Here is a 57,671-nt window from a genome sequence, read left to right as displayed (position 1 = left end):
GCGGAATAACAACCGTCCTCATTTTCTGCCACCAAGAAGAACCCTCAAGATTGCTCACTTCATACAAATCACGGGGTATCTTTTGCAGTGCATCCGAATAAAACAACATGGCCCACCCCGCATTTTTCCATACTGTAACGATGATGATAGACCATAATGCACTACTTGAACTGTGCAACCATTCTGGTTGAGGAAGGTGTAGCCACCCTAGTACCTGATTTAACAACCCAATATCAGGCTCATAGATCCAAGCCCAAACAATGGACATAGCTACCATTGGTGTAATCCATGGAGAAAACATAAGTGATCTGAAAAAGGTGATCCCTTTCAGTCCCTCTCGGAGCAGCATTGCCAACAAAAGACCAATGATGATGGTTGGAACCACCGTGAAAACACCAAAAACAACAGTATTTTTCAAGGCTTGATAAAAATCATCGCTTGTAAAGGCATATGTATAATTGTCCATCCCTACATAATTAAAAGTCGGACTAATATAATCCCAATCTGTAAGACTCAGCCACAAAGAAACAATCATTGGAACAAACCAAAACACTATTAACGGAATCATGGGAATGCCAAGGAAAATAAATAGCTTTCCTGCTTTTTTCAGCCGGATCATGCATTCACCTTCTCTCTGTCAAACAGCGCCTTCCCAGTATTTGCATCAAAAAGATGGACCATGTCAATATTCACCCTCAAGGATACCTGCTCATTTACAGCTACCTTCTCACTTGGTACTACACGGATTACTATTTCTTTTCCATCTGCATTTCCATGGATATGTAAATCCGCTCCCATCAATTCCACATGATTAACTGTCATGTTAATCCCGGTATCATGCGCAGCAATATCAATATTTTCTGATCGAATACCGATGTCGACCTTTTCCACATCACCAATTGATTGTGAAAGTTCTCCGAGCACTTCCCCCGAATCCAACATTAATTGGTTTCCTTTCACTGACCCTTCCAAGAAGTTCATCGGTGGTGAACCCATAAATTCAGCAACAAATTTTGACTGTGGGTTATTGTACACTTGCTCTGGGGTACCAATCTGTTCGATATATCCATCATTCAGAACAACAATCCTGGAAGCCATTGTCATTGCCTCCGTTTGGTCATGTGTCACATAAATTGTTGTTGTACCCAATCGCCGGTGCAAATTGATAATCTCTTTCCGCATTTGAATACGCAATTTAGCATCCAAATTAGATAATGGTTCATCCATTAGAAAAATATGAGCATCCCGTACGATAGCCCTGCCTAATGCAACTCTTTGACGCTGCCCGCCAGAAAGGTCTTTAGGTTTGCGCTTCAAATATTTCGTTAAACCAAGAATCTCCGCTGCTTGTTCCACACGTTCTTTGATAAAACTGCGCTTATATTTCTTCATTTTCAAACCAAATGCAATGTTATCGTAAACATTATAATGCGGGAACAAAGCATAGTTTTGAAATACCATTGCAATATCCCGATCTTTTGCTTGCACATCATTGACCAACTTACCATCCATCCAAAGCTCGCCGCTTGTAATGCTTTCAAGCCCCGCTATCATTCGTAGCGTAGTTGACTTTCCACAACCAGAGGGACCGACAAATACGATAAATTCATTTTCTTCAATATCCAAATTAAAATCATGGATGACTTCTTCACCTTTATTATCGTACTTTTTTTTAATGCTTGTCATTTTAATTTTAGGCACGTATCCGTCTCACCTTTCTAATCCTTCTATTCTTCTAATAAAATTTCATATCTGTTTCATTCTCTTTATATAGATATCATTTGCCACATCTAATGACATTCTGTATCCGGAAATGATCAGCTATTATCCAGTGAAATAGCATCATATGTATGTATCAAATGATCTGCATGTAAAAAGTGATCTGTTTCATTTGATTCTTGAATAATACCGACATTCGCTTTTGACCCAATATTATTACCAAGGATCATGTCACCATCGGAATCCCCGACAACTATAGAACGTCGAGGATTTAGACCCATTTTTTCGCAAGCTTTTTCAGCTGCCTCTGGAAAAGGTTTTCCTCGGGTCACTTGATCACCACCAATAATGGCTGTAAAAAAGGAATCAATTTCTAATGATTTGAGATGTTGTACGGCATGACTATAATCATCAGAAGTCACCACCCCTAACTTCAACTGATGATTCCTACACCTTTTCAAAAAACGAATCAAACCTGGCACCTCTTTCACACGATTTTTCCAGCTATCCTTTTTATTTACCTTTGTAAATACATTTGTGACCAGTGCAAAAGCAGTGTTCCAAGGTATATTAGCTTGATAGAGTTGATGAGCTAATATAGCAATCAAATCCTGCGTCGTGCCGATTGCAAGAGGCCCTTTCACGTCCCAGTTTCCAGTCTCCCAATCTACTCCAATTGAAGCAGATAGTTGTTTTTCTTGATCATCACCTATTTTTATTTCCGAACAAATATGGAGAATGATATCTTTAGACCAATCAATCCATAACGAACGGAAATCAAGCAGTGTACCATCTTTATCGAAAAGAATACCATCTACATCATAGCTTTCCTGGTCTAGATAGATATGAGCCACTTTTTCACCCCCCAAAGTTTAGTTAATAACCTTACCTGTATTCAACCCCTTAACAATATTAAATAATTATTAAATATTGTAAATAAATTTTATATGCTTACATTATCGAAGCCTCGAACCAATGTCAAGCCACCTTTTTTGGCAAGTAATCCCTAGCTGCTTTGCGTTTACAAGTATACTTGAGTAAGCAATATATACATCATGGTATACTCAGATATACATAGTTATTCGTCTTAAAGTATCAATTATGGTCATTTTTCGCGAATAACAGCTTAATTTGAATGAAAATTATTTTAAATTTTACTCGAATTATTTATCTTTTTAGAGGAAATATTCTCTAGTTTCCAATCATAAGGTATGACATGAATTAAAGATCACGCTCCGAACCGTTTATTTTTGAGTTTCCTTCCTACTTTCTGTTCTTCTCTTTGACTTTTTTATTTCGTCATGATAGGTTATATCTATTCTTAATGTTAAATTTTAATTTAATAAACTTAATTTAATAAAAGGAGAAGGAGCGATGGAAGTAAAAAAACAATACATCGATGGTAAATGGAAAACAGCTGCTTCTGGCACTGTCCGTTCTATCATCAATCCTTTTAATCAGGAAGTTATTGCTGTTGTTACAGAAAGCGATGAAACAGATGCTATTACTTCTGCAAGAAAGGCATTTGATAATGGAGATTGGAGTACACACCCAACGATTGAACGTACAAAGATAGTTCGCAAAATTGCTGATTTAATTGAACTTAATCAAGAGGAACTAGCCAGGCTCGAAACGATTGATACTGGAAAAACATTAGAAGAAAGCCGAGTTGTTCGTGAGCCAATAGGTGTATGTGCATAAATTACGCCTTGGAATTATCCACTATTGCAAGCATCCTGGAAATTAGCCCCGGCGCTTGTACAAGATGAAGGATTTGGACCAGTTATAACAGTAGAACGGTTCACATCAGAAGAGGAAGCAATAAAACTAGCCAATGACTCCATCTATGAATTATCTGGTGGCGTTTGGACACAAGACATTGCAAAAGCAGCGCGTTGTGCAAAAAGAATGCCTATGGGAACAGTTTGGATAAACGATGTCAATAATTATTTCCCGCAAGCTCCATGGGGCGGATATAAACAATCTGGTTTTGGTCGTGAACTAGGAACAACTGGACTAGAAGAATATCAAGAACGGAAGCATATCTTTACAAATCTGCAACCTGAAAAAATGAACTGGTTTGGGGCTTCGAAATAAATGAGGGACCATTTCAACTAAATCCTGATCTTAATACACCATAATAATGTAACTAAAGTTCAGTTTTACAATATCGCAAGGTGAGGCACAAGGATATACAGTCAATTGGACATTCATACATTTTAAACTACAGCAACAGCTATCAAAATAAAGCGACAAAAATCAAGGAGTGTTTTTATGAAGAAGAACATAGTTCTATATGGACTTGTAGCGATTATATCTATTTTCTTATTTTCGCCTCGATCAAGAAAGGCAGTTTCAAACACGATAAATGAAGATACATTAAACAAAATATATGAATTCAAGAATATTTTAACCGATTGGAAAGAGAATCAAAACCAATATAAATAAAAGACAAATAATATGATGAAACGATCACATTCATTTTTTAAATAATAATGAATGTAGTGTGTATGGAGGTTGTAAATATGAAGAAACATTATGATTATATTGTAGTTGGTGGAGGAAGTGCTGGTTCTATACTTGGAAACCGATTAAGCGAAGACGGCACGAAAAGCGTTCTTATTTTAGAGGCAGGAAGAAGTGACTACCCTTGGGATCTATTTATCCAAATGCCTGCAGCTTTAATGTTCCCTGCTGGTAATCCTTTATATGACTGGGGTTATAAATCTGATCCTGAGCCATATATGAATGGCAGACGTATTGCTCACGCTCGTGGAAAAGTATTGGGTGGATCAAGCTCGATTAACGGAATGATTTACCAACGAGGAAATCCAATGGACTATGAACGTTGGGGGGCTGATAAAGGAATGGAATCATGGGACTATGCACATGTTCTCCCTTACTTTAAAAAATTGGAAAATGCGATTGACTCGCCTGGTGACAAAAATCGCGGGCATGATGGTCCAATCAAATTAACAAGAGGTCCAGCTACTAATCCTTTATTTAATGCGTTCTTTGAGGCAGGAGAGGAAGCTGGTTACTCTCGCACATCTGATGTGAACAGTTATAAACAAGAAGGATTTGGCCCATTCGACCGTCATATTTATAATGGAAAAAGACTATCCGCTTCGCATGCTTATTTAGATCCGGCGAAAAAGCGAGACAATCTAGATATTGAAACACTAGCTTTTGTAACAAAAATCAATTTTGAAGGAACAAAAGCAAAAAGTGTTACATACCGGAGAGGTAAAATAATAAAAGAAGTATATGCTGAGGAAATTGTACTTGCTGGCGGCGCGATCAATACACCTCAATTATTGCAATTGTCAGGTGTCGGAGATGCAGAATATCTTAAAAGTTTAGATATTGATCCAGTTGTCCATCTTCCAGGTGTAGGTGAAAACTTACAAGACCATTTAGAGGTATATATTCAGCATGCATGTCCTCAGCCGGTTTCAGAACAGCCTAGCTTAAATAAATTAAAAATGCCATGGATCGGCTTACAATGGATGTTACAACGAAAAGGACCTGCAGCAAGCAGCCATTTCGAAGGTGGCGGATTTATACGCTCTAATGAAGATTGCACGTACCCGAATTTGATGTATCATTTCTTGCCTCTAGCTGTACGTTACGATGGAAAAAAGGCAGATACACCACATGGCTTCCAAGTCCATGTAGGCCCAATGTATTCGGATGCTCGTGGATCACTTAAAATTAAATCCAAGGACCCTTCGCAGCATCCTAGTATGGTATATAACTATCTCTCTACTGATCAAGACCGAAGAGAATGGATAGAAGCTGTTAGAATTACACGAGAAATTATTTCTCAACCAGCTCTAGCACCTTATAATACAGGTGAAATTTCACCAGGCCAATCTGTACAAACAGATGAAGAAATTATAGAGTGGGTTCGAAACGATGCAGAAACAGCACTTCATCCATGTGGAACAGCAAAAATGGGAGATGCCTCTGATCCAATGTCTGTAGTGGATCCGAACACAATGAAAATACATGGTTTAGAAAACATCCGTGTAGTAGATGCATCCGTAATGCCATACGTTACAAATGGAAATATACACGCTCCAGTGTTAATGCTAGCCGAAAGAGCAGCAGACCTGATTCTTGGACGCAAACCGCTAGACGCTTTACACTTTGATTATTATAAGCACGATTCAAAGACAGCAGTACTCAATAAATAAGCGTCCCTTTTTAGCTCTTCTTTTTTATAGACATTATGTCAATAGTAAATTACTTTTGGTGATAATTAACGATTTGATTAGATAATGACCTTTCTTTAATGAAACAACAAAACAGCTTTGATCAGCTGTTTTGTTGTTTCATTTCGTTTTTAAAATTTATATTCGCATACATTCTACTTCACTAACTCTTATTCAAACAAAACAGCCTATTTCATTCGAAATGAAATAGGCTGTTTTTGCAGGTATATCCTTGTTATTACTACTATTAACGTTTTGAGAATTGAGGAGCTCTACGTGCACCTTTAAGACCGTATTTTTTACGTTCTACCATACGTGGGTCACGTGTTAAGAATCCTTCACGCTTTAATGATGCACGGTATTCAGGATCCGCTTCTAGAAGCGCACGAGAGATACCATGACGAATTGCACCAGCTTGACCAGTGAATCCACCACCATGAACGTTTACTAATACATCGTAAGTGCCTTCTGTTTCTGTAACAGCAAGCGGTTGATTCATGATTAGTGATTGTGTTTCATATGGGAAATAGTCTTTTGAATCACGACCATTGATGATTACTTTTCCAGTTCCAGGAACTAGACGTACACGTGCAGTTGATGTTTTACGACGGCCTGTGCCGTAATATTGTACTTGTGCCAATTGTTTAACCTCCTTTTAATTATCCACGAAGCTCATAAACTTCTGGTTTTTGAGCTTGATTATTGTGTTCTGAACCTCTGTTTACGTGCAATTTCTTACCCATTTTGCGGCCTAGTGGACCTTTAGGAAGCATACCTTTAACAGCAAGTTCAATCATTTGCTCAGGGTATCTTGTACGCATTTCGTCAGCATTACGCTCTTTCAAATTACCTGTATAACCTGAATGACGGTAGTACATTTTGTCATTTATTTTATTACCTGTTAATTCTATTTTTTCAGCGTTGATAATAATTACATTATCACCAGTATCAGCGTGTGGTGTGTAAGTTGGCTTGTGCTTTCCACGAAGGATTGCTGCAACCTCACTTGCCAAACGGCCTAGTCTTTGGCCTTCAGCATCCACAACGAGCCATTTGCGTTCAATATTGTTTTCATTCGCCATGAAAGTTGTGCGCATGATAGTTTCCCTCCAATTAATTTGTTTCAATTCGTTATTCCTATATTCAACATAATTAGATTCCGGGGCTAATCATGGTTTTAGAAATATAATGCCATAGATCATAATATACCAAATTCGAGCGTTTTGTCAAGGGCTTCAGGTGTAAAATTCTAAAAATCGCTTATTTATATTACTTTTTCATACTTTACCCGCCATAAATACAATCCTTGAGCTGGAATCGTTTCTCCAACGAGTTGGCGATCCTTTTGTTTCAGTAACGTTTTAATGTCTGATGGGATCCTTCTTCCTTGACCAATATCTAGTAGTACGCCAACGATAATACGAACCATGTGATATAAAAAGCCATTCCCCCGCAGAATAAATTCAATCTCGCTTCCCCGCTTCTCACAGCTGACCTGATAAAGCGTTCGTTCTTTACTCCCTTTTGTTGTTGCCTTTGCAGATGAAAAGGTAGTAAAGTCATGCTTACCCTCTAAATAGGCACAAGCCTGCTTTATAGCATCTATATTCAGTTTGTAGGGAAAATGGTAGGCATAGTTTCGTTTCCATACATCGGGCTCCGATTCATGCCACACATAATAGCGATATTCTTTTTCTATAGCGTCATATCTTGCATGAAATGTTTCAGCTACAATCACTACTTCTTTAATATATAAGTCATCCGGCAAGAGTGTATTCAGTGCCTGCTTCCAATTAAGCGTTGGGATGTCATAGGGCGAATCAAAATGGATTGTCTGACCCAAGGCATGTACGCCTGTATCTGTTCGTCCAGAGGCCTGTATTCTTATCTCAGCGCCTTTGTGCATTTTCTTTAATGCCTTTTCTAATTCACCTTGAACCGTGCGCTTCTTTGGCTGGATCTGGAAACCAGAAAATCGCGATCCATCATAATGAATGATACATTTCAGTCGTTCCACCTTTACCAGCCTCTCTAATAACTTCTCGTATAAAATAGAATCGCAATGACAAAAGCAAATAGTATATAGATCAGGATATCGTGCTTACCAATCTTTAACTCCCTTAGCTTTGTCCGCCCTTCACCACCATGATAGCCACGCGCTTCCATTGCCATTGCTAATTCTTCTGCCCGTTTAAACGCACTGACAAATAATGGAACCAACAATGGAACAACCGCTTTTGCGCGATCTTTAATCGGCCCCGTTCTAAAATCTACACCACGGGAAGCCTGCGCCTTGGAAATCTTATCTGTTTCCTGCATTAGTGTAGGAATAAAGCGTAAAGATATGGACATCATCAGTGCAAGTTCGTGAACAGGGAACTTAATTTTATTTAACGGATGCAGCATATCCTCTATTGCATCGGTAATTTCAATCGGTGTTGTCGTTAAAGTTAATAGGGAAGTAACTAGGATAAGTAAGAAAAACCTTACAGAAATGGCAAGTCCCTGAATCACACCACCAGAATAAAATTTAAAAATAGACAAGTGGAAAATAAGTGTTCCCTCTTTGGTTACAAATAAGTGCAAAATAAAGGTAAAAACAATTAAAAACCAGACAGGTGTTAACCCTTTTAAGATAAAACGAATCGGAACACGAGACGTAATCATACTCGTCAATGCAAAAATGGTTAAAATCCCATAACTGATTAACGTATTAGCAAAAAATACGATAAAAACAAAAAAGAAAATAATTGTTATTTTTGTTCGTGGATCCAAACGGTGCACAATGGAATTTCCTGGTACATACTGACCAATAATCAAGGAGTTATTCATGATGATTCAGCCCCTTTTATGATTTGCTGAATCGATTGTGCAACCTGTTTTATCGATTGCCGATCAAAGGGGATTTCTTTCCCTAATTTCGTCTGGAATTGATTTAAAAACTGGACCATCTCTGGTACATCAAGCTGCACTTTATTTAATGCTTTTTTTTGTGTAAAAACCGCTTCTGGTTTACCTTCCATATACTTTGTACCTTTGTTTAAAATGATGACATGGTCTGCATATTTTACAGCGTCTTCCATGCTATGGGTTACGAGTATTGTCGTTAGCCCCTGTTCTTGATGCAGCTGATAAAACATCTTCATCATTTCTTTTTGTCCCCGAGGATCTAGCCCAGCAGTTGGCTCATCAAGCACAAGTACGTCAGGTCTAACAGCTAACACACCAGCAATTGCAACCCTACGCATTTGTCCACCACTTAGTTCAAACGGGGAACGTTCCAGTAATTCTTCCGTAAGGCCTACCGCAGGCGTTATTTGTTGAATTCGGTGCTTGATTTCCGATTTTGACACACCAAAGTTCTCCGGACCAAACGCAATGTCCTTTTCAACCGTTTCTTCAAATAATTGGTGCTCCGGGTATTGAAAGACAACACCAACACGACTGCGTAGCTCTTTCATGTTTTTAGGTTTTTGTTCCGGTGTTAAATGAAAATCACCAATCGTTACTTCGCCCGCTGTTGGCTTGACCAGGCCATTTAAATGTTGAATCAATGTCGATTTCCCTGACCCTGTATGGCCAATAACAGCAACAAAGGAGCCGGATGGGATATGAAAAGATAAATCATCAATTGCTTTATGTGCAAATGGGCTATTTGCTTGATAAATATAGCTTACGTTTTTGAATGTAATGTCCATAATTCCTCCAACAACTCTTCGTGGTTTAACGGCTCCTGTGTGATTGGCACACCTAATTGGTTTAGCTCATCAGCTAATACTGTAATAAAGGGTACGTCTAATCCGATTTCCCGGAGCTGATCCTTTAAAGAAAAAATTTCACGTGGCAGTGCCTCACGCCATATTTCACCTTCATTCATGACGATAACACGATCAGCTTGTACCACTTCCGTTAAATCATGTGTTATCGTAATCAATGATAGTTCATTTTCACTTTGAACATCTGTCACAGTTTGCATGATTTCAGTTCGTCCCTTCGGATCAAGCATTGCTGTTGCCTCATCCAATATAAGAACTTGCGGTGAAATGGCGAGCACGCTTGCGATTGCCACACGCTGTTTCTGTCCGCCGGAAAGGCGATGCGGTTCAGTCAGCAGATAATCCTGCATTCCTACTGCAGATAACGTTTCTTCCATTCGCTTTATCATATCCTCCCGGGGAAAACCACGATTTTCCATTCCGAAAGCAACATCGTCTTGCACTGTTGTTCCAACAAATTGATTGTCAGGATTTTGAAAAACCATACCAACATCTTTACGGATATCCCAAATCGTATCTTGGTTAACCTGTTTCCCATCGATTAATATTTCTCCCTCTTGTGGGAATAATAATCCATTAAGCAGTTTAGCAATTGTGGATTTACCAGATCCATTATGACCTATAATAGCAATCCATTCGTTTTCATAGATTTCAAATGACAAATTCTTTAATACCCAAGGCTGCTCATCTTCATATCTGAACGATACATTTCTAAACTCAATTATTTTTCTCATGCTGTACTTCCTCCTCAATACTCTGCTCCCGCCTTGGGATTTTGATGTGTCGCTGGGCAATTGTCTCAGCTTTTTTTGTCTAGTTGCGCGTCAGCTAGCGACTACCGTCATAAGCAATTGACACTGCGAGTGCTAAAACCATGCGCTCTATAGCCCCTAGCGCGTCAACTTTTCTTTACTACAAAAAAAGGGCTTGGATTCACCTCATGGAAGAGATTCAGTCCTGCCCCTATACGCGCAAAGGTTTCATTAAACTAGTTCGATGATTGCCATTTTTGCTCCGTCACCTTGACGAGCACCTAATTTAAGAACACGTGTGTACCCACCTTGTCGTTCTTCATAACGTGCAGCAACGTCATTGAAAAGTTTTTGAACAACATTTTCATTTTCGTTTGCTTCTTGATTATATAAGAAAGCTGCAGCTTGACGACGAGCGTGAAGATCTCCACGTTTACCCAGCGTAATCATTTTGTCTACTACGGATTTAAGTTCTTTCGCTTTTGCTTCTGTTGTTTCAATACGTTCATGAATAATTAAATCAGATGCAAGATTGCGAAGTAATGCCATACGAGTGTCAGTTGTACGTCCTAACTTTCTAGCCATGGACTTATCCCTCCCTTTCTAAAAGCTCTAAAGGTGTCTATTGATTAGTCATCATTGCGTAAGCCTAAGCCCAGATCATCCAGTTTTACTTTAACTTCTTCTAGTGATTTACGACCTAAATTACGGACTTTCATCATATCTTCTTCAGTTTTATTTGCAAGCTCTTGAACTGTATTGATACCAGCTCGTTTTAAACAATTATAAGATCGAACAGAAAGATCAAGTTCTTCGATGGTCATTTCCATCACTTTTTCTTTATGATCTTCTTCTTTTTCTACCATAATCTCAGCATTCTGTGCTTCATCAGTTAAACCTACAAAGATATTAAGATGCTCGGTAAAGACTTTAGCGCCTAAAGAAACTGCCTCTTCAGGACGAATGCTTCCATCTGTCCAGACATCTAATGTCAATTTGTCAAAATTGGCATCTTGACCTACCCTTGTATTTTCAACTTGATAAACAGAACGGGACACAGGTGTAAAAATCGAGTCAATCGGGATAACACCAATCGCTTGATCATCATTTTTATTTTCATCAGCTGGACGGTAACCACGACCACGTTCTGCTGTGATTTTCATATACAGGCTGCCCTTACTATTTAAAGTAGCAATTGGCAATTCCGGGTTTAATACCTCAACATCACTATCAAAAGTCAGATCTGCAGCGGTAACCTTTCCTTCTCCCTGTACATCAATCTCTAAAGTTTTCTCTTCATCAGAGTAAATTTTGAGAGCAAGTTTTTTCAGGTTTAAAATTACTGTTGTAACATCTTCAACGACACCATCAATTGTTGAGAACTCATGAAGTGCTCCATCAATTTGAACCGATGTAACAGCAGCACCTGGAAGTGAGGATAATAGGATACGACGCAAGGAGTTCCCAAGAGTGGTACCATATCCACGTTCGAGCGGTTCAACTACGAATTTTCCAAATGTAGCGTCATCGCTAATTTCAACCGTTTCAATTTTTGGTTTTTCAATTTCGATCATTCAACAAAACCCTCCTTTAAAACGTCGAAACCTCGGTTAGAGCCATGTCTAACCGAAATTCCTCAAATAGGCAGTTGGCGTTTCTGCGCTACCTGCAATTCTTTCGTACTTCTTGTCTCGTGAATGCCTAATGATAAAAGATTTACATCTCTACACTTTTAGCTATCATAACCCATTATAGACAGGGTGACAAATTCTATACGGTCTAATTATACACGACGACGTTTTGGTGGGCGACAACCATTATGAGGAACTGGAGTTACATCCACAATTGCAGTAACTTCCAATCCTGCTGCTTGAAGTGAACGAATTGCTGCTTCACGACCTGCTCCAGGTCCTTTAACAGTAACTTCTAATGTTTTCATGCCGTTTTCAACCGCTGTTTTTGCTGCAGTTTCGGCAGCCATTTGAGCAGCATATGGTGTAGATTTACGAGAACCTTTAAATCCAAGCGCACCTGCTGAACTCCAGCCGATTGAATTACCATGAACATCCGTAATTGTAACAATTGTATTGTTAAATGTAGAACGAATGTGTGCAATACCTGTGTCAATATTCTTTTTCACACGACGTTTACGTGTATTTGTATTACGTGCCATTGATTAGCTAACCTCCTTCACTTACTTTTTCTTACCTGCGATAGCATAACGCGGGCCTTTACGAGTACGTGAGTTATTTTTCGTTTTTTGTCCACGAACTGGTAAACCACGGCGGTGACGCATACCTCTATACGAACCAATTTCAGTGATTCGTTTGATGTTTAGTGATACTTCACGACGAAGATCACCTTCAATTGTATATACATCAATTGCTTTACGGATCTTACCTAATTCATCTTCAGTTAAGTCGCGAACACGAGTATCTTCAGAAACGCCTGCTTCTTTAAGGACTTTCTTTGCGGTAGTGTTTCCAATACCAAAGATATAAGTTAATGAAATTACTACGCGCTTATCACGCGGAATATCTATACCTGCAATACGTGCCATAAGTGATTAGCACCTCCTTGTTTTTTAACCTTGTTTTTGCTTGTGTTTCGGGTTTTCGCAAATCACCATTACTTTGCCTTTTCGTTTAATAACTTTACATTTTTCACAAATTGGTTTTACAGATGCTCTTACTTTCATCATCTTTACCTCCTTTTATATCGGAGCTCGCTTATTTATAACGGTACGTAATCCGTCCTCTAGTTAAATCATACGGTGAGAGTTCTACCGTTACTTTATCACCTGGTAGAATTCGTATAAAATGCATACGAATTTTCCCGGATACATGTGCTAAGACCGTATGGCCATTTTCAAGCTCTACCTTAAACATTGCGTTAGGCAATGTCTCCATTACGGTACCTTCCACTTCAATTGCATCGTCTTTCGCCATCAGTGTTGATCTCCCTTCTTCAAATCTGTCACAACTTCATTGACAAATTTAGTTATAGCAAACCTTAATTTACCATTTGTGACACGACCAGTTTCTAGAAGGCTGCTTTGGACTTCCGGAGAAATAAAATCCATCACTTCAATATGATTTACGTTCTTTTTCTTTGGTCGATCATATTTACGCTTTTCTCCATCCGCAAGCAATACAAACCGCTCATCAATCATCCGAATGACTACAGCGAATTGTCCAGCTTCACGCCCTTGTCTAATACGAACAACTTGACCTACTCGTGGAACCGAATCAGATTCGTTCAACAACGATCACCTTCACTTAGGCTATAGTTAATTGCTACCTTTGTAGAAAAGGTTCATTTCTTTAAAACAGTTTAGTGCCACTTTTATATTCATTTGTACACTTATTTTCACACTTACCAAGACTTTTATTATAACTTTTACCAGACTAAATTGCATCTAATCCGTGTTATAAGCAGTGAGAAATGTTTAAGCTTCTAGTGTTGCTTGAATATCCCGGAAAACATCATCAATCTCCTGATCTCCGTTTACAGTAGTGAGATATCCTTTACCCTGATAAAAGTCCAATAACGGTTTTGTTTGCTCGATATTAACTGCCAAGCGTTTTTTAACCGTATCTGGCTTATCATCATCACGCTGAATTAATGCTGAACCATCTTTATCACATATACCCTCTTTTGCTGGTGGATTATACATGACATGATAAGTTGTTCCACATGTTGGACAGACCCTACGACCTGTTAAGCGCTCCACTAAATTTTCTTCTGGTACATCGACATGAATCACATGGTCAATGGTTTGATTTAATTCTGTTAAAATCGCTTCTAATGCTTCAGCCTGTGCGATGGTTCTTGGAAAACCATCCAATAAAAATCCATTTGCACAATCGGCTTTACCCAAGCGTTCTTTTACAATCCCAACTGTTACCTCATCTGGAACAAGTGCCCCTTGGTCCATAAAAGCTTTCGCTTCCTTACCAAGATCGGTTCCTTCTTTTATAGCGAGACGGAACATGTCGCCAGTTGAAATATGAGGGATGTTATATTGCTCATTTATTTTCTCTGCCTGTGTGCCTTTACCAGCACCAGGTAAGCCCATCAAAATTAAGTTCAAGTTATTCCCCTCGCTCTCATTGGCAGCAGGAACTTACTTAATAAATCCTTTGTAGTGTCGCTTTACTAACTGACTTTCCAGTTGTTTCATCGTTTGTAACGCTACCCCTACAACGATTAGTAAACTTGTGCCGCCGATTTGTACTGCGGTAGGTAAGTTCGCAAGACCACCCAAAATAATTGGCAGCACGGAAACGGCTGCTAAAAAGAGGGACCCTACAAACGTTAAACGATACATCACTCGTGTGAGGTATGTTTCTGTTTTCTTACCAGGACGGATGCCTGGGATATACCCACCTTGCTTTTGCAGGTTCTCAGCCATTTGTTCCGGATTAACCTGAACAAATGTATAGAAATAGGTGAATGCAATAATCAGCCCTACATATAAGACCATACCAATGGGTTGTGTATAATCAAAGATCATTTCAATCGTTGATGCAACTGACCCACCTTCAAAGAAACCAGCGATCGTTCTAGGTGCAATCATAAATGCAATAGCAAAGATTACCGGGATAACTCCTGCAGCATTCACTTTTATTGGTAAATGCGTAGAATGTCCACCAACCGGGGAACGATTGACAAGTTTTTTTGCATATTGAATTGGTATTTTACGTAAAGCTTGTTGTATAAAGATCACTCCAACAACTACAGCTACAACAACCAACGCGATTAAAGCGACAATTACAATGTTGATAAACAATTCATCACCAGCATCTACAATATATTGGCTATACAACTGTTTAACACCATTCGGCACCGCTGCTACGATACCCGCAAATATGATTATTGAAATTCCATTTCCAACACCATTTGCTGTGATTTGTTCTCCAAGCCACATCAAAAATGCTGTACCACTTGTTAGCACGATTGCAATTACAATGAATTTTGTAATGCCGGGATCTGCAATTAACATGCCCCCCGCCATTGCATTAAATCCAATTGACATTGCAATTGCCTGAACAAATGCAAGAACGATTGTACCGTATCGGGTAATTTGGGCTAATTTCTTACGACCCATTTCCCCTTGTTTTTTCCATTCAGAGAACTTAGGTACGACATCCATTTGTAATAATTGCATGATGATTGATGCTGTAATGTACGGCATAATCCCCATTGCAAAAATAGAGAAGTTTTGTAGTGCCCCTCCACCGAATGTGTTCAGAAAACCAAAAACATTTTGCTGGTTCATAAAATCTATTGCCTGTTTATCTGTAAATGGCACAGGGATAAATGTGCCTAGACGGAAGACAATCAACATAAGCAGTGTGAATATAATTTTCCGTCTAATGTCACCTATGCGCATAAAATTGGAGATTGTACGGAACAATTAGATCACCTCGGTTTGACCGCCCGCTGCCTCAATTGCTTCTTTAGCTGAAGCAGAGAACTTGTGAGCTTTTACTGTAAGCTTTCTTTCGATAGCACCCTTGCCAAGTACTTTAATACCTGCTTTAAGTTTGCTTACGACACCTTCTTCAAGTAATAGCTCTGGTGTAATTTCTGTGCCGTCTTCAAAACGATTTAGCACATCCACGTTTACAATTGCGTATTCTTTACGGTGAATATTTGTAAATCCTCTTTTCGGTAAGCGTTGAAATAGTGGCATTTGTCCACCTTCAAAGCCCGGACGTACACCGCCACCTGACCGTGCTTTTTGTCCTTTGTGTCCTCTGCCGGAAGTTTTTCCGTTACCAGATGACATTCCACGACCAACGCGGTTTCTTGTTTTGCGACTTCCTTCTGACGCCTTCAATTCATGAAGTTTCATGCGAGCACCTCCTCTTTACGCTAATGTATAATTAAACTTCTTTTACCGTCACGAGATGAGATACTTTGTTAACCATACCACGAATGGCTGGTGTATCTTCACGAACTACGGATTGACGAATTTTAGTTAGTCCTAATGTTTGAACAGTTTTACGTTGTCCTTCTGTTCCACCAATAACACTGCGTGTGAGGGTGATTTCTAAATTTTTAGACATAGTATTTCCCTCCTTATCCTAACAGTTCTTCTACAGACTTTCCTCGTAGTTTTGCTACTTCTTCTGCACGTTTCAAGTTAGATAATCCATTTAATGTTGCACGGATCATATTAATAGGTGTGTTTGCACCTAAAGATTTAGTCAAAATATCACCAACGCCGGCAAGTTCAAGGATTGCACGAACTGGTCCACCGGAAATAACTCCCGTACCTTCAGTTGCTGGTTTCATTAATACGTTACCAGAACCAAATCGGCCATTGATTTCATGTGGAATAGTAGTTCCAACAATAGGTACTTCAATTAAGTTTTTCTTTGCATCATCAACTGCTTTTTTAATTGCTTCCGGTACTTCTAATGCTTTACCTGTACCAAAACCTACATGACCATTTTTATCTCCGATTACTACTAGTGCTGCAAAGCGGAAACGACGTCCACCCTTTACAACCTTCGCAACGCGGTTAACTGAAACAACACGTTCTTCAAGATCTAGTTTGTTCGGATCAATGCTGTTATTCATGTAATGGTTCCCTCCTTTATCGATTAAAATTCAAGACCAGCCTCACGGGCAGCGTCTGCTAAAGTTTTTACACGTCCATGATAAAGGTAGCCTCCACGATCAAATACAACCGATTTGAATCCTTTATCCTGCGCACGCTTAGCAATCGCTTCTCCGATCTGCTTTGCTGCTTCTGTGTTACTTGTAGCTTCACCATTAAATGTTTTATCTTTCGTAGAAGCACTTACTAGTGTAACTCCGTTGTCATCATTGATTAATTGTGCATAGATGTGTTTATTTGAACGATACACGTTCAAACGAGGACGAACTTGAGTTCCGGATATTTTCCTACGAACTCGTGCGTGTCTTCTTTTGCGTGTTGCGTTTCTATCAGGCTTTGTGATCATCCAGGGTCACTCCTTTCTGCTCTCTAAGTAACCTTACTTAGCAGTTTTACCTTCTTTACGACGTACGTATTCATCAACATAACGAATACCTTTACCTTTATATGGTTCAGGTGGTCTGATTGCTCTGATGTTAGCAGCAACTGCACCAACTAATTCTTTATCGATACCTTTAACAATTATTTGTGTGTTTTTAGGAACTTCGATCTCGATGCCCTCTTCGGCTTCGATTTCAACTGGATGTGAATAACCAGCATTAAGCACCAATTTTTTCCCTTGCATTTGTGCACGATATCCAACACCAATAATATCAAGGGATTTTTCAAAACCTTTATGAACTCCAATAACCATGTTACTGATCAAGCTACGAGTTGTTCCGTGTAATGCACGGTGATCTTTATGGTTACTTGGGCGCTCAAATGTAATTTCGTTTTCCTGAATGTTAACTGTAATATCCGGATGTAAATCTCTTGTTAATTCACCTTTTGGTCCTTTAACTGTTACGGTATTACCATCCATTTTTACTTCTACACCTTGTGGAACTTCAATTGGTTTTAGTCCTATACGAGACATTTCATGCACCTCCTCATCAAAAAATGTTAATTACCAAACATATGCTAGAACTTCGCCACCAACAGCTTGAGCACGTGCTTCTTTATCAGATAACACACCTCTAGATGTTGATACGATTGCTATACCTAAGCCGTTAAGTACGCGTGGTACTTCAGTTGCTTTTGCATAGACACGTAGTCCTGGCTTACTAATTCGTTTGATACCTGTAATTACACGTGTTTCGTCAACACCGTATTTAAGGAAAATGCGCAGAACACCTTGTTTGTTGTCTTCAACAAACTCATAGTCCTGAACAAAACCTTCACGTTTAAGAATATCAGCAATTTCTTTTTTTATAGTAGAAGCCGGGAGCTCCAATTTCTCATGTTTAACCATGTTAGCATTACGAATACGAGTCAGCATATCTGCGATCGGATCTGTCATAACCATTAATCATTACCTCCTTCCCAAATCGGGGTTTACCAGCTTGCTTTTTTGACACCAGGAATTTGACCTTTATAGGCAAGTTCACGGAAACAAATTCGGCAAAGTTTAAATTTACGAATTACAGAATGCGGACGACCGCAGCGTTCACAACGTGTATATTCACGTACTTGATACTTTTGTGGGCGTTTTTGTTTCGCAATCATTGATTTTTTAGCCACAATTTTCCCTCCTTATTTAGCTCATAGCTTACTTTTGGAAAGGCATGCCTAGTTGAGCCAAAAGCTCACGAGCTTCTTCGTCTGTATTGGAAGTTGTTACTATTACGATATCCATACCACGAATCTTATTTACTTTATCATAATTAATTTCCGGGAAAATTAGTTGTTCTTTAACACCTAATGTGTAGTTACCACGACCATCAAAAGCCTTTTTTGATATACCACGGAAATCACGTACACGTGGAAGTGATACAGCAATTAGCTTTTGCAGGAATTCGTACATACGGTCACCGCGAAGTGTTACTTTTGCCCCGATTGGCATTCCTTCACGAAGGCGAAAACCAGCAATTGATTTTTTTGCACGAGTGATCATTGGTTTCTGACCCGAAATTAATGAAAGTTCTTCAACAGCACTATCTAATGCCTTTGAGTTTTGAACTGCATCGCCAACACCCATGTTGATAACAATCTTGTCAACAGTTGGCACTTGCATAACAGATTTATAATTGAATTTATCCATCAAGGTTGTTAAAACTTCTCCTTGATATTTTTCTTTTAATGCGTTCATCATGTCGCCCTCCTTTCGCTTGAAAATTATTTATCTAATGCTTCACCGGATTTTTTAGCGATGCGGACTTTTTTTCCATCACGTTCTTCATACCCAACACGAGTTGGTTCACCGGATTTAGGATCAATTGGCATTACGTTAGAAACATGGATCGCTGCTTCTTGGTTAAGGATTCCACCTTGTGGATTATCCTGTGAAGGTTTTGCGTGTTTCTTTACCATGTTAATACCTTCTATAAGAACTCGATCCGCTTTAGGATATGCTTCTAAAATAGTTCCTTGTTTCCCACGGTCTTTACCGGAAATTACTTTTACTTTATCACCTTTTTTTACATGCATGCTTGACGCACCTCCTTGACACTGTCAATTCTTTCGCTTATAAAACTTCTGGAGCTAGAGATACGATTTTCATGAATTTTGCATCACGTAGTTCTCGTGCGACTGGTCCGAAGATACGCGTACCTCTTGGACTTTTATCATCACGGATTATTACCGCTGCATTTTCATCAAAACGAATATATGACCCATCTTTTCGGCGTGCACCGGATTTCGTACGAACGATGACTGCTTTAACAACTTCACCCTTCTTAACAACGCCTCCTGGTGTTGCTTGTTTCACTGAACAAACAATTACATCACCAATGTTGGCAACTTTACGACCGGAACCACCGAGTACTTTAATGGTTAGAACTTCACGTGCACCAGAGTTGTCTGCAACTTTTAAACGAGTTTCTTGTTGAATCATACCGCTGTGACCTCCCTTCGGATACCTTCCGAGCGAACTTTAATTAAATAACTACTGACTCTTTAACGATTTCAACTAGACGAAAACGTTTAGTAGCTGATAATGGGCGTGTCTCCATAATGGTGACTACATCTCCAATTTTTGCTTGGTTGTTTTCATCATGTGTTTTAAACTTCTTAGAGTATTTAACACGTTTACCATATAGCTTATGAAACTTATAAGTCTCGACTAAAACAGTGATTGTTTTATCCATTTTATCTGATACAACACGGCCTGTATATACTTTACGATTATTACGCTCAGTCATTTTGAGGGTAACCTCCTCTCGAAATTCAGTTATTTACGCTTACTTCACGTTGGCGAACAACAGTCTTCATACGAGCAATTGATTTTCTTACTTCACGGATGCGTGCAGTATTTTCCAATTGTCCTGTTGCAAGTTGGAAACGTAAATTAAATAATTCTTCTTTTAACGTTTTTACTTTTTCTTCAATTTCGGCAGTGGTTAGTTCTCTGATTTCATTAGCCTTCATTGATTTCACCACCAATTTCTTCACGTTTTACGAATTTTGTTTTGATAGGCAGTTTATGAGCAGCAAGTCGTAACGCTTCGCGTGCAACTTCTTCTTCAACACCTGCAATTTCGAATAAAATCTTACCTGGTTTAACTACTGCTACCCAGCCTTCTAGGGCACCTTTACCAGATCCCATACGAACTTCAAGTGGTTTTGCTGTGTATGGCTTATCTGGGAATATTTTAATCCAAACTTTACCTCCACGTTTCATGTAACGAGTCATTGCTATACGGGATGCCTCGATCTGACGACTTGAAATCCATGAAGCTTCAGTTGCTTGTAGACCATATTCACCAAAAGATACTGTCGTACCACCTTTTGCTTGGCCTTTCATTTTTCCACGATGTTGTCTACGATATTTTACACGTTTAGGCATTAACATAAGTAATGACCCCCTTCCTTATTTTTTAGTTTTCGTTGGAAGGACTTCTCCACGATAGATCCACACTTTAACACCCAATTTACCATAAGTAGTATCAGCTTCTGCTGTGCCATAGTCAATATCGGCGCGCAGTGTGTGTAGTGGTACAGTTCCTTCGCTATAGTGTTCCGCACGAGCGATATCTGCTCCGCCTAATCGTCCGGATACTTGTGTTTTTATTCCTTTTGCTCCTGAACGCATAGTGCGCTGGATTGTCTGCTTTTGTGCACGACGGAATGAAATACGGTTTTCTAATTGACGAGCAATGTTGTCTGCAACCAATTTAGCGTTAAGATCAACTTTCTTGATTTCAACGATATTGATGTGAACTCGTTTGCCTGTCAAGCTATTTAGTGATTTGCGCAATGCTTCTACTTCAGAACCGCCTTTACCAATTACCATTCCTGGCTTACCTGTATGAATAGTAATGTTCACGCGATTTGCTGCACGCTCAATTTCGATAGAAGAAACAGCAGCAATACGTAAGCGATTTTCAAGATATTCTCTGATTTTAATATCTTCGTGAAGTAAGTCTGCATAGTCTTTGTCAGCATACCATTTTGACTCCCAATCTTTTATGATACCTACGCGGAGACCTGTTGGATTTATTTTTTGACCCACTGACTATCCCTCCTTCTTTTCAGTAACAACCACTGTAACGTGGCTTGTGCGTTTGTTAATTTTACTTGCGCGTCCTTGTGCACGTGGACGGAAACGTTTCAATGTAGCACCTTCATTTACATATGCTTCTGAGATAATCAGATTATCTGTATCCATTTCGTAGTTGTGTTCTGCGTTTGCGATTGCAGACTTCAAAACTTTCTCTACGACTGGAGAAGCACCGCGTTGTGTGTGACGTAAGATCGAAACTGCTTCACCAACGTTTTTTCCTCGAATCAGATCAACGACTAATCGTACTTTACGAGGAGCAATACGAACCGATTTCGCAATGGCTTTTGCTTGCATGTCTGAGTGCCTCCTCTCTCATTATCGAGTTGTTTTCTTGTCATCGCCTGAATGCCCTTTAAATGTGCGGGTTGGCGCGAATTCACCTAATTTATGTCCGACCATATCTTCTGTAATGTAGACTGGAACATGTTTGCGTCCATCATATACAGCGATTGTATGACCTATAAAAGTTGGGAAGATGGTTGAACGACGTGACCAGGTTTTGATCACCTGTTTTTTGTCTGTATCATTTAGTTTCTCAACTTTAGTTAGTAAATGGTCATCTGCAAAAGGTCCTTTTTTTAAACTACGACCCATGGATAAACCTCCTTTCAGAGTGGAGAGACGGGAGTTCATTACCCGTCATCTTATTCGTTATTTTTTACGCTTACGAACGATATATTTATCAGACGGTTTATTACGCGTACGAGTCTTGAATCCAAGTGTCTTCTTGCCCCATGGTGACATTGGTGACTTACGGCCGATTGGCGTACGTCCTTCACCACCACCGTGCGGGTGATCATTAGGGTTCATAACTGAACCACGTACAGTTGGGCGAATGCCTTTCCAGCGTGAACGTCCTGCTTTACCAACACGAACAAGTTCATGTTCGATATTTCCAACCTGACCTACCGTTGCACGACAAGTAGTTAGAATCAAGCGAACTTCACCAGATGCCAATCTAACCAAGCTGTATTTTCCTTCACGACCAAGAATCTGTGCTTCTGCACCAGCTGACCGAGCAAGTTGTCCACCTCGTCCGGGTTTAAGTTCAACATTATGAATCACGGTACCAATCGGGATATTCCCTAGTGGCAATGCATTACCAGATTTGATGTCCGCATTTTCACCTGATTCTATTAATTGTCCGACTTTAAGTCCCTTCGGAGCTAAGATATAACGTTTTTCACCATCAACATAGTGAATTAAAGCGATGTTAGCTGAACGGTTCGGATCGTATTCGATCGTAGCAACGCGTCCTGGTATACCATCTTTATCACGTCTAAAGTCGATGATACGGTATTGGCGTTTGTGGCCGCCACCGTGATGACGTACAGTTATTTTACCTTGGCTATTACGTCCAGCATGTTTGTATAGTGGGCTTAACAGCGTTTTTTCCGGTTTATCCGTAGTAATCTCTGCATAATCTAATACAGACATATTACGTTTACCGTTTGAGGTTGGTCTAAATTTTTTAATCGCCATCCTATTTCCCTCCTTCACTTATTTTTGTCTTATTCTTCAAAGAAGTCCAGATCTTTACTATCCTCTGAAAGTTGAACGACAGCTTTTTTACGATCTGAGCGGTAACCGCCATAACGACCCATTCGTTTAAATTTACCTTTGAGATTCATTGTATTAACTTTTAATACTTTTACACCAAAGACAAGTTCAACAGCATCCTTGATCTCTGTTTTGTTTGCTTTAGGCTCTACTTCAAATGTGTATTTTTTCTCTGCCATTAAGTCAGCAGAGTTCTCTGTAATAACCGGGCGCTTTACAACATCGCGTGGATCTTTCATTACACGAGCACCTCCCCTGCTTTTTCAGCTGCTTCTTTTGTCAAGATCAGCTTGTCATGCATTAGCAAGTCTAGTACATTTACCTCTTTCACAGTAAGAACTTTTACTGTTTGCAGGTTATTTGCTGAACGAACAACGTTTTCGTCCTTTTCAGCTGTGACTATTAATGCTTTCTCGTTCACACTTAGTGCATCAAGCATTTTAACCACGTCTTTTGTTTTAGGTGCATCAAATGCAAGGTTGTCTAAAACAACGAGGTTCTCTTCTTTTACTTTAGAAGATAATGCAGATTTAAGCGCTAAACGACGTACCTTTTTAGGTAGTTTGTAGCTATAGCTACGTGGAGTCGGTCCAAAAACGACACCGCCGCCTACCCATTGTGGAGAGCGAATAGAACCTTGACGCGCACGTCCTGTTCCCTTTTGACGCCATGGTTTACGACCGCCACCGCGTACTTCAGAGCGGCCTTTCACTTTGTGTGTACCTTGACGCAATGATGCTTGTTGCATCACTACCGCCTGGTGTAATACATGTGTGTTTGGCTCAATACCAAAAACGGACTCGTTTAATTCAACATCTCCGGCTTGTGTTCCATCTTGTTTAAATAGTGCTACTTTAGGCATGACATATCCTCCCTTCGTTTCTATGATTAGTTAGCCTTAATTGCACTCGTGATTTTTACGAATGATTTTTTTGCTCCAGGGACGTTCCCTTTGATTAACAACAGATTTTTCTCTGCATCAACACTGACTACTTCAAGGTTTTGAATGGTTACTTGTTCAGCACCCATTTGACCTGGCAATTCTGTACCTTTAAGTACACGGGCAGGCGTTGCAGCCATTCCCATTGAACCACCCGTTCTATGAAAATGTGAACCATGAGTTACTGGACCACGTGAATAATTGTAGCGTTTGATTGTTCCTTGGAAACCTTTACCCTTAGAAGTTCCAGTCACATCAATTTTATCGCCAGCTTGAAAAACATCAACACTAATTTCTTGACCTACTTCATATGCGTCAAGATCTGCGTTACGGAATTCACGAACGCAGCGCTTAGGAGCAGTGCTCGCTTTTGCAGCATGACCTTTTTTCGCTTTGTTTGTGCGTGATTCTTTCTCATCAGCAAAACCGATTTGTAATGCTTCGTAGCCATCATTTTCTAATGTTCTTTTTTGTAATACTACGTTTGCTTCAGCTTGAATAACTGTTACTGGGACTAATTCTCCGTTCTCAGAAAATAGCTGAGTCATGCCGATTTTACGACCTAAGATTCCTTTCGTCATCCGTTACACCTCCTATATTAAACCTAAGTTTATAATTTAATTTCAATGTCCACACCAGATGGTAAGTCAAGACGCATTAACGAATCAACTGTCTTTGGTGTTGGATTAACAATATCGATCAAGCGTTTATGTGTACGCATTTCGAATTGCTCACGTGCATCCTTGTATTTGTGCACCGCACGCAATACCGTGTAAACTGATTTTTCAGTAGGTAGTGGAATCGGACCAGACACATTCGCGCCAGAACGTTTCGCTGTATCTACAATTTTTTCAGCAGATTGATCTAAAACACGGTGATCATATGCTTTTAAACGAATTCTAATCTTCTCTTTTGCCATTATTTTCCCTCCCTTTCGCCCATATTATTATAGACATACTCTGTGAAAATTTTTTAGTACCCCGCCATGGCAAAGGGGCCGGGTGTACCAATAACCTTCCACTTCATCGCCTTAATTGACCAACTTACTCATTATAAAGCATACGCTTGGTCATTGCAACCCTTTTTTTCACAAAAAGAAACTATGGGTTGCGCACCTATGTATTATACAAACTTATTGCAGGTAATGCAAGGGATAATTAGACTTTTTTATGGATTTAGTAAGATTCATTTAGAAATGATCCGTATATTCGAGATGCTAGATTAAAGTGAAAAGCAATATTTTTTAAAATCTACCCCTTTTACAGTGGCCTCAGTGGGTTTCTCAAGGAGTTTGAAGCCGTGCCCGCGGAAAGCAACGGTCCGCAGTGGAAAACAACCAGCTGTTATAACGTAATTTATATCAAATCCGAGGTTTAAAAAACAAGAAAGCTTACGAAAAGAGCCTCGCAAAAACAAAAAAACGGACAGCGTCGTCTCGCTGTCCGTTTTTTTGTTTTTTACTTATTTTTGGATTGATGATACAACGCCTGATCCAACAGTACGTCCACCTTCACGAATTGAAAAACGAGTTCCGTCTTCAATTGCGATTGGAGAGATCAATTCAATATTCATTTCAATGTTATCCCCAGGCATTACCATTTCAACGCCTTCAGGAAGTTGAACAACGCCAGTTACATCCGTTGTACGGAAATAGAACTGTGGGCGATAGTTAGCGAAGAATGGGGTATGACGTCCACCTTCTTCTTTTGATAGAACATAAACTTCAGCTTTGAAGTTTGTGTGTGGTGTAATTGTACCTGGTTTAGCAAGTACTTGACCACGGTTGATATCTTCACGAGCTACACCACGAAGTAGTGCACCAATGTTGTCGCCAGCTTCGGCGTAGTCAAGAAGCTTACGGAACATTTCAACACCAGTTACAGTTGTTTTAGATGCTCCTTCTTCGCTAAGACCAACGATTTCAACTTCATCGCCTACTTTTACTTCTCCACGTTCAACACGGCCAGTTGCAACTGTACCACGACCAGTGATAGAGAATACATCCTCTACTGGCATCATGAATGGTTTGTCAGTATCGCGTTCTGGTGTTGGAACGTATTCATCAACAGCAGCCATTAGTTCAACGATTCTTTCTTCGTACTCTTCGTCGCCTTCAAGTGCTTTAAGTGCAGAACCTTTGATTACTGGTACATCATCACCAGGGAAATCGTATTCTGTTAATAGATCACGAACTTCCATTTCAACTAATTCTAATAGTTCTTCATCGTCAACCATATCTGTTTTGTTAAGGAACACAACAATTGAAGGTACCCCAACGTTACGAGATAATAGGATATGCTCACGAGTTTGTGGCATTGGGCCATCAGCAGATGATACTACTAGAATAGCTCCATCCATTTGCGCTGCACCAGTGATCATGTTCTTAACATAGTCAGCGTGTCCTGGGCAGTCCACGTGTGCATAGTGACGCGTATCTGTTTCATACTCAACGTGAGAAGTTGCAATTGTAATTCCACGTTCTTTTTCTTCTGGAGCACCATCAATTTGGTCATAGGCCATAGCGCCACCAGTACCTTGTTTTTTGTGCATTACTGTTGTAATTGCAGCAGTTAATGTTGTTTTACCATGGTCAACGTGTCCAATTGTACCAATATTCACGTGACTTTTTGAGCGGTCAAACTTTTCTTTACCCATTATATAGTTCCTCCTTTAAATAAATAAAAGTATTTTTTATTTTAAGTGCGGCCAGGAAATAACTTTAAAAGTTATTTCTTGACTCTCACTAAAGTTATACTGCAGATTCAAGAATAAATCAATTATTCTCCAGCGTTCTTCTTGATAATTTCTTCTGAAATGCTCTTCGGCACTTCTTCATAGTGATCGAATACCATTGTAAATGTTCCACGACCTTGCGTGTTTGAACGCAATGCAGTTGCATAGCCAAACATTTCAGCAAGTGGAACGAAGCCTCTAACAAGTTGTGCATTACCACGTGCTTCCATACCATCTACACGGCCACGACGAGACGTTACATCTCCCATGATATCTCCCATATATTCTTCTGGGATAACAATTTCAACCTTCATCATTGGTTCAAGTAAGACAGGATTACACTTATTCTTCGCTGCTTTTAATGCCATTGAACCAGCGATTTTAAATGCCATCTCGTTTGAGTCAACATCATGGTAGCTTCCATCGTAAAGTCGTGCTTTAACATCAATTAATGGATAGCCAGCTAATACACCAGTTTCCAATGATTCTTTAATACCAGCTTCAACGGAAGGGATGTATTCGCGTGGCACTGTACCACCAACGATTTTGTTTTCAAACTCAAAACCGGCACCCTCTTCGTTTGGTTCAAATTTGACCCAAACATGACCATACTGTCCACGACCACCGGACTGACGAATGAATTTACCTTCAACTTCAGCTGATGAACGGAAAGTTTCACGATATGCTACTTCCGGCGCACCAACGTTTGCGTCTACTTTAAATTCACGTTTCAAACGATCAACAATGATATCAAGATGGAGTTCACCCATACCAGAAATAATCGTTTGCCCTGTTTCTTCATCTGACTCGGTTTTAAACGTTGGATCTTCTTCAGCTAATTTCGCTAAAGCTGTACCCATTTTATCTTGGTCTGCTTTTGTTTTTGGTTCAATTGCAACACCAATAACTGGTTCAGGGAATTCCATTGACTCAAGAATAACCAGATTCTTTTCGTCACATAATGTGTCCCCTGTTGAAGTATCTTTTAAACCAACTGCTGCAGCGATTTCGCCGGAATATACAGTTGAAATTTCCTGACGGGAGTTCGCATGCATCTGAAGAATACGTCCAACGCGTTCACGTTTACCTTTAACAGAGTTTCTAACATATGAACCAGCGTCCAAAGTTCCAGAATATACGCGGAAGAATGTTAATTTACCTACGTAAGGGTCTGTCATAACTTTAAATGCTAGCGCAGAGAATGGAGCACTATCGTCTGCTGCACGTGTTACTTTGTCTTCTGTTTCAGGAACGATACCTTCAATAGCTGCTACATCTGTTGGTGCAGGCAAATAATCAATTACAGCATCAAGTAATAGTTGAACACCTTTATTCTTAAATGCTGAACCACAGAATACCGGATAAAATTCAACAGCTAGTGTTGCATTACGAATCGCTTGCTTCAGTTCTTCGTTGGAGATTTCTTCTCCTTCTAAATACTTCATCATTAGCTCTTCGTCTAGCTCTGAAACCGATTCAACCAATTCCGCACGTAATTCTTCCGCTTTTTCTTTGTACTCTGCAGGAATCTCACGTGATTCATCAGTTTTACCTAAATCATCAAGGTAGTAATGTGCTTCCATGTTGATCAGGTCAATAATTCCTTCAAAATTGTCTTCAGCACCAATAGGTAACTGAACTGGGTGTGCATTAGCTCCCAAACGCTCTCTCAAAGTGTCTGTAGCGTAAAGGAAGTCTGCACCAATTTTATCCATTTTGTTAATGAATACAGCTCTTGGAACACCATATGTTGTTGCTTGACGCCAAACAGTTTCTGTTTGTGGTTCTACACCAGATTGCGCATCAAGTACAGTAACAGCACCATCAAGTACACGTAGAGAACGTTCAACTTCTACTGTGAAGTCCACGTGTCCAGGTGTATCAATGATGTTAATACGGTGATCTTTCCATGCTGCGGTTGTCGCAGCAGAGGTGATCGTGATTCCACGTTCCTGCTCCTGCTCCATCCAGTCCATTTGTGAAGCACCTTCATGTGTTTCACCAATCTTATGAATACGTCCTGTGTAGAAAAGAATACGTTCAGTAGTAGTGGTTTTACCTGCATCAATATGCGCCATAATACCAAGATTACGTGTTCTTTCCAAGGAGAACTCTCTAGCCATGTATTCTTCTCCTTCCTCTTATAAGCTTTTAGTTGTTTTATTTTACCAACGGTAGTGAGCGAATGCTTTATTCGCTTCAGCCATTTTGTGCAATTCTTCGCGTTTTTTCACAGATGCTCCTGTATTGTTGGATGCATCTAAGATTTCATTAGCAAGACGTTCTTCCATTGTCTTTTCACCGCGTAAGCGTGAATAGTTAACAAGGTAGCGTAAGCCTAGTGCTTGACGGCGTTCCGGGCGTACCTCCATTGGTACTTGGTAGTTTGATCCACCAACACGGCGTGCGCGTACTTCAAGTACAGGCATTACGTTTTTCATTGCTTGTTCAAAAACTTCCATTGCATTTTGTCCGCTTCTTTCGCCGACTAATTCAAATGCTTTATAAAGAATTTTTTGAGCTATACCTCGCTTACCATCAATCATAATTTGGTTAATTAGCCGAGTCACTAGTTTCGAATTGTAAAGTGGATCCGGCAAGACATCGCGCTTAGGTACTGGTCCTTTACGTGGCATATGTCCTCCTCCTTTCTTTTACTTGTTTATGTTACGATTATTTCTTTTTAGGTCTTTTAGTTCCATATTTAGAACGTCCTTGGCCACGGCCTTCTACACCAGCAGTGTCAAGTGCACCACGAACAACGTGATAACGTACACCTGGTAAGTCTTTTACACGACCTCCGCGTAGCAAGACAACACTGTGTTCTTGTAGATTGTGACCAATTCCAGGGATATATGCAGTTACTTCCATGTTGTTTGACAAACGAACACGCGCATACTTACGAAGTGCTGAGTTCGGTTTTTTCGGAGTCAATGTACCAACACGTGTACACACGCCACGTTTTTGTGGAGAGTTTAATTTAGTAACTTTCTTTTTAAAGCTATTATACCCTCTATTAAGTGCTGGTGAATCATATTTCTTTGGTTTGCTTATACGACCTTTACGTACAAGTTGATTAATTGTAGGCATTGAATTTGTCCTCCCCTCTTATAATTTATAATGAAATAAAAAGCAGTAACCAGCATTGTTTCAGGCTATTTGTAATACCACATAGCCAGGTGGTTCATCCTTCGGCAAAAAACAAAGTCTTCGTGAAGTTTACTTCACCAAAACAACTATTTCTTTATCGCCACAGTAGATGCACCGACTTCTATACCACAAGCGGCACCTAACTTTTTCATAGAATCTACACGCTGACAAGGTATTTCCAATTCATTCGCTAAACTAGCTACTTTTTGTGTTATTTGCTGATCAGCATCATCAGCGATATACACTTCACTTATTTCTCCATTTTTCATGGATTTAAGTGTTTGTTTTGTTCCGATAATGATATGCGATTTCGCTTTTGTCACTTTTTCATAAGACATATTTAAATCCTCCAAAGTAACAAGGGTAATCGGAAGCACCTAGAATATAGTACCATTCTCGTTTTTTATTGTCAATATATAATTACTATTTTTTAGTGCTTCCGAAGTTTTCTTGTTAATGTGTCATGTCCGGTTAGAGCGCCCCGATGACCTTAAGATCATCGGAGACGTGGCGCCTTAACTTTTTATTGAATTGTTTCTGTTTCTTCACTTTCTTCTACTTCTTCTGCCTTTAGATCTAAGGACGCTTCTACATTACGGTAGCGGTGCATACCAGTTCCAGCAGGTACAAGCTTCCCGATAATGACGTTCTCTTTCAGACCTAACAACTCATCACGCTTGCCTTTTATAGCTGCATCTGTAAGCACGCGCGTTGTTTCCTGGAAGGATGCCGCAGATAGGAACGAATCCGTTTCAAGTGATGCTTTTGTGATTCCAAGTAACATCGGCTTACCGATTGCTGGTTGCTTTCCTTCAGTAAGTACACTGTGGTTAGCTTGTTTAAACTGGTGGATCTCAAGCAATGAGCCAGGAAGTACATTTGTATCTCCAGCGTCCACAACCCGAATTTTACGTAGCATTTGTCGCACCATCACTTCTACGTGTTTATCACCAATTTCAACACCTTGCATGCGGTATACCCGTTGAACTTCACGTAGTAGGTAGTCTTGAACACCCTCAACACCTTGAACGCGAAGCAGGTCTTTCGGATCCACAGACCCCTCTGTGAGCTCTTGACCAGCAATGACTTCATCGCCAACAGCCACTTTCATACGCGCATTGTATGGAACCGGATAAGCACGTTGTTCAACATCACCTTTAACGATGATTTCCTGCTTATCTTTTACTTCTTTAATTTCTTCTACGATACCATGGACTTCACTAATAACTGCTTGCCCTTTTGGATTTCGAGCTTCAAACAATTCTTGAATACGCGGTAAACCTTGTGTAATATCGTCTCCTGCAACACCGCCTGTATGGAAAGTACGCATCGTTAACTGTGTACCTGGCTCACCAATAGATTGTGCTGCGATAATACCAACAGCTTCCCCTACTTCAACATCGGAACCAGTTGCAAGGTTACGTCCATAACATTTTTGACAGACACCGTGCTTCGTATTACATGTAAATGCGGAGCGTATGGTTACACTTTCTATCCCTGCGTCATCAATTTGTTTGGCTTGATCTTCAGAAATTACCTCATCACTTTCAATGATTACTTCATCTGTTTCAGGATGTTTTACCGCAACAAAAGCAGTACGTCCAATTAATCGATCATTCAATGGTTCGATCAATTCTGAGCCATCTGTTAATGCAGAAACTGTCAAACCACGATCCGTTCCACAGTCTGCTTCACGAACAATGACATCTTGCGCAACATCAACCAGTCGTCTTGTTAGATAACCAGAATCCGCTGTTTTCAGTGCCGTATCAGCAAGTCCTTTACGAGCACCATGCGTAGAAATAAAGTATTCCAGCACCGTTAACCCTTCACGGAAACTTGAAATGATTGGCAGTTCAATGATCTTACCAGATGGGTTGGCCATCAGACCACGCATACCCGCAAGTTGCGTAAAGTTAGATGCGTTACCCCTCGCTCCTGAATCACTCATCATAAATATAGGGTTTTTTGAACTCAATGAACCCATCAATTTAGCCTGAATGACATCTTTAGCTTGCGACCAAATAGCGATTACTCTGTCATACCGCTCTTCGTCTGTAATTAAACCACGGCGGAATTGTTTTGATACGTTTTCCACTTTGTCATGTGATTCTTTGAGAATTTCTTGTTTTTCCTCTAGTACAACAATGTCGGATACACCAACCGTCATACCAGCTTTTGTTGAATAGCTGAAACCGAGATCCTTCATACGGTCAAGCATTTTAGATGTTTCACTAATCTTGAAGCGCTTGAACACTTCAGCGATAATATCACCGAGGAAGCCTTTTTTAAATGGCTTGATGATATCCCGCTTTTCAATTTCTTCTTTTATATTCACACCACTTTCAACAAAGTAGTGCGCTGGTGTTTCAATTTCCAAGTTATGCTTCGTTGGTTCGTTTATATACGGGAATGATTCTGGTAAAATCTCATTGAATATTAATTTACCGACCGATGTGATCAGCAACTTCCCATTCTCTTCTTCCGTAAATGTTTTGTTGTTTAAGCTGGACGCCTGCACAGCGACTCTCGTATGCAAGTGCACATGCCCATTTTGATAAGAAAGCAAGGCTTCACTTAAGTTACTAAAGACACTTCCTTCACCTACGGCTTTTTCACGTTCCAATGTTAAATAATAGTTACCTAGTACCATATCCTGTGATGGTGTAACAACTGGTTTACCATCCTTTGGATTTAGAATGTTTTGAGCAGCAAGCATTAAAATTCTTGCCTCTGCTTGCGCTTCAGCCGATAACGGAACATGGACAGCCATTTGGTCACCATCAAAGTCAGCATTATATGCCGTACACACTAATGGATGCAAACGAATAGCGCGGCCTTCAACCAATGTTGGTTCAAATGCCTGTATCCCTAACCGGTGCAATGTTGGTGCACGGTTCAATAATACAGGATGTTCTTTAATAACTTCTTCCAGTACATCCCATACATCCGGATGAACGCGTTCGATCTTACGTTTTGCCGATTTAATATTATGGGCGATTCCTTTTTCTACAAGTTCTTTCATAATAAATGGCTTGAATAGTTCCAAAGCCATTTCTTTTGGTAGTCCACATTGATACATTTTCAAATGCGGTCCAACGACAATTACAGATCGTCCGGAATAATCCACACGTTTTCCCAATAGGTTTTGACGGAAACGACCTTGCTTCCCTTTCAACATGTGTGACAAGGATTTTAATGGTCGGTTACCAGGACCTGTAACAGGTCGTCCACGACGTCCGTTATCAATTAAAGCATCGACCGCTTCTTGCAGCATCCGCTTTTCATTCTGTACAATAATGCTCGGCGCCCCAAGATCCAACAGCCTTTTTAGACGGTTATTACGGTTAATAACACGACGATACAAATCGTTTAAATCGGATGTTGCAAAACGACCCCCATCAAGTTGCACCATTGGGCGGATTTCCGGCGGAATAACCGGTAAAACGTCCAGCACCATCCAAGAAGTATCATTTCCAGAATTTCGGAATGACTCCATTACTTCTAAACGTTTTATTGCACGCGTTCTCCTTTGACCTTGAACGCTCTTCAATTCTTCTTTTAATCCATCCACTTCTTTCACAAGATCAATATCCTGCAAGAGTTTGCGAATAGCTTCAGCACCCATTTGAGCTTTAAATGATTTACCGTACTTGTCATAATATGCCCGATATTCTTTCTCAGACAATAACTGTTTTTTCTCTAAAGGTGTATTTCCTGGTTCAGTTACAATATATGCTGCAAAATAGATAACTTCTTCCAGTGCACGTGGAGACATATCTAACACAAGTCCCATCCGGCTTGGTATTCCTTTGAAATACCAGATGTGCGATACTGGTGCCGCTAATTCAAGATGACCCATACGTTCACGACGAACTTTGGATTTCGTTACCTCTACACCACACCGATCACAAACAACACCTTTATAGCGTACACGCTTATATTTCCCGCAGTGACATTCCCAATCTTTTTGCGGCCCGAAAATACGTTCACAAAACAGACCATCTTTTTCAGGTTTTAATGTACGATAGTTAATTGTTTCCGGTTTTTTTACCTCGCCATAAGACCATGAGCGAATTTTCTCCGGAGAAGCCAAACCAATTTTCATAAACTCAAAGTTATTTACATCCAACAAGGGGCCTACCTCCCTTTTATGTTTTACCGTTGTTATGTGAAACAAAACTCGCGTTGAGTAGAAGTTCATCATACAGTCGGTAAGAAAACCTTCATTTCATTGATACCGAAACCTTAAGCTCTATTTTATATTCTAAAATTAAACTGGAGATTCGCCCCGTTTACGAGGCGACTCTCCTTTACTTTTAATTTTCTTCTACTTCTAAATTAAGTTTATTTGCTGCTTGTGTATCATCTTCTTCAAGTTCACGCATATCAATTTCTTCTTCCGTACTGGAAAGCATTTTAACGTCCAACCCAAGACTTTGCAATTCTTTAATGAGTACCTTAAATGATTCAGGTACACCTGGCTCTGGCACGTTATCACCTTTCACAATTGATTCATACGTTTTTACACGTCCGACGACATCATCGGATTTAACCGTTAATATTTCTTGAAGTGTGTATGCAGCACCATATGCCTCCAGTGCCCAAACTTCCATTTCACCAAATCGCTGTCCACCAAATTGCGCTTTACCACCAAGTGGTTGCTGTGTAACAAGCGAATATGGCCCTGTTGAACGTGCATGCAATTTATCATCAACCATATGTGCAAGCTTAATCATATACATGATGCCCACGGATACACGGTTATCAAATGGTTCTCCGGTTCTACCGTCGTACAGCACTGTTTTTGCATCTCTAGCCATGCCTGCTTCTTCCAACGTCTCCCACACATCTTCCTCTGTCGCACCATCAAATACGGGTGTAGCAACATGCAGGCCGAGTTGTCTAGCAGCCATTCCTAAATGCATTTCAAATACTTGACCGATGTTCATTCGTGATGGAACACCTAACGGATTCAACATCACATCAACCGGTGTACCATCAGGTAAGAACGGCATATCCTCTTCAGGTAATAATTTCGATATTACCCCTTTGTTACCGTGACGACCTGCCATTTTATCCCCTTCAGAGATCTTCCGCTTCTGGACGATATATGCACGCACCAACTGATTAACACCTGGTGGTAACTCATCACCATCTTCACGGTTGAATATCTTGACATCATGCACGATCCCGCCAGCACCGTGTGGTACTCTTAATGACGTATCACGCACTTCACGGGCTTTTTCACCAAAGATTGCATGAAGCAAACGCTCTTCAGCAGATAATTCCGTTACCCCTTTAGGCGTAACTTTACCTACTAAAATATCACCATCTGTTACTTCTGCACCAACACGGATGATCCCGTGTTCGTTAAGGTTCTTCAAGGCTTCTTCCCCAACGTTAGGAATATCTCTCGTAATCTCTTCCGGTCCAAGCTTCGTATCACGTGCCTCTGATTCATATTCTTCAATGTGAATGGATGTGAAATCGTCGTCTTTTACAAGTCTTTCACTCATGATAATAGCATCTTCATAGTTGTAACCTTCCCAAGTCATAAATCCGACTAGTACGTTACGACCTAATGCTAGTTCTCCATTTTCCATCGAAGGTCCATCCGCTAAAACCTCACCACTTGTTACCCTGTCGCCTTCACTTACAATGGGGCGCTGGTTATAACAGGTTCCCTGATTGGAACGGATATATTTTTGCAGACGATAATGGTCTATATCACCTTGTACCTCTTTACCATCTACAACAGATATCCTGCGTACTTGCACTTCTTTCGCTTCTACCCGCTCTACAATACCATCATGTTGACAAATAATTGCAGCGCCGGAGTCCTTACCATTCACATACTCCATACCTGTTCCAACAATTGGCGCTTCCGGCTGCATCAACGGTACTGCTTGTCGCTGCATGTTCGCACCCATCAAGGCACGGTTTGAGTCATCATTTTCCAAGAATGGGATACATGCTGTAGCAGCTGAGACCACCTGTTTTGGCGAAACATCCATATAATCAATTTGATCACGAGGTACAGCTGTGTTTTCCCCACGGAAACGCGCAATAACTTCTTCATTTTTAAAACTGCCATCCTCATTCAACTTTGCATTTGCTTGTGCAGTGATGTAGTTATCCTCTTCATCTGCAGTTAAGTAATCAATATGCGCAGTTACTTTACCTGTCTCCGGGTCAACTCTTCGGAATGGCGTTTCAATAAAGCCAAATGTATTTACCTTCGCATAACTTGATAACGAGTTAATTAACCCAATGTTAGGTCCCTCAGGCGTTTCAATTGGACACATACGACCATAGTGAGAGTAGTGAACGTCACGTACTTCCATGCCTGCACGTTCACGTGTGAGTCCACCAGGTCCGAGCGCTGACAAACGACGCTTATGTGTAAGTTCTGCCAACGGGTTTGTTTGGTCCATAAACTGGGACAACTGCGAACTACCAAAGAACTCTTTAATGGACGCAATCACCGGACGTATATTAATTAATTGTTGTGGTGTTATACTGGATGTGTCCTGAATAGACATTCTTTCGCGTACAACACGTTCCATACGAGACAAGCCAATACGAAATTGGTTTTGCAATAGCTCCCCAACAGAACGAAGTCTACGATTACCCAAATGATCAATATCATCTGTATCCCCAACACGGTGGAGCAAGTTAAAGAAATAACTGATCGATGATAGAATATCTGCAGGCGTAATGTTTTTAACTTCTGATTCTACACCCGCGTTTCCAACTACATCCAATTCGCGTTCTCCGCTAGGATCAGTCGGATCTATAATCTTAATAGATTGAACGATGACGTCATCTTCAAGTACGCCGCTCTGGAGGCTAACTGCCTTTTTCCCGAGTTTATTATCTTCACTATCTAAATGTGGAATGAGTTTGTCTAGCAATTTACGCTCTAATTTATCACCTTTTTGCGCTAAAACTTCCCCAGTTTCGTGATCAACGATCGTTTCTGCTAAGATTTGATTAAATAATCGGTTCTTAATATGCAATTTTTTATTCATTTTATAACGACCAACACGTGCAAGGTCATAGCGTTTCGGATCAAAAAAGCGAGTCACTAATAGGTTTTTTGCATTTTCTACTGTAGGTGGTTCACCTGGACGTAAACGCTCATAGATTTCTAATAGCGCTTTTTCAGTCGTTTCTGTATTATCCTTTTCGAGCGTGTTTTTGAGGTATTCACTTTCCCCTAGGAGATCAGTGATATCCTGATCTGAGCCGAACCCAAGCGCGCGCAATAGTACCGTGATTGGCATTTTTCGCGTACGATCAATGCGAACATAAACGACATCTTTTGCATCCGTTTCAAATTCCAACCATGCTCCACGGTTTGGAATCACAGTCGCGGTTACGCCTCTTTTTCCATTTTTATCGATTTTTTCGTTATAATAGACACTTGGTGAGCGCACAAGCTGTGATACAATTACCCGCTCTGCCCCATTAATTACAAATGTTCCTGTGTCTGTCATAAGCGGGAAATCTCCCATAAATACTTCTTGCTCTTTTACTTCTCCGGTTTCATTGTTAATTAAACGAACCTTAACGCGAAGTGGAGCGTTGTACGTGACATCTCTTTCTTTTGACTCCTCAACAGGATACTTTGGATCACTTAAACTGTAATCAACAAATTCCAATGATAAGTTTCCTGTGAAGTCCTCGATGGGAGAAATGTCCTGAAACATTTCCTTCAAACCTTCCTCAAGAAACCATTGATAAGAAGCTGTTTGAATTTCGATTAAATTTGGCAACTCTAATACTTCACTGATGCGCGCATAGCTCCTGCGTTGGCGGTGCCGTCCATACTGAACTAGTTGACCTGTCAACTGCTTCACCCCTTAAATCATACATTTCCGTAGGTTTATTAGTAGTTTCCTCTACAAAAATGATTATTATATTTAGAAAAACGCACTGAAATAAACTTTATTCCAGTTTTGTTTTTCGAATTCTAACACACTTCGTTCTATCAACCAACATTATAAAATCATTGATTACGGCTATTCCATAGGTAACCGTCTACCAATTAAAAATTGAAATGAAAAAAAGGTTTTTAAATGTTACCCGCCAAATGTCGAGCCTGAAAGGCGAAGTCAGAGGCGCTTGTCGCGCATATACTGATTTCTAAACTTGTAACCTCGTCGAACTTCCTTCTTGCCGACAAGTTATCTTTCCCTTTTCAGTGTAAGTTAAAAACCCCACGTTATTTTTCTCAATTTTATCAGTGTCCCCGATCGCCGATGAAATATACGTTTCATATACAATAAGGATTCTACTTGACATAAGAATCCCAATGTTAGCATTTTACTATCATATCATAGGTTGCGTAGCGGGTCAAACATTAAAGGATCGCAATATAAAGTACCCTTTACTTTTAGTCACCACTTCTACATTCCCGAATAAATCTTTTAACTTTTTTTGAGCGGATGGTGCTCCTTGCTTTTTTTGGATAACTACCCACAACATTCCGCCTGTAGCCAGAGCCGCTCTCGATTCCTCAAACAATTTATTAACAACTTGCTTCCCCGCACGAATGGGCGGATTAGTGAGGATTGCTGCAAACGAGTGATTGTTGATGGAGGCAAGTCCGTCACTTTTAATCAACTCAACATTTCCAACGTGGTTGTTAGTAGCATTTTGCTTCGCTAACACCAATGCTCGTTCATTAACATCAGCCATCAGTATATTTCGATCTGGATAACAGTCTGCCAATGCGATCCCAATCGGACCATATCCACAGCCAAGATCTAAAAAATCACCAGCGATAGGCGGTTCATTAAATTGTTCAATCAATAATCTTGAACCAAAGTCTACTTCGTTTTTGGAAAAAACACCAACATCACTAGTAAACGTATATTCTCTTTCTCTTAATTGATAATTCCACGTCTTGGGTGAACTTTTAGATTGAGGTTTTTGTGAAAAGTAATGCTCAGACATTTGGCACCTACTTTTTATAGAGTTAGGAAGATATTGTTGGAAAACTTGGCTTCTCGCCAAGCCTTAGTTACGCTTATACCTTGAATTTTTACTATCGAATGAAGTAAAAAGCCCGTCGAATTGACGACGAGCTTTCTTATATTGAACGAATCAATTACTTAACAGTTACAGAAGCGCCTGCTTCTTCAAGTTTACCTTTAACTTCTTCAGCATCTTCTTTTGATACAGCTTCTTTAATTGCTTTTGGTGCGTTATCAACCATGTCTTTTGCGTCTTTAAGACCAAGACCAGTGATTTCGCGAACTGCTTTAACAACTTTAATTTTTGAATCTCCAGCAGCTTCTAATACAACATCAAATTCAGTTTGTTCTTCAGCAGCTTCTCCGCCACCTGCTCCGCCACCAACAGCAACTGGTGCAGCAGCAGTTACGCCAAATTCCTCTTCGATTGCTTTTACTAAATCATTTAAATCTAATACAGACATTTCTTTGATTGCATCAATAATTTGTTCTTTAGTCATGATATATTTCCTCCTATTTTCTTATAAAATTATACATTCACTATCATTGGCGATAAGATTATGCGCCTTGTTCTTCTTTTTGTTCCGCAATCGCTTTTGTAACATACGCGAAGTTACGTACAGGTGCTTGAAGCACGCTAAGCAACATAGAAACCATACCATCGTAGTTCGGCAAGTTACCAAGTTCTTGCATTTGTTCAAGTGTTGCTACTTTGCCTTCAATAACGCCGCCTTTAATTTCAAGTGCGTCATATTTTTTTGCAAAGTCGTTCATAATTCTTGCTGGTGCAACAACGTCATCTTTACTGAACGCAACAGCAGTTGGTCCAACAAGGATGTCGTTCAGTTCCGATAATTCAAGTGAATCAACAGCACGACGAGTCATTGTGTTTTTATACACTTTAAAATCGATACCTGCATCGCGAAGTTCTTTACGAAGTTCCGTTACTTCCGCAACACTAAGTCCACGGTAGTTAACAACAACAGCTGTTTGACTTGTACGGAATTGTTCAGCAATTTCATCGACAACTTGTTTTTTCTTTTCAATAATACTAGACATTACTCCACCTCCTATAAACATTCGAAATACCGTTTGAAATGCCCCCAAGCCGCCTTCGACCTAGCCGGTTACACGCCCCAGCATAAGACAAGCATTAGAGCACTTCTCGTAAAGACAACAAAGTAAAAGCCCCCATGCAGACATGGGGGCTCTATATAACAATTGATAATCACATTATCAAGTTTGTTTTATAAACACCTCGGCAGGAAATTAAGCGTCAAGCGCACCTACTGTCTACAGTATATCGTATTTTTTTCACATCGTCGATTAGTATAACCGACTTATCATAGCCTGTCAACAACAGAAACTATTTCACATAACTAGATACGTCCACTTTGATTCCAGGGCCCATTGTAGAAGCGATGGAAACATTGCGCATGTAAATTCCTTTTGCAGATTGTGGTTTTACTTTTACAAGTGTTTCTGTAATTGCTTCAAAGTTCTCAGCAAGTTTGTCATTGTCAAATGAGGCTTTCCCAATTGGAACGTGGATGTTAGCAGACTTATCAACGCGGTATTCAACTTTACCAGCTTTGATCTCTTTAACAGCATTCGCTACTTCAAAAGTTACTGTTCCAGTTTTCGGGTTTGGCATAAGACCTTTTGGTCCAAGCACTCTACCAAGTTTACCTACTTCTGCCATCATGTCAGGTGTTGCAACAATTACATCAAAGTCAAACCAACCTTGGTTAATTTTATTAATGTAGTCTGATTCACCTACATAATCAGCGCCAGCAGCTTCTGCTTCTTTTGCCTTTTCACCTTTTGCAAATACGAGTACACGTTGTGTTTTACCAGTACCGTGTGGCAAAACCATTGCACCACGGATTTGTTGATCTGCTTTTTTAGGATCTACTCCCAAGCGAAATGCAGCTTCAACTGTTTCGTCAAAGTTTGCTTTAGCCGTTTCTTTCGCTAATGCAACAGCTTCTTTTACATCATATGATTTTGAACGATCAACAAGCTTAAATGCTTCTTGATACTTTTTACCTTTTTTAGCCATTAAATATTTCCTCCTCTATTGTGGTTATAGCGGTAAAACCTCCCACTTATAAAAGCACGAAGACTTCACAATGCTTTTGTTTCGCGAAAAAGGTTGCGATCAGACATTGCTAAGTCGCAACCAATACCGCATCAAACATTAGTCTTCAATCGTAATACCCATACTACGCGCGGTTCCTTCAACCATGCGCATCGCTGCTTCAACATCAGCAGCATTTAAGTCAGGCATTTTTGTTTCAGCGATTTCTTTTACTTTATCGCGTTTAACAGTAGCAACTTTATTACGGTTTGGCTCACCTGATCCAGCTTCAATTCCTGCTGCTTTTTTCAGCAATACTGCTGCAGGTGGAGTTTTTGTAATAAATGTAAATGAACGGTCTTCAAACACCGTAATCTCAACCGGAATAATCATACCTGCTTCATCTTGCGTACGTGCGTTAAATTCCTTACAGAATCCCATAATATTAACACCCGCTTGACCTAGTGCTGGTCCAACTGGCGGAGCCGGGTTTGCTTTCCCTGCTGGAATTTGTAATTTTACTAACTTGATTACTTTTTTAGCCACGAAACACACCTCCTTAAAGTTCGTGATGTGGTAATAGGGTTCCTGTGGTTCCCTCCCACTCTTATTTATCCATTACACCCCAAAAATAGAGGTCATGAATAACAAGAGAATTTTAGCATGAATACGAAGATATTGCAAGGCTTTATCTTTTTACAGCTTTTGAATCTGTGAAAAATCCAATTCAACAGGCGTCTCTCTACCAAACATATTGACATGAACCTTCACTTTTTGTTTGTCTGCATCAATATGTTCAATTGTCCCTGTGAAATCTGAGAATGGACCATCCGTTACACGAACATTCTCTTTCAGATCAAAATCAAGCTGAATAACCGGTTCAGCAACACCCATACGCTTCAATACTGTTTCTACTTCATCCGGTAAGAGCGAAGTTGGTTTTGAGCCAGAGCCACTTGAACCCACAAACCCGGTAACACCTGGTGTGTTACGAACAACATACCAAGAGTCATCTGTCATAATCATTTCTGCAAGCACATACCCTGGGAAGAATTTCTTTTTAACTACTTTCTTTTTGCCGTCTTTAATCTCTGTTTCTTCATCTTCTGGAACCATGACGCGGAATATCTTATCTTCCATCCCCATTGTCTCTACACGTTTTTCTAAATTCATTTTCACTTTGTTTTCATACCCGGAATACGTATGAACCACGTACCAATTTTTCTCCATTTGAACAGGACAAGTAAATTGCCCTTCCCTCCCTTTATTTAATCTATGCCTGATTTATCTCCACGGCGTTATTAATTAGACTCACCAATACAGGCGGGTGATTAAGTCTGCCAAGCTTCGAAATAAGTGCGACTTCAGTTCAGATAGCGTAGAAGCCCGATCCGAACCAAGTCTACTTTATGTTTACTAGTATCACTTACGTAACATTTTAGACAATATTAAAAAACCCGTTAATTCGGGTTTTTGTTAAAGATTTATTATCTTTTATTATAGCATGATTATATCATATTTATTCAAAAAAGATTCAATACCTGGGTAATTATAATATCGATTACGGTAAAGAACACTGCCATAAACGCTACAGTTGAAATAACGGTTACGGTATAACTCGTTAATTCCTTCCCTTTGGGCCAAGTAACCTTCTTCATTTCCCTAGATACATTCTTAAAAAACGTAAACATGCCTGTCCCCCCGAAATACTTTTATTTTGTTTCGCGATGCAATGTATGCACTCCACATGTTTTGCAATACTTTCTTACGTCTAATCGTTTTGCTTGTGTGGATGTATTTTTATTCGTTGTGTAATTTCGACTAGAACAGTTTGCACACGCTAAAGTTATTTTTTTACTCATTATCTCACCACTATCCAATTTAGCACGACTCGCCATCCATGTCAATGGACACGCGGTTTAGAAGCTAAATTCACTGGTTTCCATCACTTGTTCTAACTTGCGCTTCACACGCTGCAGCGCATTATCAATTGATTTCACATGCCGCCTCAGATCTGCAGAGATCTCTTGATACGTGCGGCCATCTAAATATAAGTGCAGTACTTTCTTTTCCAACTCGCTCAATAATTCCGATAATTTTGCTTCCATATCGGTGAATTTCTCTCTATTGACGAGTAATTCCTGTGGATCAATCGCTTTAGAACCCGCAATCACGTCCAATAACGTGCGATCAGATTCCTCATCGTAAATTGGCTTGTCCAGTGAGACATAGGAATTAAGCGGTATGTGCTTTTGTCGTGTGGCGGTTTTAATCGCAGTAATGATCTGACGTGTTATACACAATTCCGCAAAAGCTTTAAACGAAGATAGCTTGTCCCTGTCATAATCGCGCATTGCCTTATAAAGGCCAATCATTCCTTCTTGAATAATGTCCTCTCTATCTGCACCGATTAAAAAATACGTTCGCGCTTTAGCCCGAACAAATGGTTTGTATTTATGTATTAAAAAATCTAATGCGTGACTATTTTCCCGATGAATCAAATGAATTATTTCGTCATCATCAAGCACACGTAAGTCTTTATCATTTTTGTCTAATAGCTTGACACTCATCAAGAATGACCTCCCAGACTAAAACCCATTCACTTTTCAAACATTATACAGCAAGCCTTTCCATACCGTCAACACCATATTAAAGCGATTACATTTTAAAGAGCGAGAAAATAAAGTTTTTACACTTATATATCTCCTCGCCGCATTCTTTCAAACCTCTCCAAAACCTTTCGATCCAACGCAATTTTGGACTGTGGCCTAACCTTCAGATGATTTTCGATACTATCCGCAATTTCTTTTTTTATATTTTTTAATTCAATCAATAATTCCCGTGAAGACTTCCTTAACGCACCACTTCCGAAAATGGTACGTTGTTCGGCAAAGTCCGAGGTCGCAACATATACTTGGTTTTTTACATTTTTTAATGTTTTTACCAGTTTTTCAATACATTCGTCTGCGGTTTCTTTTTCTTTCGTGTAGATGATTTCAATTTTGAAGGATTCTAGTTTACTTGCCACACCTGGTACTGTGTACGCATCAAACACAACAATAACCCGCCTGCCGGAATATGCTTGATATTCCGCCATTAATTCGATTAGTCGATCGCGGGCCTGTCCGATGTCTACTTCTTTTAAGTGTTGTAGTTCTTCCCATGCACCGATGACATTGTATCCATCTACCACTAAAATATCCATCATCAATTACCAAGCGGAAATCTTTTACGATATACTTCATAGAGCAGTAGGCTACATGCAACAGATGCATTTAATGAAGATACATTTCCACTCATCGGCAAACTAACGGTCCAATCGCATTTCTTTTGTACCAAACGGCTGATACCCTTTCCTTCATTACCAACGACAAGGGCAAGTGGCATCGTTCCATCCAGCCTCCGATAGTCTTCCGTTGCATCACCTTCTGTTCCTACAACCCAAACATTTCGTTCTTTTAATTCCTCTATCGTGTTGGCAATGTTGGTAACACGGGTAACGGGAATATGTTCCAATGCCCCAGCAGCTGTTTTTGCAACGGTTGCCGTTAAACCGACCGAGCGCCGTTTTGGAATAATAACGCCATGAACGCCAGTTGCATCGGCAGTTCGTAAAATAGACCCTAAATTATGCGGATCCTCCAGCTCGTCCAAAATAATAAAGAATGGATCTTCATTTCTCTCTGCTGCCCGATTAAATAAATCATCCAATTCCACATACTGATATGCAGCTACATAGGCAATTACACCCTGATGATTCCCGTCTGCAAGCTGATCCAATTTGCTTTTCGGTACCTTCTGTACGATGGTCCCGGCATTTTTACTTAATTGCTGAATCTTTCCTTGCGTATTTGCATTTAATTGCTCCAGTATCAGCACTTTATTCACTGAACGGCCGGATGTTAATGCTTCAATAACCGGATTTTTCCCAATAATAATTTCCTGATCCATGCTATTGTTCTCTCCCTTCGACAAATTCAATCGCCTTTTCCAACAGTTCTGTTAAACGTCCGCTATTTTTCGACAAATAATGATAACCAATTAATGCTTCAAATGCGGTACTATAACGATATGTTTGTACACTTGTATTTTTAGGAATAGAGCCGGATTTAGCATTTCTTCCTCGTGCCGCAACCCGCTCCTCCTCTTCAGTCAACGTTCCTGTTCTCAGCCAATGTAGAATGACCGCCGCTTGTGACTTTCCGGATACAAACGTGATCGCCTGTTGGTGCAGCTGATTTGGCATCACCTGGCCGGTCAAGAGCAGATGTTCACGTACATGCACCTCATAAACGGCGTCCCCCATATAAGCAAGGGCTAGACTCTTCATCTGTTTTACATTTAAATCCATATTAGCCCCTTTTCCAGCGAACCCCTTGAGATGTATCTTCCAACAGAATATTTTTCTCTTTCAGTAGGTCTCTTATTTCATCCGCACGCGTGAAATCACGTGCTTTCCTAGCTTCATTTCTTTCCAAAATTAAAGCGTCAATATCTTCATCGAGCAAGTCTTCCTCATCTTTCATTCCGATACCAAGTACACCCAACAAGTTGAGCATGCTTTCCTGGAATGCCTCTATCACCGCGGTAGCCGTTTGGTCAGCTTGCAGATACAGATTCGCTTCCTTCGTTAAATCAAACAAAATAGAAATCGCATTTGCTGTATTAAAATCATCATCCATTGCTTCCTCAAATGCCTTTTTAAAGTCATCTATTTTCTCCAACCATACATCTGTATCCTTTGTCAGGTTCATACTCGATTGTTTACGATATCCTAAATTATAATAAGCTGTTTTAATCCGCTCCAAACTATTTTTCGCACCTTCCAGCAATTCTTCGGTAAAATTAATTGGATTGCGGTAGTGAACACTTAGCATAAAAAAGCGCAATACCTGTGGGTCATGGTGTTCGATTAAATCTCTTGTTAAAACAAAGTTGCCTAGTGATTTTGACATTTTCTCATTATCAATATTAATATACCCATTGTGCATCCAATAGTTTGCGAATGTTTTTCCCGTCATTGCTTCTGATTGGGCAATTTCATTTTCATGGTGTGGAAAGGCTAAGTCCTGTCCACCAGCATGGATATCGATCGTATCCCCAAGATATTTTTTCACCATTGCAGAACACTCGATATGCCAACCTGGGCGCCCTTTACCCCATGGGGAATCCCATGCGATTTCTCCTTCTTTCGCGTTTTTCCATAGTGCGAAGTCCAGCGGATCATCCTTCTTTTCCCCAACCTGAATTCTTGCTCCGGAGCGTAATTCATCAATCGATTGGTGAGATAACTTTCCATATCCATTAAACGAACGGGGTTTAAAGTATACATCTCCATCGACTGCATAAGCATTACCTTTCTTAACCAGCGCGTCAATAAAAGCAATAATATCATCCATTGTATCCATGACTCTTGGATTGCGTGTCGCCTTTTTAACTCCTAACGCGCCGACATCCTCTAAATAAGCATCAATAAAGCGATCCGCTATATCAGGAACTTCCTCCCCCAATTCATGGGCGGCTTTGATAATTTTATCATCTACATCCGTAAAGTTTAATACATAGTCCACTGTATATCCTTTATATTCAAAGTATCTTCTTACCGCATCAAAAACAATTGCCGGACGAGCATTTCCAATATGAATATAGTTATATACAGTTGGCCCGCACACATACATACTTACTTTTCCTTCTTCTAAAGGATGAAAGGTTTCCTTTTGCCGGGTTAATGTGTTATAAATTTTAATCGACATATACTTTACCCTCTTTCAATTCAGCTATTTCAGCTTTTAATTCATCAATTTCTTGTTGCAATTTTGCGCAACGATCCTCTACTGGATCCGGTATTTTATGGTGGTCTAAATCACGACGTACCTTTTCTCCATTTTGCACTACAACGTGCCCCGGGATACCTACAACCGTTGAATGATCAGGGACGTCTTTTAATACAACCGATCCGCCACCAACTTTGGCACTTGCTCCTATTGTAATCGATCCAAGTACTTTCGCACCAGTAGATATCAGTGCATTATCTTTAATTGTAGGATGACGTTTTCCCTTTTCTTTACCGGTCCCCCCCAACGTTACTCCCTGGAAAACCGTAACATTGTCGCCAATCTCGCACGTCTCTCCAATCACAACCCCCATGCCATGATCAATAAAAAAGCGACGACCAATTTGGGCACCCGGATGAATTTCGATCCCGGTAAAAAAGCGACTGACTTGGGAAATAGAACGTGAAATAAAGAATAATTTTTTATTATAAAAGGCATGTGCAACCCGATGAGACCAAATCGCATGTAAACCAGAATAAGTTAAAAACACCTCGAAATACGTTCGTGCAGCCGGATCCTGTTCAAACACAACATCCATATCCTCTTTCATTCGTTTAAAAATCCCCAAATCCATGCACCCCCTGTTGATTAGAAAACTTGGCATTCGCCAAGTCTTTAATGGCGAATGCCTTAGTTGCACTTATGCAGTAGGAAAGTTTTATACTTTCCTATCTGCTAAAAATAAAAAATAAGCGCCCCTCAAGTAAATGATTACTCAGAGACGCTTATTCGCGCGGTTCCACTCTGTTTAGAGGCATAAAATCCTCTCAACTTGTGCTCTGATAACGGTAGAATACCGCCGTTATGTACTTCATTTCCATAACGGACTCCAAGGGGCACTTCGAAAACAATGCTTAAAATCACTCCCAGCCAAAGGTGATTCTCTCTGTATAAGCGGATTATTTCCTACTTTCCCTCTTCAACGTTCCATATAACCTTACTATATTATATTTATCGCCTAATGTGAATAATATAGGCTTGTCCGATAGCTTATTATGCGCCAATATCCTTTAAGACTTGATCTAAACGTGCCAGGATGACATCTTTTCCTAACAGCTCAATCGCAAAAGGTAACTCGGGGCCATGTGTTTCTCCAGTTGTAGCAACACGAATTGGCATGAACAGTTTTTTACCTCTGTGCCCTGTTTCTTTTTGCGTTGCTTTAAATTGCGCTTTAATGGAGTCCTTTGTAAAGTCATCCAAATGAATCAATTTATCAGCAAACACCTGAAGCACTTCCGCAACCTGCTCGCCCTGTAAAACTTCTTTTGCACCTTCATCATATGTGAGCGTATCATGGAAAAACAGCTCCGACAATTCGACAATTTCTGCACCATAACGTAATTGATCTTTGTACAGTGCAATCATTTTTTCTGTCCAAATACGCTGTTCATCATTCATATCCTTAGGTATTTTACCTGCTTCAATTAAATGTGGCATCGCTAACTGTACAACTGTTTCCAGATCAGATGCTTTAATATATTCATTGTTCATCCATTTTAGCTTTTGTGGGTCAAAGATTGCCGCAGATGTTGATAAACGTTCTGGGTCAAAAATATCAATCAATGTTGGTTTATCAAAAATTTCCTCTTCGCCAACTGGTGACCAGCCTAATAAAGCAATGAAGTTAAACAATGCTTCAGGTAAATAACCAAGATTATGGTATTGCTCAATGAATTGCAAGATATGCTGATCTCGCTTACTTAACTTTTTACGGTCTTCATTTAAAATTAACGTCATATGACCGAACTTCGGTGCTTCCCAATCAAATGCATCGTAAACCATCATCTGTTTAGGTGTGTTGGAAATATGCTCTTCTCCACGCAGGACATGTGATATTTTCATTAAATGATCATCAATTGCTACTGCAAAGTTATACGTCGGAATACCATTCTTCTTCACAATCACCCAATCACCAAAGTCACTGGATTCGATCGAAATATTCCCGCGAACAAGGTCATTAAATGTGTACGTATGATTCTCAGGCACACGCATACGGATGCTCGGCTTACGACCTTCTGCTTCAAATTGAGCAATTTGTTCCGCTGTCAAATCACGATGTGCGCCAGAATACTTTGGTACTTGTCCATTGGCACGTTGTTCTTCCCGCTCAGCATCCAGCTCTTCTTCCGTCATATAACATTTATAAGCCAGACCACGTGCTAACAATTTTTCCACGTATTTATTGTATAAGTCCAGTCTTTCCATCTGACGGTATGGTCCAAAGTCGCCGCCGATATCAGCACCTTCATCCCATTCAATACCAAGCCATTTTAAAAACCTTAGCTGACTTTCTTCGCCACCAGCTACATTCCTTTTATCATCGGTATCCTCAATTCGAATAATAAACTTCCCATTAAAATGTTTTGCATATAAGTAGTTAAATAGTGCCGTTCTTGCATTCCCAATGTGTAAATGTCCGGTTGGACTCGGTGCATAGCGTACACGTACTTCGCTTCCCATCATGTTTCTCCTTTCGAGTGTTAAAGTTATTTTTTTAATATATATAATAAGCTCAGGCTTTCGCCGTTAAATCTTGGCGATCAGCCAAGTATTCTAAAAGATAGCACAAAAAGCGATAACAAGTTTTGTTATCACTTTTGTACATTATAAGTTATACCCCTTTTACAATGCTTTTTCAAGTAATTTTGGTTTTGCAAAGATCATACGGCCTGCTGATGTCTGGAGAACACTGGTAATCAACACTTCAATTGTTTTACCAATATAGTCCCGACCTTCTTCCACAACAATCATTGTACCGTCATCCAAATATGCAATACCCTGATTTTGTTCTTTACCATCTTTAATGACCTGAACCATCAACTCTTCTCCAGGTAAAACAACCGGCTTAACCGCATTTGCTAAATCATTGATATTCAGCACACTAACACCTTGTAGATCACACACTTTATTTAAGTTAAAATCATTAGTTACAACAATGCCACCGATAACCTTAGCAAGTTTGATCAATTTACTGTCCACTTCTGGAATATCCTCAAAGTCGCCCTCGTAAATTTCTACCTTAACAGGAAGTTCCTTTTGAATACGATTGAGCACATCCAAACCACGACGTCCTCTATTCCGCTTTAATGCATCGGACGAATCAGCGATATGCTGCAATTCGCCAAGTACAAACTGAGGAATAACAATCGTTCCTTCTAGAAAGTTCGTTTGACAAATGTCTGCAATCCGACCGTCAATAATAACACTTGTGTCTAAAATTTTTGCTTTTGGAACCACTACATCTTCATCACCATCAGCAACGCGCTTTTTATCACGTTCTTTTTTATTAATATTTAACAGATTCACAAATTCTTCTCTTCTTCTAAATCCAACCTGAAACCCAAAATAACCTAATAAAATAGTAATAAAGAGCGGTAAAACTTGTGAGACAACTTGAATATTAATATCCTGCAGCGTCATATTAATTAAATAAGCGATCACTAAGCCGACAATCAACCCAATACTGCCAAAGAACAAATCTCCCACTGGAATCTTGATGAGTGCTTCCTCAATCCAACGTAAAAAGTTTACGACGTAATCAACCAGCCAATAGGAAATAAGAAATAAGATAATAGCTCCGATTAACAAACCAACATAGGATGATGCCACCCATCTTGCATCTGTAAAGTTTAATATTTTAATAATAGTCGGCCCGTATACATATCCAACGGCCCCACCTGTAATGATAAAAAATAAATGAACTATCTTTTTTAACACCACTGCCACCTCCTTATCTGTTATTATTGCCTTCTCAAAAGAAATTTAATCTATAAAAGTAAACAAAACCCTATAATATCAACTAAATGATAGCATATTTTTTAAAGTGTTTCAATTTTGTAAACGTAAAATTATATCATAGCAGATGATAGATAACAATTGTTTTGTTTTTGTTATTTACAATTCTATCGTTCCAAACCAACTTCCAGTGCCTCCTGTACCGTGTCTACTCCGACAACCTGTATACCCGCAGGGACTGTCCATCCACCTAGATTTTTCTTCGGACAAACAACACGTTTAAATCCGAGTTTAGCAGCTTCTTGTACCCGTTGGTCAATTCTCGATACTCGTCTGATCTCGCCTGTTAATCCGACTTCACCAATAAAGATATCTTCTGGCTTTGTAGGCTGGTCACGAAAACTGGAGGCAATACTAACAGCAATCGCTAAGTCAATCGCAGGTTCATCGAGCTTTACTCCCCCAGCGACTTTTATATAAGCATCCTGATTTTGCAGCATAAGACCTACCCGTTTTTCTAAAACTGCCATTAATAATGGAACACGATTATTGTCAATTCCAGTAGCCATTCTACGTGGATTACCAAAACTTGATGGAGAAATTAATGCCTGAATTTCGACCAGTACTGGTCTGGTGCCTTCCATCGAAGCGACAACTGTTGACCCAGCTGCGCCTTGCGAGCGTTCTTCCAGGAATATTTCGGAGGGGTTCATCACTTCCCGCAATCCTTCTTCCTTCATTTCAAAAATACCCATCTCGTTTGTACTACCGAAACGATTTTTTACCCCTCGCAGAATACGATACGTGTGGTGTCGTTCACCTTCAAAATATAGGACCGCATCTACCATGTGCTCAAGCATTCTCGGACCCGCAATTGCCCCTTCTTTCGTAACATGCCCAACAATAAATATGGGGATTCCATTTGTTTTGGCTATTTTCATTAATTCGTTGGTACATTCACGAACCTGTGTTACACTGCCAGGCGCACTGGCGACTTCCTCACGAAAGATTGTTTGTATGGAGTCAATCACAACAAAAGATGGCTTTACCTCATCAATTTGCTTAGCGATATCAAACATATTGGTCTCCGCCAAAACATATAGTAAATCTGCTTTTACGTCGAGGCGATCTGCACGAAGTTTGGTTTGCTGTGTTGATTCCTCTCCAGAAATGTATAGGACAGGTACTTGCTTCTCTGCTAATTGAGATGATATTTGTAATAATAGCGTTGATTTTCCAATTCCGGGGTCTCCGCCAATCAGTACAAGTGATCCAGGAACAATCCCCCCACCAAGTACCCGATTAAATTCCTTCATCTTCGTCGTCACACGAGGTTCCTTTTGCGATTCAATAGCAGTAATTTTCTCCGGCTTAGCCGCTGTTTGGATACCACCACTAAATGTATGCTGATTCCTCACACTTGATGCTTCCACTTCCTCAACCATTGAGTTCCACTGATGACATTCAGGACACTTTCCCATCCATTTGGCTGATTCATAGCCACATTCCTGACATACATACTTGGTTTTACGTTTCGCCAAAACAATCTATCCCTTCTAAATCTATTATATACGATTAACTGCATTTTTTGGTTACAGCCACCTATCAATTCAGTCTTTTTCTTCCATATTTATGCCACACATGTCATATTCATACACAATTAATAGGAGACCAGATGATGAAAAAAAGCTGGAAGAATATCCCCTTCCAGCTTTAATCACATCAAATACGATAACCTTTATGAGAGAATAATAAATTCCCCTTTATTATTCAGACCGATTTTTATTTTTTCCTCTTTATTAATTGTTCCTTTTAACAATTCCTCTGACATTAAATTCTCAATGTTCTTTTGAATAGAACGACGTAATGGACGTGCTCCATATTCCGGATCATAACCATCTGAAGCAATTTTCTCGATTCCTTTATCCGTGATGGAGAAGTCGATATCCTGTTCTTTCAGGCGGCGCTGAAGTTGTTCAATCATCAGCGTCACAATATCTTTCATATGTTTTCTCTCTAATGAATGGAATACGATCATTTCATCAATTCGGTTTAAGAATTCAGGACGAAAGACTTTCTTCATTTCATCGGTAACCTTTGTCTTCATATCCTTGTATTGCTGCCCCTCATCATCCAGTGTAAAGCCAACATATTTATTTTTCTGTAGTTCGCTTGCCCCGACGTTGGAGGTCATAATAAGTACCGTATTACGGAAATCAACCACCCGACCTTTTGAGTCGGTTAAGCGTCCATCCTCTAGTACTTGCAACAAGATATTAAATACTTCTGGATGTGCTTTCTCCACCTCATCAAGTAAGACAACAGAATATGGTTTTCTACGTACCTTCTCTGTTAATTGTCCACCTTCTTCATATCCGACATAACCTGGAGGTGAACCAACCAGACGAGAAGTGGAGTGTTTTTCCATGTACTCTGACATATCAATGCGAATCATCGCATCCTCATCAGCGAACATCGCTTCAGCTAATGCACGTGCAAGCTCCGTTTTACCGACCCCTGTTGGTCCCAGGAATATAAATGAACCAATGGGACGTTTTGGATCCTTCAAGCCCGCACGCGCCCTTCGAATGGCTTTTGACACGGCGTCAACAGCTTCATCTTGGCCAATGACACGACCATGTAATATATTTTCCATATTTAATAAGCGTTGGCTTTCATCCTTTGTTAATTTAGAAACAGGTACACCCGTCCAGATGGACACAACACTCGCAATATCCTCGACCGTTACCTCGGTATCTGTTTGTCCCTGCTTCTCTTTCCACTGATCTTTTGTTTTCTCCAATTCTTCACGCAGACGCTGCTCTGAATCACGTAAAGACGCAGCCTTTTCAAATTCTTGGCTTTGCACAGATGCATCCTTTTCTTTACGCACTTCCTCCAACTTTTGTTCCAATTCCTTCAAATTGGGTGGAATGGTGTATGAACGTAAACGAACCTTTGATCCAGCCTCATCGATAAGATCTATCGCTTTATCCGGTAGGAAACGCTCAGTAATATATCGGTCAGAAAGGTTTGCAGCTGCTTCTATTGCCTCATCTGTAATTGTTACCCGGTGATGTGCTTCATAACGATCACGCAATCCACCTAAAATTTGTACTGTCTCTTCAAGTGTAGGTTCATCCACCGTGATTGGTTGAAAACGGCGCTCCAACGCTGCGTCTTTCTCAATATACTTGCGATACTCATCCAAGGTAGTTGCACCGATACATTGCAATTCACCACGAGATAGAGATGGTTTTAAAATATTTGAAGCGTCAATCGCACCTTCTGCGCCACCAGCTCCAATTAATGTATGCAATTCATCAATAAATAAGATTATATTTCCGGCCTGACGAATTTCTTCCATGACTTTTTTCAAACGGTCTTCAAATTCACCGCGATATTTCGTTCCCGCTACAACGGTCCCCATATCCAAGGTCATTACTCGTTTATCGCGCAGTGTTTCCGGTATTTCATTGTCAATAATTTGCTGTGCCAATCCTTCCGCTACAGCCGTTTTACCAACCCCAGGTTCACCAATAAGTACAGGGTTATTTTTGGTACGTCGACTCAGGACTTGGATCACGCGTTCGATTTCCTTACCACGGCCAATAACTGGATCAATTTTACCTTCCTTTGCACTTACAGTTAGGTCCCTTGCCAATGAATCAAGGGTTGGTGTATTAGCACTGGATTGCTGACCACGGTTCTGACGACCAGCTTGTGACTCATTACTGCCTAAAAGTTGCAGTACTTGCTGCCTCGCCTTGTTTAAGCTTACCCCAAGGTTATTTAATACACGTGCAGCTACACCTTCTCCTTCACGAATCAAACCTAATAAAATATGTTCTGTTCCCACATAAGAGTGCCCTAGCTTTCTTGCTTCATCCTGAGATAGTTCCACTACTTTTTTCGCGCGTGGGGTATAGTGAATGGATTGCATGGGTTGCTTACCAGCACCAATTAACTTTTCCACTTCTTCCTGAATCTTTGGTACTTCTAATCCTAAGGACTCTAAAGCTTTTGCGGCTATCCCATCCCCTTCACGGACAAGTCCTAACAGGATATGCTCTGTTCCTATATTGCTGTGACCAAGACGAACTGCTTCCTCCTGGGATAATGCCAATACTTTCTGTGCTCTTTCTGTAAAACGTCCAAACATCATGTGGTTTCCTCCTATTTTTCCAATTGTAACCTTTCACGGATCAGTGAAGCCCTTAAAATATCTCGTTCTTTCGTTGTTAATTCCCGCTTTGCATATTGCTGCAGAAATCCTGGCTGTATAAGCGTCATTAATTCACTAAGTATATTCTGCGGAGTATCTTTAATGATTCCCAAATCAATTCCTAATCTAACATTTGATATACACTTTGCAGCCTCTTTTGACTCAATGACTCGACTGTAGCCTAGAACGCCATAAGACCGATAAATACGATCTTCTAAATGTAAGCTGGAATGTTCCATCATTCTGCTGCGTATTTTTCGCTCATGTTGTATTAATTGGTCCACAACACTTTTTAAGTCCTCTACAATATCTTCCTCAGATTTACCAAGTGTAATCTGATTGGATATTTGAAAAATGTTACCAAGCGCTTCGCTGCCTTCCCCGTATATTCCTCGTACAACAAGACCTAATTGGTTGATCGCAGGTAGTAACTGGTTCATTTGTTTCGTCATTGTTAATGCAGGAAGATGCATCATAACAGAAGCACGCATTCCGGTTCCTACATTGGTTGGGCAGGTTGTTAAATACCCCTTTGTTTCATCAAATGCATAATTAACTTTTTCCTCCAGCCAGTCATCGAATTCAAATGCTTTATCCAACGCACTTCGCAATTGGTATCCGGGAAAATAGAGCTGGATACGAAGATGATCCTCTTCGTTGATCATTACAGACACCTGTTCATTCTTTGAGATCATGGCTGCCGCAGCATTTCCCCGTTTAGCTAGGTGCGGGCTAATTAAATGCTTTTCAACGAGCACACGCCTTTCAATTCCAGTTAAATTGTGGATTGGAATAAATGAAAAGTCCTCATAGTCTTGAAAAGTTTGGTGTTCATATTCCTTTTCAAAAAAGTCGCGAATTTCCTCCAGACTTTCCTGATCTTCTAAAATCGGATAAGTAAAATCCGATAGGTTTCTTGCCAATCGTATACGACTGCTTAGAATAATATCACTATCAGGACCTTCCTCACGCATCCAGGGACTAATCGCTTCATTCATAAATTGTTGTAGCGTCATGAATTTTCACCTGTTTCTGGATCACCCGTTTGTTTTTTCAATGCATTAATGCTATCTCGGACCTTTGCAGCCTCTTCAAATGCTTCCGTTTCAATTAAATGCTGCAATTCCGCTTTGTAATCCTCCAACTGTTTCTTTGTATGCAAATCGCCACCTTGGCGTTTCGGAATCTTACCAGCATGCTTCGTATTTCCTGCATGTACCCTGCGGAGTATCGGGTCCAAACGACTGGAAAACGTTTCATAACATGTTGCACAACCAAATTTACCTACGCTTTTGAATTCAGTGAATGTCATCTTACACTTCGGGCATGTTAGTTCTTCTTCCTGCTTAAATGCCTGACCCTGATGGTTTTTTAATTGAGTCGTATCAAAGTTAAATAAACCTGAAAGTAGATTATGAAGGGAATATCCTTCTTCTGGATACGTCATATAGCCTTTTTCCTTGGCACACACCTCACAAACATGTACTTCTGTTTTGTTTCCGTTGATTACTTGTGTAAAATGAAGTGTAGCTGGCCGTTGATGGCATTCCTGACATTCCATAATTATTTTCCCCCTTTACAAGAATCACTTGCCTAAATATTTTAATGTGGAAAGCATGGCGGTCAAAATCCTTGCACGTATCTCATCTCTCAATGGCAATTGAAATGCCAATGTAGTTCGATCAATCGCACTGAGCATAATTTTCGCCTCACGATCGGTAATGATCTGCTCTTCCAAAAGGCGTTCCAATACGTCAATAGATGCCTGTTGTGTCACTACTGGATTGATCATTTCAATAATCTCTTCAACAAGGTCTGATTTGTCCTGATGAATGACCCGGATAATTCGAATATATCCACCACCACCGCGCTTACTTTCTACCATATACCCTTTCTCCATTGTAAAACGCGTATTAATCACATAATTAATTTGTGAAGGAACACATTGGAACAACTCCGCTATCTCACTTCGTTTGATTTCAATGACATTTTTACCTTGTGCTTGTAGGATCTTTTTCAAATGTTGTTCGATAATATCTGAAATATTGCGCATCAAGCCCACCTCCTCTTATCTGTATGAGCCAGCTCTGCCTATGTTTTGACTTTGACTATCTTTGACTATGATTTTATTATACGCGAAAACAGGCAAGATGCAAATAGATTTGATCTATATTCATCTTAGACAAAAAAGAGAGAAACAAAACAAGCATTTTACAGGAGGCCGTACTTTAGATGACATCAGTGATTAACAACTTTCATGAATATATTATTTTAAAAGCCGATAAAGTGAAACTTCATTCAGAGGGGGTTTTCTTTTCTTCCACTGAATGTTTGTTCGTTGAGAACCACACGTGGGTGTCAAAGACCTTGCCACTTAGAAGTGGCCATTTTAGTCTTTATTCCCTGCTTGCAGAGCTTGGGGCTTGTGCGGGCAGTTTCCTCTACCTAACACTTCAGCTTTCCTATACTTTTGAGGAGGGGTTTTACTGCTCACACCAAACTGCATAAGTAATATCTTAATATGATCTTATATCTAGTTGTAATCGATCATCCATATTACATATATTCGACGCTGAATCTGCTGATTCCTGCCTGGAAATCATTTATTTTATGTAGGATTAATTTGAAACAAACAAAGATTAAACTTATTGTTCGACAAAAAAACCCAAGATGCATGATTGCTTCTTGGGTTTAAATTCGCCTGGCGACGTCCTACTCTTGCAGGGGCAAAGCCCCAACTACCATCGGCGCTGAAGAGCTTAACTGCTGTGTTCGGTATGGGAACAGGTGTG

At 40.0% G+C, this 57,671-nt stretch carries 68 protein-coding genes, 1 rRNA gene, 3 pseudogenes and 2 other annotated features (1 of these 74 running past the window's edge); of the genes and pseudogenes, 4 read left to right on the top strand and 68 right to left on the bottom strand.

Features of this window, described 5'->3' with window-relative positions; genetic code table 11:
• The 3 genes from JOC34_RS20400 to JOC34_RS20390 form a co-directional block, all read right to left on the bottom strand.
• Positions 1–619, bottom strand: the 5' portion of a protein-coding gene (locus tag JOC34_RS20400) for a carbohydrate ABC transporter permease (protein WP_205138641.1). The gene continues 254 nt to the left of window position 1, outside the view; the window shows 619 of its 873 coding nt (coding positions 1–619); its start codon is at positions 617–619; the stop codon falls past the left edge of the window.
• Positions 616–1,701, bottom strand: a complete 1,086-nt coding sequence (locus JOC34_RS20395) for a sn-glycerol-3-phosphate ABC transporter ATP-binding protein UgpC (RefSeq protein WP_205138640.1) — start codon at positions 1,699–1,701, stop codon at positions 616–618. Before JOC34_RS20395 ends, JOC34_RS20400 begins: the two co-directional genes overlap by 4 nt.
• 116 nt (positions 1,702–1,817) lie before the next feature.
• The gene (locus tag JOC34_RS20390; RefSeq protein WP_205138639.1) at positions 1,818–2,573 is read right to left on the bottom strand and encodes an HAD-IA family hydrolase; all 756 of its coding nucleotides are present in this window, start codon (positions 2,571–2,573) and stop codon (positions 1,818–1,820) included.
• Between the two features lie 520 nt (positions 2,574–3,093).
• Here JOC34_RS20390 and JOC34_RS20385 point away from each other — a divergent pair.
• The 3 genes and pseudogenes from JOC34_RS20385 to betA all read left to right on the top strand — a co-directional run bounded on the left by JOC34_RS20385 (position 3,094) and on the right by betA (position 5,918).
• Positions 3,094–3,816 (top strand): annotated as a pseudogene (locus tag JOC34_RS20385) (aldehyde dehydrogenase family protein).
• Positions 3,817–3,993: 177 nt separating this feature from the next.
• On the top strand, positions 3,994–4,167 hold the full coding sequence (locus JOC34_RS20380; RefSeq protein ID WP_205138638.1) for a hypothetical protein: 174 nt from the start codon (positions 3,994–3,996) through the stop codon (positions 4,165–4,167).
• 77 nt (positions 4,168–4,244) lie between these two features.
• Positions 4,245–5,918 carry a choline dehydrogenase gene (betA, locus tag JOC34_RS20375; protein ID WP_205138637.1) on the top strand — a complete coding sequence of 558 codons (1,674 nt, stop codon included), beginning with the start codon at positions 4,245–4,247 and terminating at the stop codon, positions 5,916–5,918.
• A gap of 265 nt (positions 5,919–6,183) precedes the next feature.
• On the opposite strand, the gene rpsI is transcribed toward betA, so the two are convergent.
• The 64 genes and pseudogenes from rpsI to JOC34_RS20055 all read right to left on the bottom strand — a co-directional run bounded on the left by rpsI (position 6,184) and on the right by JOC34_RS20055 (position 56,932).
• A complete protein-coding gene (gene rpsI / locus JOC34_RS20370) occupies positions 6,184–6,576 on the bottom strand; it encodes a 30S ribosomal protein S9 (protein ID WP_205138636.1) in 393 nt (130 codons plus the stop codon).
• Positions 6,577–6,595: 19 nt separating this feature from the next.
• Positions 6,596–7,033 carry a 50S ribosomal protein L13 gene (rplM, locus tag JOC34_RS20365; protein ID WP_205138635.1) on the bottom strand — a complete coding sequence of 146 codons (438 nt, stop codon included), beginning with the start codon at positions 7,031–7,033 and terminating at the stop codon, positions 6,596–6,598.
• A gap of 167 nt (positions 7,034–7,200) precedes the next feature.
• On the bottom strand, positions 7,201–7,953 hold the full coding sequence (gene truA, locus JOC34_RS20360; RefSeq protein ID WP_205138634.1) for a tRNA pseudouridine(38-40) synthase TruA: 753 nt from the start codon (positions 7,951–7,953) through the stop codon (positions 7,201–7,203).
• A gap of 14 nt (positions 7,954–7,967) precedes the next feature.
• Positions 7,968–8,768, bottom strand: a complete 801-nt coding sequence (locus JOC34_RS20355; protein ID WP_205138633.1) for an energy-coupling factor transporter transmembrane component T family protein — start codon at positions 8,766–8,768, stop codon at positions 7,968–7,970.
• Complete coding sequence (locus tag JOC34_RS20350; RefSeq protein ID WP_205138632.1) at positions 8,765–9,634, bottom strand: energy-coupling factor ABC transporter ATP-binding protein; 870 nt, start codon at positions 9,632–9,634, stop codon at positions 8,765–8,767. Before JOC34_RS20350 ends, JOC34_RS20355 begins: the two co-directional genes overlap by 4 nt.
• Positions 9,610–10,446, bottom strand: coding sequence for an energy-coupling factor ABC transporter ATP-binding protein (locus tag JOC34_RS20345; RefSeq protein WP_205138631.1), 837 nt, complete (start codon positions 10,444–10,446; stop codon positions 9,610–9,612). The genes JOC34_RS20350 and JOC34_RS20345 overlap by 25 nt, the downstream gene beginning before the upstream one ends.
• 249 nt (positions 10,447–10,695) lie before the next feature.
• A complete protein-coding gene (gene rplQ / locus JOC34_RS20340) occupies positions 10,696–11,049 on the bottom strand; it encodes a 50S ribosomal protein L17 (RefSeq protein WP_205138630.1) in 354 nt (117 codons plus the stop codon).
• 44 nt (positions 11,050–11,093) lie between these two features.
• A complete protein-coding gene (locus JOC34_RS20335) occupies positions 11,094–12,038 on the bottom strand; it encodes a DNA-directed RNA polymerase subunit alpha (RefSeq protein ID WP_205138629.1) in 945 nt (314 codons plus the stop codon).
• Between the two features lie 209 nt (positions 12,039–12,247).
• Positions 12,248–12,637: a 30S ribosomal protein S11 gene (rpsK, locus tag JOC34_RS20330; RefSeq protein ID WP_205138628.1), complete on the bottom strand. Its 390-nt coding sequence runs from the start codon at positions 12,635–12,637 to the stop codon at positions 12,248–12,250.
• Positions 12,638–12,658: 21 nt separating this feature from the next.
• Positions 12,659–13,024 carry a 30S ribosomal protein S13 gene (rpsM, locus tag JOC34_RS20325; protein WP_205138627.1) on the bottom strand — a complete coding sequence of 122 codons (366 nt, stop codon included), beginning with the start codon at positions 13,022–13,024 and terminating at the stop codon, positions 12,659–12,661.
• 24 nt (positions 13,025–13,048) lie between these two features.
• Positions 13,049–13,162, bottom strand: coding sequence for a 50S ribosomal protein L36 (rpmJ, locus tag JOC34_RS20320; RefSeq protein WP_010095733.1), 114 nt, complete (start codon positions 13,160–13,162; stop codon positions 13,049–13,051).
• Positions 13,163–13,193: 31 nt separating this feature from the next.
• Positions 13,194–13,412 carry a translation initiation factor IF-1 gene (gene infA / locus JOC34_RS20315; RefSeq protein ID WP_205138626.1) on the bottom strand — a complete coding sequence of 73 codons (219 nt, stop codon included), beginning with the start codon at positions 13,410–13,412 and terminating at the stop codon, positions 13,194–13,196.
• Positions 13,390–13,726, bottom strand: a pseudogene (locus JOC34_RS20310) (KOW domain-containing RNA-binding protein). Before JOC34_RS20310 ends, infA begins: the two are co-directional and overlap by 23 nt.
• Before the next feature lie 186 nt (positions 13,727–13,912).
• Positions 13,913–14,557: an adenylate kinase gene (locus JOC34_RS20305; RefSeq protein ID WP_205138624.1), complete on the bottom strand. Its 645-nt coding sequence runs from the start codon at positions 14,555–14,557 to the stop codon at positions 13,913–13,915.
• A 33-nt stretch (positions 14,558–14,590) separates the two neighbouring features.
• Positions 14,591–15,883, bottom strand: coding sequence for a preprotein translocase subunit SecY (secY, locus tag JOC34_RS20300; protein WP_205138623.1), 1,293 nt, complete (start codon positions 15,881–15,883; stop codon positions 14,591–14,593).
• Positions 15,884–16,324, bottom strand: coding sequence for a 50S ribosomal protein L15 (gene rplO, locus JOC34_RS20295; RefSeq protein WP_205138622.1), 441 nt, complete (start codon positions 16,322–16,324; stop codon positions 15,884–15,886).
• Between the two features lie 31 nt (positions 16,325–16,355).
• Complete coding sequence (gene rpmD, locus JOC34_RS20290; RefSeq protein ID WP_205138621.1) at positions 16,356–16,538, bottom strand: 50S ribosomal protein L30; 183 nt, start codon at positions 16,536–16,538, stop codon at positions 16,356–16,358.
• A gap of 13 nt (positions 16,539–16,551) precedes the next feature.
• Positions 16,552–17,055 (bottom strand): 30S ribosomal protein S5, encoded by a 504-nt coding sequence (gene rpsE / locus JOC34_RS20285; RefSeq protein ID WP_205138620.1) that lies wholly within the window; start codon positions 17,053–17,055, stop codon positions 16,552–16,554.
• A gap of 23 nt (positions 17,056–17,078) precedes the next feature.
• Positions 17,079–17,441 carry a 50S ribosomal protein L18 gene (gene rplR, locus JOC34_RS20280; RefSeq protein ID WP_205138619.1) on the bottom strand — a complete coding sequence of 121 codons (363 nt, stop codon included), beginning with the start codon at positions 17,439–17,441 and terminating at the stop codon, positions 17,079–17,081.
• 33 nt (positions 17,442–17,474) lie between these two features.
• A complete protein-coding gene (rplF, locus tag JOC34_RS20275) occupies positions 17,475–18,011 on the bottom strand; it encodes a 50S ribosomal protein L6 (protein WP_205138618.1) in 537 nt (178 codons plus the stop codon).
• A gap of 30 nt (positions 18,012–18,041) precedes the next feature.
• Positions 18,042–18,440, bottom strand: a complete 399-nt coding sequence (rpsH, locus tag JOC34_RS20270) for a 30S ribosomal protein S8 (RefSeq protein WP_205138617.1) — start codon at positions 18,438–18,440, stop codon at positions 18,042–18,044.
• Positions 18,441–18,469: 29 nt separating this feature from the next.
• Positions 18,470–18,655, bottom strand: a complete 186-nt coding sequence (locus tag JOC34_RS20265; RefSeq protein WP_019375521.1) for a type Z 30S ribosomal protein S14 — start codon at positions 18,653–18,655, stop codon at positions 18,470–18,472.
• Between the two features lie 28 nt (positions 18,656–18,683).
• On the bottom strand, positions 18,684–19,223 hold the full coding sequence (gene rplE, locus JOC34_RS20260) for a 50S ribosomal protein L5 (protein ID WP_205138616.1): 540 nt from the start codon (positions 19,221–19,223) through the stop codon (positions 18,684–18,686).
• A 26-nt stretch (positions 19,224–19,249) separates the two neighbouring features.
• Complete coding sequence (rplX, locus tag JOC34_RS20255) at positions 19,250–19,561, bottom strand: 50S ribosomal protein L24 (protein ID WP_205138615.1); 312 nt, start codon at positions 19,559–19,561, stop codon at positions 19,250–19,252.
• Between the two features lie 37 nt (positions 19,562–19,598).
• Entirely contained in the window at positions 19,599–19,967 is a 369-nt protein-coding gene (gene rplN / locus JOC34_RS20250; RefSeq protein WP_205138614.1) for a 50S ribosomal protein L14, read from the bottom strand.
• Between the two features lie 43 nt (positions 19,968–20,010).
• Positions 20,011–20,274: a 30S ribosomal protein S17 gene (rpsQ, locus tag JOC34_RS20245; RefSeq protein ID WP_205138613.1), complete on the bottom strand. Its 264-nt coding sequence runs from the start codon at positions 20,272–20,274 to the stop codon at positions 20,011–20,013.
• A gap of 25 nt (positions 20,275–20,299) precedes the next feature.
• On the bottom strand, positions 20,300–20,500 hold the full coding sequence (gene rpmC, locus JOC34_RS20240) for a 50S ribosomal protein L29 (RefSeq protein WP_205138612.1): 201 nt from the start codon (positions 20,498–20,500) through the stop codon (positions 20,300–20,302).
• Entirely contained in the window at positions 20,490–20,924 is a 435-nt protein-coding gene (gene rplP, locus JOC34_RS20235; protein WP_205138611.1) for a 50S ribosomal protein L16, read from the bottom strand. Before rplP ends, rpmC begins: the two co-directional genes overlap by 11 nt.
• A pseudogene (gene rpsC / locus JOC34_RS20230) lies at positions 20,918–21,584 on the bottom strand (30S ribosomal protein S3). The gene rplP and the pseudogene rpsC overlap by 7 nt, the downstream one beginning before the upstream one ends.
• Before the next feature lie 3 nt (positions 21,585–21,587).
• On the bottom strand, positions 21,588–21,929 hold the full coding sequence (gene rplV / locus JOC34_RS20225) for a 50S ribosomal protein L22 (RefSeq protein ID WP_205138609.1): 342 nt from the start codon (positions 21,927–21,929) through the stop codon (positions 21,588–21,590).
• A 21-nt stretch (positions 21,930–21,950) separates the two neighbouring features.
• Positions 21,951–22,229, bottom strand: a complete 279-nt coding sequence (gene rpsS / locus JOC34_RS20220; protein ID WP_205138608.1) for a 30S ribosomal protein S19 — start codon at positions 22,227–22,229, stop codon at positions 21,951–21,953.
• Between the two features lie 57 nt (positions 22,230–22,286).
• Positions 22,287–23,117 (bottom strand): 50S ribosomal protein L2, encoded by an 831-nt coding sequence (gene rplB / locus JOC34_RS20215; RefSeq protein ID WP_205138607.1) that lies wholly within the window; start codon positions 23,115–23,117, stop codon positions 22,287–22,289.
• Positions 23,118–23,146: 29 nt separating this feature from the next.
• Positions 23,147–23,434, bottom strand: coding sequence for a 50S ribosomal protein L23 (gene rplW, locus JOC34_RS20210; RefSeq protein ID WP_205138606.1), 288 nt, complete (start codon positions 23,432–23,434; stop codon positions 23,147–23,149).
• On the bottom strand, positions 23,434–24,057 hold the full coding sequence (rplD, locus tag JOC34_RS20205) for a 50S ribosomal protein L4 (protein ID WP_205138605.1): 624 nt from the start codon (positions 24,055–24,057) through the stop codon (positions 23,434–23,436). Before rplD ends, rplW begins: the two co-directional genes overlap by 1 nt.
• Before the next feature lie 26 nt (positions 24,058–24,083).
• Entirely contained in the window at positions 24,084–24,716 is a 633-nt protein-coding gene (gene rplC / locus JOC34_RS20200; protein WP_205138604.1) for a 50S ribosomal protein L3, read from the bottom strand.
• 29 nt (positions 24,717–24,745) lie between these two features.
• Positions 24,746–25,054 (bottom strand): 30S ribosomal protein S10, encoded by a 309-nt coding sequence (gene rpsJ / locus JOC34_RS20195; RefSeq protein ID WP_205138603.1) that lies wholly within the window; start codon positions 25,052–25,054, stop codon positions 24,746–24,748.
• Positions 25,055–25,596: 542 nt separating this feature from the next.
• Positions 25,597–26,790: an elongation factor Tu gene (gene tuf / locus JOC34_RS20190; protein WP_205138602.1), complete on the bottom strand. Its 1,194-nt coding sequence runs from the start codon at positions 26,788–26,790 to the stop codon at positions 25,597–25,599.
• A gap of 122 nt (positions 26,791–26,912) precedes the next feature.
• Positions 26,913–28,991, bottom strand: a complete 2,079-nt coding sequence (gene fusA / locus JOC34_RS20185; protein ID WP_205138601.1) for an elongation factor G — start codon at positions 28,989–28,991, stop codon at positions 26,913–26,915.
• 42 nt (positions 28,992–29,033) lie between these two features.
• Positions 29,034–29,504, bottom strand: coding sequence for a 30S ribosomal protein S7 (rpsG, locus tag JOC34_RS20180; protein ID WP_205138600.1), 471 nt, complete (start codon positions 29,502–29,504; stop codon positions 29,034–29,036).
• A gap of 37 nt (positions 29,505–29,541) precedes the next feature.
• Entirely contained in the window at positions 29,542–29,958 is a 417-nt protein-coding gene (gene rpsL, locus JOC34_RS20175) for a 30S ribosomal protein S12 (RefSeq protein ID WP_205138599.1), read from the bottom strand.
• Between the two features lie 146 nt (positions 29,959–30,104).
• A complete protein-coding gene (locus JOC34_RS20170; RefSeq protein WP_205138598.1) occupies positions 30,105–30,356 on the bottom strand; it encodes a 50S ribosomal protein L7ae-like protein in 252 nt (83 codons plus the stop codon).
• A 185-nt stretch (positions 30,357–30,541) separates the two neighbouring features.
• The gene (rpoC, locus tag JOC34_RS20165) at positions 30,542–34,153 is read right to left on the bottom strand and encodes a DNA-directed RNA polymerase subunit beta' (protein WP_205138597.1); all 3,612 of its coding nucleotides are present in this window, start codon (positions 34,151–34,153) and stop codon (positions 30,542–30,544) included.
• 184 nt (positions 34,154–34,337) lie between these two features.
• Positions 34,338–37,874 carry a DNA-directed RNA polymerase subunit beta gene (rpoB, locus tag JOC34_RS20160; protein WP_205138596.1) on the bottom strand — a complete coding sequence of 1,179 codons (3,537 nt, stop codon included), beginning with the start codon at positions 37,872–37,874 and terminating at the stop codon, positions 34,338–34,340.
• A 505-nt stretch (positions 37,875–38,379) separates the two neighbouring features.
• Complete coding sequence (locus JOC34_RS20155) at positions 38,380–38,982, bottom strand: class I SAM-dependent methyltransferase (RefSeq protein WP_205138595.1); 603 nt, start codon at positions 38,980–38,982, stop codon at positions 38,380–38,382.
• A 154-nt stretch (positions 38,983–39,136) separates the two neighbouring features.
• A complete protein-coding gene (gene rplL / locus JOC34_RS20150; protein ID WP_205138594.1) occupies positions 39,137–39,502 on the bottom strand; it encodes a 50S ribosomal protein L7/L12 in 366 nt (121 codons plus the stop codon).
• A 58-nt stretch (positions 39,503–39,560) separates the two neighbouring features.
• A complete protein-coding gene (rplJ, locus tag JOC34_RS20145; RefSeq protein WP_205138593.1) occupies positions 39,561–40,061 on the bottom strand; it encodes a 50S ribosomal protein L10 in 501 nt (166 codons plus the stop codon).
• Positions 40,062–40,174: 113 nt separating this feature from the next.
• Positions 40,175–40,319 (bottom strand) — a sequence feature (ribosomal protein L10 leader region).
• 49 nt (positions 40,320–40,368) lie between these two features.
• Entirely contained in the window at positions 40,369–41,064 is a 696-nt protein-coding gene (gene rplA, locus JOC34_RS20140; protein WP_205138592.1) for a 50S ribosomal protein L1, read from the bottom strand.
• 138 nt (positions 41,065–41,202) lie between these two features.
• Positions 41,203–41,628, bottom strand: a complete 426-nt coding sequence (rplK, locus tag JOC34_RS20135; protein ID WP_205138591.1) for a 50S ribosomal protein L11 — start codon at positions 41,626–41,628, stop codon at positions 41,203–41,205.
• Positions 41,629–41,778: 150 nt separating this feature from the next.
• Positions 41,779–42,312 (bottom strand): transcription termination/antitermination protein NusG, encoded by a 534-nt coding sequence (gene nusG, locus JOC34_RS20130; protein WP_205138590.1) that lies wholly within the window; start codon positions 42,310–42,312, stop codon positions 41,779–41,781.
• Positions 42,313–42,605: 293 nt separating this feature from the next.
• On the bottom strand, positions 42,606–42,773 hold the full coding sequence (secE, locus tag JOC34_RS20125) for a preprotein translocase subunit SecE (protein WP_205138589.1): 168 nt from the start codon (positions 42,771–42,773) through the stop codon (positions 42,606–42,608).
• A gap of 21 nt (positions 42,774–42,794) precedes the next feature.
• Positions 42,795–42,944, bottom strand: a complete 150-nt coding sequence (gene rpmG / locus JOC34_RS20120; protein WP_205138588.1) for a 50S ribosomal protein L33 — start codon at positions 42,942–42,944, stop codon at positions 42,795–42,797.
• A 57-nt stretch (positions 42,945–43,001) separates the two neighbouring features.
• Positions 43,002–43,652 (bottom strand): RNA polymerase sporulation sigma factor SigH, encoded by a 651-nt coding sequence (gene sigH / locus JOC34_RS20115; RefSeq protein WP_205138587.1) that lies wholly within the window; start codon positions 43,650–43,652, stop codon positions 43,002–43,004.
• A gap of 125 nt (positions 43,653–43,777) precedes the next feature.
• On the bottom strand, positions 43,778–44,287 hold the full coding sequence (locus JOC34_RS20110; protein WP_205138586.1) for an NYN domain-containing protein: 510 nt from the start codon (positions 44,285–44,287) through the stop codon (positions 43,778–43,780).
• A gap of 2 nt (positions 44,288–44,289) precedes the next feature.
• A complete protein-coding gene (rlmB, locus tag JOC34_RS20105) occupies positions 44,290–45,033 on the bottom strand; it encodes a 23S rRNA (guanosine(2251)-2'-O)-methyltransferase RlmB (RefSeq protein WP_205138585.1) in 744 nt (247 codons plus the stop codon).
• Between the two features lies 1 nt (position 45,034).
• A complete protein-coding gene (locus tag JOC34_RS20100) occupies positions 45,035–45,433 on the bottom strand; it encodes a Mini-ribonuclease 3 (protein ID WP_205138584.1) in 399 nt (132 codons plus the stop codon).
• Position 45,434: 1 nt separating this feature from the next.
• The gene (gene cysS / locus JOC34_RS20095; protein WP_205138583.1) at positions 45,435–46,835 is read right to left on the bottom strand and encodes a cysteine--tRNA ligase; all 1,401 of its coding nucleotides are present in this window, start codon (positions 46,833–46,835) and stop codon (positions 45,435–45,437) included.
• Entirely contained in the window at positions 46,825–47,478 is a 654-nt protein-coding gene (cysE, locus tag JOC34_RS20090) for a serine O-acetyltransferase (RefSeq protein WP_420856186.1), read from the bottom strand. The genes cysS and cysE overlap by 11 nt, the downstream gene beginning before the upstream one ends.
• Before the next feature lie 152 nt (positions 47,479–47,630).
• Positions 47,631–47,848, bottom strand: a binding site (T-box leader).
• Positions 47,849–47,909: 61 nt separating this feature from the next.
• Positions 47,910–49,379 carry a glutamate--tRNA ligase gene (gene gltX, locus JOC34_RS20085; protein ID WP_205138581.1) on the bottom strand — a complete coding sequence of 490 codons (1,470 nt, stop codon included), beginning with the start codon at positions 49,377–49,379 and terminating at the stop codon, positions 47,910–47,912.
• 162 nt (positions 49,380–49,541) lie between these two features.
• Entirely contained in the window at positions 49,542–50,636 is a 1,095-nt protein-coding gene (locus JOC34_RS20080; RefSeq protein WP_205138580.1) for a PIN domain-containing protein, read from the bottom strand.
• A 185-nt stretch (positions 50,637–50,821) separates the two neighbouring features.
• The gene (gene radA, locus JOC34_RS20075) at positions 50,822–52,195 is read right to left on the bottom strand and encodes a DNA repair protein RadA (protein ID WP_205138579.1); all 1,374 of its coding nucleotides are present in this window, start codon (positions 52,193–52,195) and stop codon (positions 50,822–50,824) included.
• Between the two features lie 197 nt (positions 52,196–52,392).
• The gene (clpC, locus tag JOC34_RS20070; RefSeq protein WP_205138578.1) at positions 52,393–54,819 is read right to left on the bottom strand and encodes an ATP-dependent protease ATP-binding subunit ClpC; all 2,427 of its coding nucleotides are present in this window, start codon (positions 54,817–54,819) and stop codon (positions 52,393–52,395) included.
• A gap of 11 nt (positions 54,820–54,830) precedes the next feature.
• Positions 54,831–55,895, bottom strand: a complete 1,065-nt coding sequence (locus tag JOC34_RS20065; protein ID WP_205138577.1) for a protein-arginine kinase McsB — start codon at positions 55,893–55,895, stop codon at positions 54,831–54,833.
• Positions 55,892–56,440, bottom strand: coding sequence for a protein-arginine kinase activator protein McsA (locus JOC34_RS20060; protein ID WP_205138576.1), 549 nt, complete (start codon positions 56,438–56,440; stop codon positions 55,892–55,894). The genes JOC34_RS20065 and JOC34_RS20060 overlap by 4 nt, the downstream gene beginning before the upstream one ends.
• Positions 56,441–56,464: 24 nt before the next feature.
• Positions 56,465–56,932, bottom strand: coding sequence for a CtsR family transcriptional regulator (locus JOC34_RS20055; protein WP_205138575.1), 468 nt, complete (start codon positions 56,930–56,932; stop codon positions 56,465–56,467).
• A gap of 179 nt (positions 56,933–57,111) precedes the next feature.
• Here JOC34_RS20055 and JOC34_RS20050 point away from each other — a divergent pair, with 179 nt between their 5' ends.
• Positions 57,112–57,387 (top strand): hypothetical protein, encoded by a 276-nt coding sequence (locus tag JOC34_RS20050; protein ID WP_205138574.1) that lies wholly within the window; start codon positions 57,112–57,114, stop codon positions 57,385–57,387.
• Positions 57,388–57,578: 191 nt separating this feature from the next.
• Here JOC34_RS20050 and rrf read toward each other — a convergent pair.
• A 5S ribosomal RNA gene (gene rrf, locus JOC34_RS20045) occupies positions 57,579–57,671 on the bottom strand; the annotation flags it as partial.

Origin of the sequence: Virgibacillus halotolerans (genome assembly GCF_016908515.1) — a bacterium.
GTDB lineage: Bacteria > Bacillota > Bacilli > Bacillales > Amphibacillaceae > Virgibacillus_M > Virgibacillus_M halotolerans.
This window is presented reverse-complemented; position numbering and strand designations above follow the sequence as displayed.

Excerpts from the sequence above, each read along its gene's own strand:
- rplX (WP_205138615.1), bottom strand. The coding sequence starts at position 19,561 with ATGCATGTAAAAAAAGGTGATAAAGTAAAAGTAATTTCCGGTAAAGAC.
- rpsH (WP_205138617.1), bottom strand. The coding sequence starts at position 18,440 with ATGGTTATGACAGATCCGATCGCAGATATGCTGACTCGTATTCGTAAT.
- tuf (WP_205138602.1), bottom strand. The coding sequence starts at position 26,790 with ATGGGTAAAGAAAAGTTTGACCGCTCAAAAAGTCACGTGAATATTGGT.
- nusG (WP_205138590.1), bottom strand. The coding sequence starts at position 42,312 with ATGGAGAAAAATTGGTACGTGGTTCATACGTATTCCGGGTATGAAAAC.
- JOC34_RS20065 (WP_205138577.1), bottom strand. The coding sequence starts at position 55,895 with ATGACGCTACAACAATTTATGAATGAAGCGATTAGTCCCTGGATGCGT.
- rplJ (WP_205138593.1), bottom strand. The coding sequence starts at position 40,061 with ATGTCTAGTATTATTGAAAAGAAAAAACAAGTTGTCGATGAAATTGCT.
- rplW (WP_205138606.1), bottom strand. The coding sequence starts at position 23,434 with ATGAAAGATCCACGCGATGTTGTAAAGCGCCCGGTTATTACAGAGAAC.
- rplO (WP_205138622.1), bottom strand. The coding sequence starts at position 16,324 with ATGAAACTTCATGAATTGAAGGCGTCAGAAGGAAGTCGCAAAACAAGA.
- JOC34_RS20355 (WP_205138633.1), bottom strand. The coding sequence starts at position 8,768 with ATGAATAACTCCTTGATTATTGGTCAGTATGTACCAGGAAATTCCATT.
- rpsK (WP_205138628.1), bottom strand. The coding sequence starts at position 12,637 with ATGGCACGTAATACAAATACACGTAAACGTCGTGTGAAAAAGAATATT.
- rpsL (WP_205138599.1), bottom strand. The coding sequence starts at position 29,958 with ATGCCTACAATTAATCAACTTGTACGTAAAGGTCGTATAAGCAAACCA.
- JOC34_RS20050 (WP_205138574.1), top strand. The coding sequence starts at position 57,112 with ATGACATCAGTGATTAACAACTTTCATGAATATATTATTTTAAAAGCC.
- JOC34_RS20335 (WP_205138629.1), bottom strand. The coding sequence starts at position 12,038 with ATGATCGAAATTGAAAAACCAAAAATTGAAACGGTTGAAATTAGCGAT.
- rplM (WP_205138635.1), bottom strand. The coding sequence starts at position 7,033 with ATGCGCACAACTTTCATGGCGAATGAAAACAATATTGAACGCAAATGG.
- rpsJ (WP_205138603.1), bottom strand. The coding sequence starts at position 25,054 with ATGGCAAAAGAGAAGATTAGAATTCGTTTAAAAGCATATGATCACCGT.
- JOC34_RS20055 (WP_205138575.1), bottom strand. The coding sequence starts at position 56,932 with ATGCGCAATATTTCAGATATTATCGAACAACATTTGAAAAAGATCCTA.
- rplQ (WP_205138630.1), bottom strand. The coding sequence starts at position 11,049 with ATGGCTAGAAAGTTAGGACGTACAACTGACACTCGTATGGCATTACTT.
- JOC34_RS20100 (WP_205138584.1), bottom strand. The coding sequence starts at position 45,433 with ATGGATTTAAATGTAAAACAGATGAAGAGTCTAGCCCTTGCTTATATG.
- rpsG (WP_205138600.1), bottom strand. The coding sequence starts at position 29,504 with ATGCCACGTAAAGGACCAGTACCTAAGCGCGATGTCTTGCCGGATCCA.
- rpmD (WP_205138621.1), bottom strand. The coding sequence starts at position 16,538 with ATGTCTAAAAATTTAGAAATCACCCTCACACGCAGTGTTATTGGTGGA.
- rplR (WP_205138619.1), bottom strand. The coding sequence starts at position 17,441 with ATGATCACAAAGCCTGATAGAAACGCAACACGCAAAAGAAGACACGCA.
- rpsQ (WP_205138613.1), bottom strand. The coding sequence starts at position 20,274 with ATGACTGAGCGTAATAATCGTAAAGTATATACAGGCCGTGTTGTATCA.
- JOC34_RS20350 (WP_205138632.1), bottom strand. The coding sequence starts at position 9,634 with ATGGACATTACATTCAAAAACGTAAGCTATATTTATCAAGCAAATAGC.
- rplF (WP_205138618.1), bottom strand. The coding sequence starts at position 18,011 with ATGTCTCGTATAGGACTAAAACCAATTGAAGTTCCACAAGGTGTAGAA.
- rplA (WP_205138592.1), bottom strand. The coding sequence starts at position 41,064 with ATGGCTAAAAAAGGTAAAAAGTATCAAGAAGCATTTAAGCTTGTTGAT.
- sigH (WP_205138587.1), bottom strand. The coding sequence starts at position 43,652 with ATGAGTGTCAAGCTATTAGACAAAAATGATAAAGACTTACGTGTGCTT.
- rplL (WP_205138594.1), bottom strand. The coding sequence starts at position 39,502 with ATGACTAAAGAACAAATTATTGATGCAATCAAAGAAATGTCTGTATTA.
- rplB (WP_205138607.1), bottom strand. The coding sequence starts at position 23,117 with ATGGCGATTAAAAAATTTAGACCAACCTCAAACGGTAAACGTAATATG.
- gltX (WP_205138581.1), bottom strand. The coding sequence starts at position 49,379 with ATGGGAAGCGAAGTACGTGTACGCTATGCACCGAGTCCAACCGGACAT.
- rlmB (WP_205138585.1), bottom strand. The coding sequence starts at position 45,033 with ATGGATCAGGAAATTATTATTGGGAAAAATCCGGTTATTGAAGCATTA.
- clpC (WP_205138578.1), bottom strand. The coding sequence starts at position 54,819 with ATGATGTTTGGACGTTTTACAGAAAGAGCACAGAAAGTATTGGCATTA.
- JOC34_RS20345 (WP_205138631.1), bottom strand. The coding sequence starts at position 10,446 with ATGAGAAAAATAATTGAGTTTAGAAATGTATCGTTCAGATATGAAGAT.
- rplV (WP_205138609.1), bottom strand. The coding sequence starts at position 21,929 with ATGCAAGCAAAAGCCATTGCGAAATCGGTTCGTATTGCTCCTCGTAAA.
- cysS (WP_205138583.1), bottom strand. The coding sequence starts at position 46,835 with ATGTCGATTAAAATTTATAACACATTAACCCGGCAAAAGGAAACCTTT.
- rplC (WP_205138604.1), bottom strand. The coding sequence starts at position 24,716 with ATGACGAAAGGAATCTTAGGTCGTAAAATCGGCATGACTCAGCTATTT.
- rplE (WP_205138616.1), bottom strand. The coding sequence starts at position 19,223 with ATGAACGCATTAAAAGAAAAATATCAAGGAGAAGTTTTAACAACCTTG.
- rplP (WP_205138611.1), bottom strand. The coding sequence starts at position 20,924 with ATGTTAATGCCTAAACGTGTAAAATATCGTAGACAACATCGTGGAAAA.
- infA (WP_205138626.1), bottom strand. The coding sequence starts at position 13,412 with ATGGCGAAAGACGATGCAATTGAAGTGGAAGGTACCGTAATGGAGACA.
- fusA (WP_205138601.1), bottom strand. The coding sequence starts at position 28,991 with ATGGCTAGAGAGTTCTCCTTGGAAAGAACACGTAATCTTGGTATTATG.
- rpsS (WP_205138608.1), bottom strand. The coding sequence starts at position 22,229 with ATGGGTCGTAGTTTAAAAAAAGGACCTTTTGCAGATGACCATTTACTA.
- JOC34_RS20110 (WP_205138586.1), bottom strand. The coding sequence starts at position 44,287 with ATGGATATTTTAGTGGTAGATGGATACAATGTCATCGGTGCATGGGAA.
- JOC34_RS20380 (WP_205138638.1), top strand. The coding sequence starts at position 3,994 with ATGAAGAAGAACATAGTTCTATATGGACTTGTAGCGATTATATCTATT.
- JOC34_RS20155 (WP_205138595.1), bottom strand. The coding sequence starts at position 38,982 with ATGTCTGAGCATTACTTTTCACAAAAACCTCAATCTAAAAGTTCACCC.
- betA (WP_205138637.1), top strand. The coding sequence starts at position 4,245 with ATGAAGAAACATTATGATTATATTGTAGTTGGTGGAGGAAGTGCTGGT.
- secE (WP_205138589.1), bottom strand. The coding sequence starts at position 42,773 with ATGTTTACGTTTTTTAAGAATGTATCTAGGGAAATGAAGAAGGTTACT.
- rpsM (WP_205138627.1), bottom strand. The coding sequence starts at position 13,024 with ATGGCACGTATTGCAGGTATAGATATTCCGCGTGATAAGCGCGTAGTA.
- rpsE (WP_205138620.1), bottom strand. The coding sequence starts at position 17,055 with ATGAATAACAGCATTGATCCGAACAAACTAGATCTTGAAGAACGTGTT.
- JOC34_RS20060 (WP_205138576.1), bottom strand. The coding sequence starts at position 56,440 with ATGGAATGTCAGGAATGCCATCAACGGCCAGCTACACTTCATTTTACA.
- JOC34_RS20170 (WP_205138598.1), bottom strand. The coding sequence starts at position 30,356 with ATGTCTTATGAAAAAGTGACAAAAGCGAAATCGCATATCATTATCGGA.
- rpmG (WP_205138588.1), bottom strand. The coding sequence starts at position 42,944 with ATGAGTAAAAAAATAACTTTAGCGTGTGCAAACTGTTCTAGTCGAAAT.
- rplN (WP_205138614.1), bottom strand. The coding sequence starts at position 19,967 with ATGATTCAACAAGAAACTCGTTTAAAAGTTGCAGACAACTCTGGTGCA.
- rpmJ (WP_010095733.1), bottom strand. The coding sequence starts at position 13,162 with ATGAAAGTAAGAGCATCTGTAAAACCAATTTGTGAAAAATGTAAAGTT.
- rplD (WP_205138605.1), bottom strand. The coding sequence starts at position 24,057 with ATGCCTAAAGTAGCACTATTTAAACAAGATGGAACACAAGCCGGAGAT.
- rpmC (WP_205138612.1), bottom strand. The coding sequence starts at position 20,500 with ATGAAGGCTAATGAAATCAGAGAACTAACCACTGCCGAAATTGAAGAA.